This is a genomic window from Mesorhizobium sp. B3-2-1 (genome assembly GCF_006439515.1).
Lineage (GTDB): Bacteria > Pseudomonadota > Alphaproteobacteria > Rhizobiales > Rhizobiaceae > Mesorhizobium.
In genome coordinates this window covers 57,672-112,468 of sequence record NZ_VFTI01000009.1, presented here as the reverse complement: position 1 = coordinate 112,468, position 54,797 = coordinate 57,672, and the positions used below count along the sequence as shown (strand labels likewise).

General features: G+C 63.4%; 56 protein-coding genes, 1 tRNA gene, 1 other RNA gene and 1 pseudogene (2 of these 59 cut by a window edge). 16 read left to right on the top strand and 43 right to left on the bottom strand.

Going from position 1 to position 54,797, the window contains the following annotated elements; genetic code table 11:
• From FJW08_RS11930 to FJW08_RS11920, 3 genes are all read right to left on the bottom strand, one after another.
• Positions 1 to 628, bottom strand: partial view of an RDD family protein gene (locus FJW08_RS11930; RefSeq protein ID WP_181182905.1) — the 5' portion only. 164 nt of this gene lie to the left of the window's left edge; only the first 628 of its 792 coding nucleotides appear in the window; it begins with the start codon at positions 626 to 628; its stop codon lies off the left edge, out of view.
• A 96-nt stretch (positions 629 to 724) separates the two neighbouring features.
• Positions 725 to 1,474, bottom strand: coding sequence for a YebC/PmpR family DNA-binding transcriptional regulator (locus FJW08_RS11925; RefSeq protein WP_140810704.1), 750 nt, complete (start codon positions 1,472 to 1,474; stop codon positions 725 to 727).
• Between the two features lie 197 nt (positions 1,475 to 1,671).
• On the bottom strand, positions 1,672 to 1,995 hold the full coding sequence (locus tag FJW08_RS11920; protein WP_140810703.1) for a helix-turn-helix domain-containing protein: 324 nt from the start codon (positions 1,993 to 1,995) through the stop codon (positions 1,672 to 1,674).
• Positions 1,996 to 2,006: 11 nt separating this feature from the next.
• Between FJW08_RS11920 and FJW08_RS11915 the strand changes: the two genes are divergently transcribed.
• Genes FJW08_RS11915 through FJW08_RS11905 form a run of 3 tightly spaced genes read left to right on the top strand, consistent with a single transcriptional unit; the run spans position 2,007 to position 3,400 of the window.
• Positions 2,007 to 2,528, top strand: a complete 522-nt coding sequence (locus tag FJW08_RS11915) for an SRPBCC domain-containing protein (RefSeq protein WP_140810775.1) — start codon at positions 2,007 to 2,009, stop codon at positions 2,526 to 2,528.
• Positions 2,529 to 2,544: 16 nt separating this feature from the next.
• A complete protein-coding gene (locus FJW08_RS11910) occupies positions 2,545 to 2,907 on the top strand; it encodes a hypothetical protein (RefSeq protein ID WP_140810702.1) in 363 nt (120 codons plus the stop codon).
• Between the two features lie 25 nt (positions 2,908 to 2,932).
• On the top strand, positions 2,933 to 3,400 hold the full coding sequence (locus FJW08_RS11905) for an SRPBCC family protein (protein WP_140810700.1): 468 nt from the start codon (positions 2,933 to 2,935) through the stop codon (positions 3,398 to 3,400).
• A gap of 55 nt (positions 3,401 to 3,455) precedes the next feature.
• Here FJW08_RS11905 and FJW08_RS11900 read toward each other — a convergent pair whose 3' ends face one another.
• The 4 genes from FJW08_RS11900 to ssrS form a co-directional block, all read right to left on the bottom strand.
• Positions 3,456 to 4,223, bottom strand: coding sequence for a TerC family protein (locus FJW08_RS11900; protein ID WP_140810699.1), 768 nt, complete (start codon positions 4,221 to 4,223; stop codon positions 3,456 to 3,458).
• A gap of 68 nt (positions 4,224 to 4,291) precedes the next feature.
• On the bottom strand, positions 4,292 to 5,116 hold the full coding sequence (locus FJW08_RS11895; RefSeq protein WP_140810697.1) for a YmdB family metallophosphoesterase: 825 nt from the start codon (positions 5,114 to 5,116) through the stop codon (positions 4,292 to 4,294).
• A 63-nt stretch (positions 5,117 to 5,179) separates the two neighbouring features.
• Positions 5,180 to 5,767: a 5-formyltetrahydrofolate cyclo-ligase gene (locus tag FJW08_RS11890; RefSeq protein ID WP_140810695.1), complete on the bottom strand. Its 588-nt coding sequence runs from the start codon at positions 5,765 to 5,767 to the stop codon at positions 5,180 to 5,182.
• A gap of 95 nt (positions 5,768 to 5,862) precedes the next feature.
• Positions 5,863 to 6,018: non-coding RNA, 6S RNA (ssrS, locus tag FJW08_RS11885), on the bottom strand.
• Positions 6,019 to 6,162: 144 nt separating this feature from the next.
• Here ssrS and FJW08_RS11880 point away from each other — a divergent pair.
• From FJW08_RS11880 to msrB, 6 genes are all read left to right on the top strand, one after another.
• On the top strand, positions 6,163 to 7,002 hold the full coding sequence (locus tag FJW08_RS11880; protein ID WP_140810694.1) for a MoxR family ATPase: 840 nt from the start codon (positions 6,163 to 6,165) through the stop codon (positions 7,000 to 7,002).
• A gap of 91 nt (positions 7,003 to 7,093) precedes the next feature.
• Positions 7,094 to 7,540, top strand: a complete 447-nt coding sequence (locus FJW08_RS11875) for a GNAT family N-acetyltransferase (protein WP_140810693.1) — start codon at positions 7,094 to 7,096, stop codon at positions 7,538 to 7,540.
• Positions 7,541 to 7,646: 106 nt separating this feature from the next.
• Positions 7,647 to 8,039, top strand: coding sequence for a type II toxin-antitoxin system HicB family antitoxin (locus tag FJW08_RS11870; protein ID WP_224615360.1), 393 nt, complete (start codon positions 7,647 to 7,649; stop codon positions 8,037 to 8,039).
• A 9-nt stretch (positions 8,040 to 8,048) separates the two neighbouring features.
• Complete coding sequence (locus tag FJW08_RS11865; protein ID WP_140810691.1) at positions 8,049 to 9,239, top strand: VWA domain-containing protein; 1,191 nt, start codon at positions 8,049 to 8,051, stop codon at positions 9,237 to 9,239.
• Between the two features lie 18 nt (positions 9,240 to 9,257).
• On the top strand, positions 9,258 to 10,055 hold the full coding sequence (locus tag FJW08_RS11860; protein ID WP_140810690.1) for an MBL fold metallo-hydrolase: 798 nt from the start codon (positions 9,258 to 9,260) through the stop codon (positions 10,053 to 10,055).
• 112 nt (positions 10,056 to 10,167) lie between these two features.
• A complete protein-coding gene (gene msrB, locus FJW08_RS11855) occupies positions 10,168 to 10,572 on the top strand; it encodes a peptide-methionine (R)-S-oxide reductase MsrB (RefSeq protein WP_027141754.1) in 405 nt (134 codons plus the stop codon).
• Positions 10,573 to 10,634: 62 nt separating this feature from the next.
• Here msrB and FJW08_RS11850 read toward each other — a convergent pair.
• The 13 genes and pseudogenes from FJW08_RS11850 to FJW08_RS11790 form a co-directional block, all read right to left on the bottom strand.
• Positions 10,635 to 10,933 (bottom strand): annotated as a pseudogene (locus tag FJW08_RS11850) (hypothetical protein).
• Entirely contained in the window at positions 10,934 to 11,374 is a 441-nt protein-coding gene (locus tag FJW08_RS11845) for a hypothetical protein (RefSeq protein WP_140754830.1), read from the bottom strand.
• A 50-nt stretch (positions 11,375 to 11,424) separates the two neighbouring features.
• Entirely contained in the window at positions 11,425 to 11,685 is a 261-nt protein-coding gene (locus FJW08_RS11840) for a DUF2312 domain-containing protein (protein WP_015315223.1), read from the bottom strand.
• A 161-nt stretch (positions 11,686 to 11,846) separates the two neighbouring features.
• Entirely contained in the window at positions 11,847 to 15,305 is a 3,459-nt protein-coding gene (gene pyc / locus FJW08_RS11835; protein WP_140810689.1) for a pyruvate carboxylase, read from the bottom strand.
• Between the two features lie 340 nt (positions 15,306 to 15,645).
• A complete protein-coding gene (locus FJW08_RS11830) occupies positions 15,646 to 16,764 on the bottom strand; it encodes a branched-chain amino acid ABC transporter substrate-binding protein (protein ID WP_023771718.1) in 1,119 nt (372 codons plus the stop codon).
• A 138-nt stretch (positions 16,765 to 16,902) separates the two neighbouring features.
• Complete coding sequence (locus FJW08_RS11825) at positions 16,903 to 17,250, bottom strand: DUF6867 family protein (protein WP_140810687.1); 348 nt, start codon at positions 17,248 to 17,250, stop codon at positions 16,903 to 16,905.
• Positions 17,251 to 17,266: 16 nt separating this feature from the next.
• Positions 17,267 to 17,995: an ABC transporter ATP-binding protein gene (locus FJW08_RS11820; RefSeq protein ID WP_140754836.1), complete on the bottom strand. Its 729-nt coding sequence runs from the start codon at positions 17,993 to 17,995 to the stop codon at positions 17,267 to 17,269.
• Entirely contained in the window at positions 17,995 to 19,467 is a 1,473-nt protein-coding gene (locus FJW08_RS11815) for an ATP-binding cassette domain-containing protein (RefSeq protein WP_140754838.1), read from the bottom strand. The genes FJW08_RS11820 and FJW08_RS11815 overlap by 1 nt, the downstream gene beginning before the upstream one ends.
• Positions 19,467 to 21,062, bottom strand: a complete 1,596-nt coding sequence (gene livM, locus FJW08_RS11810) for a high-affinity branched-chain amino acid ABC transporter permease LivM (RefSeq protein WP_140754840.1) — start codon at positions 21,060 to 21,062, stop codon at positions 19,467 to 19,469. The genes FJW08_RS11815 and livM overlap by 1 nt, the downstream gene beginning before the upstream one ends.
• A gap of 4 nt (positions 21,063 to 21,066) precedes the next feature.
• A complete protein-coding gene (locus FJW08_RS11805; RefSeq protein ID WP_127276526.1) occupies positions 21,067 to 21,969 on the bottom strand; it encodes a branched-chain amino acid ABC transporter permease LivH in 903 nt (300 codons plus the stop codon).
• 335 nt (positions 21,970 to 22,304) lie between these two features.
• On the bottom strand, positions 22,305 to 23,306 hold the full coding sequence (locus tag FJW08_RS11800) for a 4-hydroxyproline epimerase (RefSeq protein WP_140754842.1): 1,002 nt from the start codon (positions 23,304 to 23,306) through the stop codon (positions 22,305 to 22,307).
• A 30-nt stretch (positions 23,307 to 23,336) separates the two neighbouring features.
• Positions 23,337 to 24,656, bottom strand: a complete 1,320-nt coding sequence (locus FJW08_RS11795; protein ID WP_181182904.1) for an FAD-binding oxidoreductase — start codon at positions 24,654 to 24,656, stop codon at positions 23,337 to 23,339.
• Positions 24,657 to 24,691: 35 nt separating this feature from the next.
• The gene (locus tag FJW08_RS11790) at positions 24,692 to 25,585 is read right to left on the bottom strand and encodes a dihydrodipicolinate synthase family protein (RefSeq protein ID WP_140754844.1); all 894 of its coding nucleotides are present in this window, start codon (positions 25,583 to 25,585) and stop codon (positions 24,692 to 24,694) included.
• Positions 25,586 to 25,696: 111 nt separating this feature from the next.
• Here FJW08_RS11790 and FJW08_RS11785 point away from each other — a divergent pair, with 111 nt between their 5' ends.
• Entirely contained in the window at positions 25,697 to 26,347 is a 651-nt protein-coding gene (locus FJW08_RS11785; RefSeq protein ID WP_181178239.1) for a GntR family transcriptional regulator, read from the top strand.
• A gap of 1 nt (position 26,348) precedes the next feature.
• Here FJW08_RS11785 and FJW08_RS11780 read toward each other — a convergent pair whose 3' ends face one another.
• Positions 26,349 to 26,654, bottom strand: a complete 306-nt coding sequence (locus tag FJW08_RS11780; RefSeq protein WP_140810686.1) for a hypothetical protein — start codon at positions 26,652 to 26,654, stop codon at positions 26,349 to 26,351.
• A 236-nt stretch (positions 26,655 to 26,890) separates the two neighbouring features.
• Positions 26,891 to 28,387: a CoA-acylating methylmalonate-semialdehyde dehydrogenase gene (locus FJW08_RS11775; protein WP_140810685.1), complete on the bottom strand. Its 1,497-nt coding sequence runs from the start codon at positions 28,385 to 28,387 to the stop codon at positions 26,891 to 26,893.
• Positions 28,388 to 28,594: 207 nt separating this feature from the next.
• Here FJW08_RS11775 and FJW08_RS11770 point away from each other — a divergent pair, with 207 nt between their 5' ends.
• The 3 genes from FJW08_RS11770 to FJW08_RS11760 all read left to right on the top strand — a co-directional run bounded on the left by FJW08_RS11770 (position 28,595) and on the right by FJW08_RS11760 (position 32,222).
• Positions 28,595 to 29,476 (top strand): LysR family transcriptional regulator, encoded by an 882-nt coding sequence (locus tag FJW08_RS11770; RefSeq protein WP_140810684.1) that lies wholly within the window; start codon positions 28,595 to 28,597, stop codon positions 29,474 to 29,476.
• 152 nt (positions 29,477 to 29,628) lie between these two features.
• Positions 29,629 to 30,072: a hypothetical protein gene (locus tag FJW08_RS11765; RefSeq protein ID WP_140754854.1), complete on the top strand. Its 444-nt coding sequence runs from the start codon at positions 29,629 to 29,631 to the stop codon at positions 30,070 to 30,072.
• The gene (locus FJW08_RS11760; protein ID WP_140810683.1) at positions 30,069 to 32,222 is read left to right on the top strand and encodes a phosphatidylserine/phosphatidylglycerophosphate/cardiolipin synthase family protein; all 2,154 of its coding nucleotides are present in this window, start codon (positions 30,069 to 30,071) and stop codon (positions 32,220 to 32,222) included. Before FJW08_RS11765 ends, FJW08_RS11760 begins: the two co-directional genes overlap by 4 nt.
• A 10-nt stretch (positions 32,223 to 32,232) precedes the next feature.
• Here the strand turns inward: FJW08_RS11760 and FJW08_RS11755 are convergent, their stop codons facing one another.
• The 10 genes from FJW08_RS11755 to rsfS all read right to left on the bottom strand — a co-directional run bounded on the left by FJW08_RS11755 (position 32,233) and on the right by rsfS (position 41,922).
• The gene (locus tag FJW08_RS11755) at positions 32,233 to 33,489 is read right to left on the bottom strand and encodes a D-amino acid dehydrogenase (protein WP_140810772.1); all 1,257 of its coding nucleotides are present in this window, start codon (positions 33,487 to 33,489) and stop codon (positions 32,233 to 32,235) included.
• 112 nt (positions 33,490 to 33,601) lie between these two features.
• Positions 33,602 to 34,147: a GreA/GreB family elongation factor gene (locus tag FJW08_RS11750; protein WP_140810682.1), complete on the bottom strand. Its 546-nt coding sequence runs from the start codon at positions 34,145 to 34,147 to the stop codon at positions 33,602 to 33,604.
• Between the two features lie 14 nt (positions 34,148 to 34,161).
• The gene (rnk, locus tag FJW08_RS11745; RefSeq protein ID WP_140810680.1) at positions 34,162 to 34,590 is read right to left on the bottom strand and encodes a nucleoside diphosphate kinase regulator; all 429 of its coding nucleotides are present in this window, start codon (positions 34,588 to 34,590) and stop codon (positions 34,162 to 34,164) included.
• Between the two features lie 275 nt (positions 34,591 to 34,865).
• The gene (alr, locus tag FJW08_RS11740) at positions 34,866 to 36,005 is read right to left on the bottom strand and encodes an alanine racemase (RefSeq protein ID WP_140810679.1); all 1,140 of its coding nucleotides are present in this window, start codon (positions 36,003 to 36,005) and stop codon (positions 34,866 to 34,868) included.
• Positions 36,006 to 36,096: 91 nt separating this feature from the next.
• Positions 36,097 to 36,612: an RNA pyrophosphohydrolase gene (locus tag FJW08_RS11735; protein WP_140810678.1), complete on the bottom strand. Its 516-nt coding sequence runs from the start codon at positions 36,610 to 36,612 to the stop codon at positions 36,097 to 36,099.
• A gap of 154 nt (positions 36,613 to 36,766) precedes the next feature.
• A complete protein-coding gene (locus tag FJW08_RS11730) occupies positions 36,767 to 37,948 on the bottom strand; it encodes a divergent polysaccharide deacetylase family protein (protein WP_140810771.1) in 1,182 nt (393 codons plus the stop codon).
• Between the two features lie 188 nt (positions 37,949 to 38,136).
• Complete coding sequence (locus tag FJW08_RS11725) at positions 38,137 to 39,468, bottom strand: S41 family peptidase (protein ID WP_181182903.1); 1,332 nt, start codon at positions 39,466 to 39,468, stop codon at positions 38,137 to 38,139.
• Position 39,469: 1 nt separating this feature from the next.
• Positions 39,470 to 40,819, bottom strand: coding sequence for a murein hydrolase activator EnvC (locus FJW08_RS11720; protein ID WP_140810677.1), 1,350 nt, complete (start codon positions 40,817 to 40,819; stop codon positions 39,470 to 39,472).
• A 159-nt stretch (positions 40,820 to 40,978) separates the two neighbouring features.
• Complete coding sequence (gene rlmH, locus FJW08_RS11715) at positions 40,979 to 41,461, bottom strand: 23S rRNA (pseudouridine(1915)-N(3))-methyltransferase RlmH (protein WP_140810676.1); 483 nt, start codon at positions 41,459 to 41,461, stop codon at positions 40,979 to 40,981.
• A gap of 83 nt (positions 41,462 to 41,544) precedes the next feature.
• Complete coding sequence (rsfS, locus tag FJW08_RS11710; protein ID WP_140754872.1) at positions 41,545 to 41,922, bottom strand: ribosome silencing factor; 378 nt, start codon at positions 41,920 to 41,922, stop codon at positions 41,545 to 41,547.
• Positions 41,923 to 42,163: 241 nt separating this feature from the next.
• Here rsfS and FJW08_RS11705 point away from each other — a divergent pair, with 241 nt between their 5' ends.
• Positions 42,164 to 43,009 carry a mechanosensitive ion channel domain-containing protein gene (locus FJW08_RS11705; protein ID WP_140810675.1) on the top strand — a complete coding sequence of 282 codons (846 nt, stop codon included), beginning with the start codon at positions 42,164 to 42,166 and terminating at the stop codon, positions 43,007 to 43,009.
• Here FJW08_RS11705 and FJW08_RS11700 read toward each other — a convergent pair whose 3' ends face one another.
• The 5 genes from FJW08_RS11700 to obgE form a co-directional block, all read right to left on the bottom strand.
• The gene (locus FJW08_RS11700) at positions 43,010 to 44,308 is read right to left on the bottom strand and encodes an MFS transporter (RefSeq protein ID WP_140810673.1); all 1,299 of its coding nucleotides are present in this window, start codon (positions 44,306 to 44,308) and stop codon (positions 43,010 to 43,012) included.
• A 97-nt stretch (positions 44,309 to 44,405) separates the two neighbouring features.
• Positions 44,406 to 45,038, bottom strand: a complete 633-nt coding sequence (locus FJW08_RS11695; RefSeq protein ID WP_224615371.1) for a nicotinate-nucleotide adenylyltransferase — start codon at positions 45,036 to 45,038, stop codon at positions 44,406 to 44,408.
• A gap of 205 nt (positions 45,039 to 45,243) precedes the next feature.
• Positions 45,244 to 46,530 (bottom strand): glutamate-5-semialdehyde dehydrogenase, encoded by a 1,287-nt coding sequence (locus FJW08_RS11685; protein WP_140810672.1) that lies wholly within the window; start codon positions 46,528 to 46,530, stop codon positions 45,244 to 45,246.
• Between the two features lie 3 nt (positions 46,531 to 46,533).
• A complete protein-coding gene (gene proB, locus FJW08_RS11680; protein ID WP_140810671.1) occupies positions 46,534 to 47,742 on the bottom strand; it encodes a glutamate 5-kinase in 1,209 nt (402 codons plus the stop codon).
• A gap of 4 nt (positions 47,743 to 47,746) precedes the next feature.
• Entirely contained in the window at positions 47,747 to 48,778 is a 1,032-nt protein-coding gene (gene obgE / locus FJW08_RS11675) for a GTPase ObgE (protein ID WP_027141722.1), read from the bottom strand.
• 130 nt (positions 48,779 to 48,908) lie between these two features.
• On the opposite strand from obgE, the gene FJW08_RS11670 reads away from it, so the two are divergent.
• Positions 48,909 to 49,778: an endonuclease/exonuclease/phosphatase family protein gene (locus FJW08_RS11670; protein ID WP_140754882.1), complete on the top strand. Its 870-nt coding sequence runs from the start codon at positions 48,909 to 48,911 to the stop codon at positions 49,776 to 49,778.
• 211 nt (positions 49,779 to 49,989) lie between these two features.
• On the opposite strand, the gene FJW08_RS11665 is transcribed toward FJW08_RS11670, so the two are convergent.
• The 3 genes from FJW08_RS11665 to FJW08_RS11655 form a co-directional block, all read right to left on the bottom strand.
• Entirely contained in the window at positions 49,990 to 50,577 is a 588-nt protein-coding gene (locus tag FJW08_RS11665) for a GNAT family protein (RefSeq protein ID WP_140754884.1), read from the bottom strand.
• Positions 50,578 to 50,695: 118 nt separating this feature from the next.
• Positions 50,696 to 50,965 carry a 50S ribosomal protein L27 gene (gene rpmA / locus FJW08_RS11660; protein ID WP_015315190.1) on the bottom strand — a complete coding sequence of 90 codons (270 nt, stop codon included), beginning with the start codon at positions 50,963 to 50,965 and terminating at the stop codon, positions 50,696 to 50,698.
• 98 nt (positions 50,966 to 51,063) lie between these two features.
• The gene (locus FJW08_RS11655) at positions 51,064 to 51,732 is read right to left on the bottom strand and encodes a 50S ribosomal protein L21 (protein WP_140754886.1); all 669 of its coding nucleotides are present in this window, start codon (positions 51,730 to 51,732) and stop codon (positions 51,064 to 51,066) included.
• 333 nt (positions 51,733 to 52,065) lie between these two features.
• Between FJW08_RS11655 and FJW08_RS11650 the strand changes: the two genes are divergently transcribed.
• Positions 52,066 to 52,155 (top strand) — tRNA-Ser (locus FJW08_RS11650).
• Positions 52,156 to 52,943: 788 nt separating this feature from the next.
• Here the strand turns inward: FJW08_RS11650 and FJW08_RS11645 are convergent.
• The 3 genes from FJW08_RS11645 to FJW08_RS11630 all read right to left on the bottom strand — a co-directional run.
• The gene (locus FJW08_RS11645) at positions 52,944 to 53,189 is read right to left on the bottom strand and encodes a hypothetical protein (protein WP_140810670.1); all 246 of its coding nucleotides are present in this window, start codon (positions 53,187 to 53,189) and stop codon (positions 52,944 to 52,946) included.
• Positions 53,190 to 53,998: 809 nt separating this feature from the next.
• Positions 53,999 to 54,529, bottom strand: a complete 531-nt coding sequence (locus FJW08_RS11635) for a GNAT family N-acetyltransferase (protein ID WP_181178225.1) — start codon at positions 54,527 to 54,529, stop codon at positions 53,999 to 54,001.
• A gap of 189 nt (positions 54,530 to 54,718) precedes the next feature.
• On the bottom strand, positions 54,719 to 54,797 hold the 3' end of the coding sequence (locus FJW08_RS11630) for an epoxide hydrolase family protein (protein WP_140810669.1). It continues 1,061 nt past the right edge of the window; only the last 79 of its 1,140 coding nucleotides appear in the window; its start codon lies beyond the right edge, outside the window; the stop codon is at positions 54,719 to 54,721.

Here is a 54,797-nt window from a genome sequence, read left to right as displayed (position 1 = left end):
GTGCCGGAACGGTTTTCCAGGTCTCGAAAGCAAAGAAAGCTCCGACCAGCGTGGCAGGCAGATAGCCCAAGAATTTTACCACCTGCCGACGAACGGCTTTTTGCAAAGCGAGGCCTTCCCTATGCCAATCCAATTCGTCATGGACGAAGAGTGCCAGGATCCCCTTGCCAAGCGAACGGCTGAAAGCCCCCTCCATAACAAGAAGATAGGTCGCCAAGACTAGCACTTGGAGGAAGCCTAGATCCAGTGCCGCAGGTCGAAATTTTCCGTTTGAATCAAGGTCTATCGAAAGCGTTGAGACTGCCTTCGATTGAGGGTCTGTGCTTGTGCCGGCTGCCCATCTGGCCACCGGAAAACCGAAGAAGGATGTTGCACAAACCTGCCAATCGTAGCGGGAAAATAAAGGATCGACTGTTCCGTTCAGACTGGCGGACTGGCACGTTTTCCAGTTCAGCCAAAAGCTGCCTTTCACTCCGCCGTCGGTCAACAGAAACAAGGCCGCAACCAGCGAATAAAGAGCGACGAAGATGACGAGATAGTCGATAAGCGAAGCGAACAGCCGTCGCCAAAGGCCACCGCGCCGAGGCCAAGCAATCGCATTGGCAAGTTGAATCCCTTCGTCAGTCATCTCCCCTCCCGCCGACAACTGACCCATCTATACTTTAGGCAAGGACTCCTTGGCTATATGTCCGCGTACACTTCCGCCCGCGCGGCGCTCTGCAACTCACGCCGCGCTGAGCTTGGCCAAGGTTTCGTCGTCGACTTCGAAGTTGGCGTAGACGCTTTGCACGTCGTCATCGTCCTCAAGCGTCGCAACCAGCTTCATCAGCGACTGCGCCCGCTCTTCGTCGACCGGGACATTGTTCTGCGGCTTCCAGATCGCCTTGACCGATTCGGCCTCGCCGAGCGAGGCTTCAAGTGCCTTGGACACCTCGCCGAGAGTCTCGAAGGCGCAATAGATCGTGTGGCCTTCCTCGTCCGATTCGACATCGTCGGCACCGGCATCGATGGCCGCGTCCATGATCTTGTCGGCACTGCCGGTCGAGGCCGGATAGTAGATTTCGCCGGCGCGGTCCCACATGAACGACACCGATCCGGTTTCGCCGAGCGCGCCGCCGGCCTTGGTGAAGGCGGCGCGGACATTGGACGCCGACCTGTTGCGGTTGTCGGTCAGCGCCTCGACGATCACGGCGACGCCACCCGGCCCATAACCTTCGTAGCGCACGGCTTCGTAGTTTTCGGCATCGCCCATCGAGGCCTTGTTGATGGCGCGCTGGATGTTGTCCTTCGGCATCGACACCGCCTTGGCGTTCTGGATCGCCAGGCGCAGGCGCGGATTCATCGATGGATCGGGCGTCCCGCTCTTGGCGGCAACGGTGATTTCGCGCGCCAGCTTGGAAAACATTTTCGACCGCACCGCATCCTGACGGCCCTTGCGGTGCATGATGTTCTTGAACTGTGAATGGCCAGCCATGGCACCCCTGTCGTGTTCGGCTAGAGCGTCCTGCCGCGAGATGCGTCACCTCGCCTTTGCAAAAGGCTCGAATTCAATTTCAGAACGTCCTTGATGCGTCCAGAGGACGTACGGCGCTCTTTGTCGGAATGGCCGGCTTATAGATAAATCGGCTCAATTCGTCCAGCCGCGCCGTGCTGCGGCGATCCCGGCCGTGCCTATGCTTCCAGATCGGACTTCAGCCGGTCGATGATGCTGAGCGCATGGCCGGCATACTGGCTGATCCAGCGGTCGTGGATCTGCTTGATCGGCAGCGCATTGAGATGGTTCCAGCGCTCGCGTCCGTCACGGCGCGCGACGATCAGATCTGCCTCCTCCAGCACCTTGAGATGCAGCATGACGGTGCAGCGGTCGATGTCGGGAAAGGCATCGCACAGCATGCCGGTGGTCTTGGGCTCGTCTTTCAACCGATCCAGCATTTGGCGCCGGCGCGGATGCGCCAGCGCCTTGAAAACATTGTCGTCCTGGGATTGGCTTGACATGTTATGTTTATATAACATATTATCGTCGCGATCAAGCAAGGAGTTGTGGATATTCTCTTGGATTCAGTGTTTCAGGGCGCATCGGCAAACCGGTCGCCGAGGTCTTCGACGCGGTCGTAAATCCGAAGAAGCTCAGCGCTTATTTCACCACCATCGGTGGCGCCAGCGCGCCATTGGTTGCCGGTTCAGATGTCGTCTGGTGGGGCAAGGTGCCAGTCCAGGTCGACGAAGTGGTCAAGGACAGCCGCATCGTGCTGCGCTGGGATGCCACCGACGCCGACGGCAAGCCCGCCTACAAGACCCGCATCGAGATGAATTTCGAGCCGCTCGACGATGGCGGCACCTTCGTCACCATAGCCGAGAGCGGCTGGCAGGAAGGCGCGGTCGGCCTGAAGAAGTCCTATCTGAATTGCGAGGGCTGGTCACAGATGCTGGCCTGCATGAAGGCCTATGTCGAATACGGCATCAATCTGCGCGACGGTTACTATCGCAGCGAGATGAAGGGCGAACCCGCCAGCGAAAACAACATTTGAAAAAACGGAGCCCAGCATGACCGCGAAGATCGCCGGCGGCGTCAACATCGCCATGAAGGTGCCATCGCACCAGGACGAAGCGACGATCGCCTTCTACCGCGACGTCGTCGGCCTCAAGCCGTTCACCGCCAAGCCGCCGGCGATCGGCTTCGAACTTGGCCCTGTCAGGCTGTGGATCGACGAAGCGCCGATGATGAGCCAGGCCGAGATCTGGCTGGAGCTTTTCACGCAGGATTTTCCGGGCGCCGCGGATCATCTGGCCAAGGCAGGCGTTGTGCGTTGCGACGCCATCGAGCCATTGGGCGAGGGTTTCCGTGGTGGCTGGATCACCAATCCGGCCAACATCATTCACATGGTGCGCGAACCCGACGCCTGGTGAGCGCGTATTCGAAAAGGAGGTCGCCATGGAAATCCGTGAAGCCCCTACAGCCGAAGCCGCCATCCTGATCCGGCGGCCGGTCGCTGATGTTTTCGAAGCCATCGTCGATCCGGCGATCACGACCAGATTCTGGTTCACCCATGGCAGCGGCCGGCTTGATGGCGGCAAGCCGGTTCAGTGGGAGTGGCGCATGTATGGCGTCTCGACGACCGTCGATGTCAGCGAGATCGTCCGGGACAAGAAGATCGTCATGACGTGGAGCGTTCCGCCGACCACGGTGGTCTGGACCTTCACCGAAATGCCTGGCGAGGCGACATTCCTCGAAGTCCGGAACTTCGGCTTTGCCGGTAATGGCGACGAGCAGGTGAAAGAAGCGGTCGGCTCGACCGGCGGCTTTGCGCTTGTGCTCGCCGGCGCCAAGGCCTGGCTCGAACAGGGCCTGGCGCTGGGCCTGATCGCCGACCGCCATCCGAAGGGCGTGCCCGGGCATTAAACCAATTCCGGCAAAAGTGCGAAGCGGTTCTTGGCTTGCCCCTGGCCGGTCGGTCTCAGTGTCCGTCGCCGGACTTCGCTTTCTTGCGGCGCCGCGCCAACATGTTGAGCCCCTCGACCAGCGCCGAAAAACCCATCGCGGCATAGATGTAGCCCTTGGGCACATGGTAGCCCATGCCGTCGGCGATCAGCGTCATGCCGATCATCAGCAGGAAGCCCAGCGCCAGCATGACGATGCTCGGGTTCTTGGCGATGAAGTCCGCCAGCGGACCGGCTGCCAGCATCATCGCCGTGACGGCCACGATGACCGCGATGTACATGATGGCGATCTCGTCGGTCATGCCGACGGCGGTGATGATGGAATCGATCGAGAAGACGAGGTCGAGCAGCAGGATCTGGAAGATCGCGCCGGCAAGCGAGATCTTGAGCGTTTCGCCCAGTATCGTGTCCTGATGGTCGTCGGGGTCGACTGTGTGATGGATCTCCTTGGTTGCCTTCCAGACCAGGAACAGGCCGCCGGCGATGAGGATCAGGTCGCGCCAGGAAAAGCCGTGGCCAAAGGCCGTGAAGACCGGCGTCGTCAGCTGGACGATGACTGAGATGGTGGCGAGCAGCACCAGGCGCATGATCAGCGCAGCCGAGATGCCAAGGCGGCGCGCACGAGCCCTCTGCTCCACGGGCAGCTTGTTGGTCAGGATGGAGATGAAGATCAGATTGTCGATGCCGAGCACGATCTCGAGCACCACCAGCGTCAGCAATGCGACCCATGCGGTCGGGTCGGAGACGAATTGAAAATGCGGCGCCAGGAATTCGAAAAGCTGCATGGAGGTCGTCCCCTACGATCTAGAGCAGTGTCGCCGGCAATTAGGTACTGCGACCCCCCATATCAATGTCACGACCAGAAGGACGGCGCGGTTTCCTCCAGTCGTGGCCCGCGACGAAACGGCGCGATCTTCTCGGTCAGCCCGGTGCGGTCGGAAATATCGACGCCGACGCCGCACAATGTCGCCGGGCCGGTCGCTGCCTCGAAACGGCCTTTCGGCACCTTCGACAGGAACCGATTGAGCGGTTCTTCCTTGTCCATGCCGAGCGAGGAATCATAGTCGCCGCACATGCCGGCGTCGGAGAGATAGCCGGTGCCGCCATTGAGGATCTGGTGATCGGCCGTGGGCTGGTGCGTGTGGGTGCCGACGACGAGGCTGGCGCGGCCGTCGACGAAATGCGCGAAACACATTTTCTCCGAGGTCGCCTCGGCGTGGAAGTCGATCACTACCGCATCAGCCTGCTCACCGAGCGGACAGGCGGCGAGTTCACGTTCGCCGGCCTGGAACGGATCGTCGAGCTCGGGATGCATGAACACCCGGCCCATGATGTTGGCAACCAGCACGCGCGCGCCGTTTTTGGCGATGTAGACGCCGGAGCCGCGCCCGGGCGTGCCTTTGGGAAAATTGGAGGGCCGCAGGAAACGCTGCTCGCGCGGCGCAAAGGCCAGCGCGTCGCGTTGGTCCCAGACATGGTTGCCGGTGGTCACGACATCGCAGCCCGCCGCGATCGTCTCGCGAAAAATCTCTTCGGTGATGCCGAAACCGCCGGCGGCGTTCTCGCCGTTGACGATGACGAAATCGAGTTTGAAGTCGGAGATCAGGCCAGGCAATTGTTCCCACACCGCAGTGCGGCCCGTCTTGCCGACCATGTCCCCGAGGAAGAGAAGTCTCATCTATGCCTGATCCCGAAAAGTTGCATGACTTTTCGGCAAAGATCATGCGTTTCAAAGAACTATCTACAATTTTGGCGCAAAGCGGCGCAACCCGCTCTCGGTGAGTATTTCCGGGATGACCACGTCATGGGGCTCGTCGGGAACTTGCGAGACTTCTTGGCAGTCGAAGGCGATGCCGACCAACCGGGGCGCATGCCCCTTGTCGACGAGCTTCGCGATCGCGCGATCGTAATAGCCGGCGCCATAACCGATGCGGTGGCCGCGCGCGTCGAAGGCGGCGAGCGGCACCAGCATGACCGAGGGGTCGAGAACTTCGGCCTCCGCGTGCGGCCCGACCGTGCCAAAGCCCATGTCGACCATCGGCGCCCCACGAACCAGCTCGCGAAAGACGATGGTGGTCTTGTCGAGAATGGCAGGCAGGCAGAGCCGTGCGCCCTGCTCACGCAAGGCGAACATCAGCGGCCTGACATCGACCTCCGAGCGCATCGGCCAGAAACCGGAGACGATCTGGCCAGGCCCGATCTCCAGGTGGTCGCGCGCCGTCTCCGCCATTTCGAGCGCGGCCTCGACCCGCCAGAATTCATCGAGCGCGTCGCGGCGAGCGAGTGCCTCGAGGCGCAGATGCTTTTTCAGATCTTTTGAGGATGTCATGCTCAGACGATAGAAAAGGTCGGATCTTGGTGGAGTTTTAGGAACGACGTTTTCTACCGCATCATCCACCGAAATGCATGGACAATGGCAATCAGTGACGATCCACACAACCGGTGGAGAGGTCGATCCCGGGTGCCTACAAAGTAGGTGGGCGCCGTGTGAGAAAACCCACGGGTCTTCCCAGGGACAGCTCCCTAAGGATCATTAAGGCCCCGGGGAAAAGTGTCTCCTGCCGGGAAGCGCAGACCGCCTCCGCCAATATATGCCGATGGTGGCCCAAGCGCCAGAGAGACGGCGCTCTTTCCGAACCGGTTGGCCTGATCGCCGTTGCAGACCCGCCCTTGCGCGGACCAGAGGGCCTCCTTACGGTCCCCGGAATGAACCGAGGAGCAAAAATGCGTTTCGAAGGCACGGCGGCCTATGTCGCCGACAAGGATCTGATGGTGGCGGTCAACGCGGCGATTGCGCTGGAACGGCCGCTGCTGGTCAAGGGCGAGCCCGGCACCGGCAAGACGGAACTTGCCCGCCAGGTGGCGGCGGCACTCGGCCTCGACCTCATCGAATGGCATGTCAAATCGACGACGCGGGCGCAGCAAGGTCTTTACGAGTACGACGCCGTATCGCGGCTGCGCGACAGCCAACTCGGCGATGTCAGGTTCAACGACATCAAGAACTACATCAAGCGCGGCAAGCTTTGGGAGGCATTCGCGGGCGGCAAAAAGGTCGTGCTCCTGATCGACGAGATCGACAAGGCCGACATCGAATTCCCCAACGACCTCCTGCAGGAACTCGATCGGATGGAGTTCTTCGTCTACGAGACCGGCGAGACCATCCGCGCCGCCGTCCGCCCCATCGTCATCATCACTTCCAACAACGAGAAGGAACTGCCGGACGCCTTCCTGCGCCGTTGCTTCTTCCACTACATCCGCTTTCCCGATGTCGATACGCTGCACAGGATCGTCGATGTCCACTATCCCGGCATCAAGCAGAACCTGGTGCGCGCGGCGCTTACCCAATTCTACGAAATCCGTGACGTGCCGGGGCTGAAGAAAAAGCCATCGACGTCGGAGGCGTTGGACTGGATCCGCCTGCTGGTCGCCGACGACATCGCGCCCGAGGATTTGCGCGTCGACGCCAAGAGCGCGCTGCCCAAGCTGCATGGCGCCCTGTTGAAGAACGAACAGGATGTGCATCTGTTCGAGCGGCTGGCCTTCATGGCGAGAAGACAGCAATAGCAAGGCAGCGTTAGCGCTTTCCCGGCTGTGGACCGTTGCCGCCGGCCGAAGACCACGTCAGCTTCGGCCAGAACCCTTCGGAGGAGATAAAATGTCTGAGATCGTTGTCCGCCCGCTCATGCAATCCGACCGCGCCGACTGGCGCCGCCTGTGGACCGACTACCTGACCTTCTACGAAACCAAGCTGCCGGAAGAGGTCTACGCCGTCACCTGGAAGCGCCTGTTCACGACAGGCGAATTCGAGCCGAAGGGTTTTATCGCTACCCTCGACGGCAAGGCCGTCGGCCTCACCCACTATCTCTACCACCGCTCGGGCTGGTCGGAGAAAAACAATTGCTACCTGCAGGACCTGTTCGCCGACCCGGATGTGCGCGGCAAGGGCATCGGCGCGGCCCTCATCGAGGCGGTGAAGCAGGAGGCCGGCAAGATCGGGGTAAAAAACGTCTACTGGATGACGCACGAGACCAATGCCACCGCGCGCAAGCTCTATGACCACGTCGCGCGCAGGACAGGCTTTATCGAGTATGATTTGCTCTGACGCTAAGTAATTGAAATAGTCACCATCGCGAACAATCGCCTGGTGTCGCGCGGTCGATCGCCCGGCTCGCCGGATGGATCTGAGGACGGAACGCATGACGCACTATGTGGGGATTCTCGACGGCGCGGACGATGTTTGGGGCGTGCGGATCCCTGATCTTCCCGGTTGCCATGGTGGCGGCGCAAACCCCGAAGAGGCGATTGCCGATGCGACATCGGCTGTGCGCGAATGGGTCGAAGCACGATTGGCGAAGAGCGCTTCCTTGCCCAAGGCACGCACGCTGGCAGATCTGTTGAGAGCGGACGAGATCGATAGCTCTGCTGGCGAATCCGCCGTCATGATTCCGGTGCTGATCGATTCAGGGCGGCCCGTTCGAGCCAATCTGTCGCTCGACGCCGGCCTGCTGGCGGCCATAGATGCCGAGGCCAGCCGTCGCGGACTGACGCGCTCTGCCTTTATCGCAAGCGCCGCACGAGAAAAGATCGAGGGCCACAGGTAACGGCCGGCCATGTTCATCCCCTTCTTCCTCGAACTGAAGGCAGCGCGCGTTCCCGTCTCGCTCAGGGAATACCTTTCTCTGCTGGAAGGGCTGGAAGCCGGACTGGTCGACTATGACGTCGAAGGTTTTTACTATCTTGCCCGCGCCGCCCTGGTGAAGGACGAGCGCCATATCGACCGCTTCGACCAGGTGTTCGCGCATGTCTTCAAGGGCATCGAGGCGCTGGGTGGCCCGGATGCCGTCGATGTCGCCGACATTCCCGAGGAATGGCTGCGCCGGCTCGCCGAAAAGCACCTGACCGAGGAGGAGAAAAAACTGGTCGAGGCGCTTGGCGGCTTCGACAAACTGATGGAGACGCTGAAACAAAGGCTCGAGCAACAAAAGGGCCGCCACCAGGGCGGCTCGAAATGGATCGGCACCGGCGGCACCTCGCCCTTCGGCGCCTATGGCTACAATCCCGAAGGCGTGCGCATCGGCCAGCATGAAAGCCGCAACCGCCGCGCGGTGAAAGTCTGGGACAAGCGCGAGTTCAGGAATTTCGACGATGCCGTCGAACTCGGTACCCGCAACATCAAGATCGCGCTGAAGCGCCTGCGCCGCTGGGTGCGCGAAGGCGCCGAGGAAGAGTTCGACCTGCCCGGCACCATCCACGCCACCGCCGAGCACGGCTATCTCGACGTCAAGACACGGCCCGAGCGTCGCAATGCGGTGAAGCTCCTGATGTTCTTCGATGTCGGCGGCTCGATGGACGACCATATCAAAAGCGTCGAGGAGCTGTTTTCGGCCGCCCGCGCCGAATTCCGCCAGCTCGAATATTTCTATTTCCACAACTGCCTCTACGAAGGCGTGTGGAAGGACAATCGCCGCCGCCATGCCGAGGTGATTCCGACCTTCGACCTCATTCACAAATGCGGTCCCGACTATAAGGTCATCGTCGTCGGCGATGCCTCGATGAGCCCTTACGAGATCGCCCATCCTGGCGGCTCGGTGGAACACTGGAACCCCGAGGCAGGAGCCGTCTGGCTCGGCCGGCTCCTGCAGCAATGGCCGAACGCGGTGTGGCTGAATCCCGAGAGCGAAAAGAACTGGGGCTTTACCCATTCGATCGCCATGATCCGTGACATCTTCGACGGCCGCATGTTTCCGCTGACGCTGGCCGGGCTCGAAGGTGCCACGAAGCAGCTTTCAAGAAAACACTGAAGGACCACCGGAGATCGGATGACCTGCTTCCTCTGCTTGCAGTGCGGTGTCCAGTTCGCGGCGACGGAGACGCCACCGCAACATTGCCCGATCTGCGAGGACGAGCGGCAATATGTGCGCTGGGAAGGCCAGGCCTGGATCACGCCGCAACAACTCGCCGCCGGGCATCGGCTGGTGATGAAGGACGATGCCGGCATGCTCGCCTTCGGCATCGAGCCGCGCTTCGCCATCGGCCAGCGGGCGCTGCTGGCGCATTCACCACACGGCAATGTGCTGTGGGACTGCGTCTCGATGGTGAGCGACGAGGCGGTGGCGGAGATCAACCGTCGGGGCGGGCTGGCGGCTATCGCCATCTCGCACTGCCATTACTATTCGGTGATGGTCGAATGGAGCGAGGCGTTTGGCGGCGTGCCGATCTATCTCCATGCCGACGACCGGCAGTGGATCATGCGGCCGCATCGCTCGATTGTCAGTTGGCAAGGCGAGATGCTGGCCATCAACCCGTCGCTGACACTCATCCGCTGCGGCGGCCACTTTGCCGGCGGCCAAGTGCTGCACTGGAAACGCGACGGTGCCGATGCGCTGCTGACCGGCGACATCCTGCAGGTGACGCCGACACGCCGCCATGTCGGCTTCATGTACAGCTATCCGAACCAGATCCCGCTCAATGGCGCCGCCGTACGCCGCATCGCGGCAGCCCTTGCACCGTTCGCCTTCGACGACATCTACGGCGCATGGTGGAACCAGAACATCATCGGCGATGCGAAAACGGCGCTGGCCGCCTCCGTCGCGCGCTATCTCGCGGCGATCGCCTGAGGAATTCCAGGTGGTCCGCTCGAAAATGCGGGCAAATCCCGTAACAAACGCCTATCTTGTTGCGAATATCGGGTTGCAACCAAGAACGAGCCGCCAAGGCTGAGGAGATCAAATGGACACCCACACTTACCCCGTCACCCGCACCGATGCCGAATGGCGCGCCCGGCTGACGCCGGAGCAATACGCGGTCATGCGAAACCATGGCACCGAGCGGCCGGGAAGCTGTGCCCTGCTCTATGAGAAGCGTGCCGGCACTTTTTCCTGCGTTGGCTGCGACCAGCCGCTCTTCCAGTCCACGCTGAAGTTCGAGAGCGGCACCGGCTGGCCGAGCTTCAACGATCCCGTTCCGGGCTCGGTCGAGAACACAGTCGATCGCAGCTACGGCATGGTCCGCACCGAATGCCACTGCTCTCGTTGCGGCAGCCATCTCGGCCATGTCTTCGAGGACGGCCCGCCGCCGACCGGCCTGCGCTACTGCATCAACGGCGTGGCGCTGAAATTCGAGCCGGCCGCCTGAACAGGCGTTATCATTTCTTGCGAAGGGCGGCTCCGGCCGCCCTTTTCGTATGGGCAGCCTCGTCAGACTACGATCGTGGCGATCAGCCAGAGCGCTGATCCCAGCATAAAGAGGGAAGCCCTGGCACCGCCGGCCTTCTCAGCCGTGCGCCAGACTGCCAAAGTCAGGAAGAGTTGTAGAGCACCGGTGCAAAATGCACCGCCAGGACAAGGCCGAGCGGCATCTTCAGTCCAAGCAGGATCAGCGCCGCAGCAGACGACGCCATATTGATCACGGTCCCGACAAGCATCAGGTCGCGCCGGAACAGCCGGTCGAGCGACACCTGGCCAATCCAACGCGAGCGAAAGAAATCCGCGATCACTTACCGCTGCCCCAGAACCGCGACAACGGCGTGCTCGACACGCGAGCACTCCGTTACCAGCCAGTCGGTCATCGCCGGCCAGTTGTCCTCGGCAAAGCAATTGACCCGCCACATCGAATTGATGCCGAGGCCTTCGCAGCTTTGTTCCGGTCTGAGTTTCAGCCTGTCTTCGATCGCCGGCCGGAACGGCTCCAGCCGCGACCAGCTTTGCGTGGCGCCGAACTTCTCGTTGCGGCCGAAGAAAACGCCGACATGGTTCTGCGCCGGCGCGACATACATGGAAAGGACCAGTGCGAAGTCGGGAAGCCCGCGCTGCCAGAACCAGGGTCCGCGCCGCGCCAGCCGGGCTCTTTCTTCCGGATGCCGTTCGGCAAACAGCGACCAGAAGCCGCGATGGCGGAATTCCAAGGCACGGCGGCCGCCGAAGTCGAATTCGCTCATGGTTCGAACCGTTGAGGGCGCCGAACTGACGCCCTAGACTGTTTCCAGTCTTAGACCATGCCGAGCGCGGCCATGTACAGATCGAGGATGGCATCCTCCTCCTGGCGCTCGGCCTGGTCCTTCTTGCGCAACCGGATGATGGTGCGAATTGCCTTGGTGTCGAAGCCGGTGCCCTTGGCCTCGGCGAAAACTTCCTTGATGTCGTCGGAAATCGTCTTCTTTTCTTCCTCGAGCCGCTCGATGCGCTCGATCAAGGCACGCAGCTGGCCGGCGGCAACAGTCTGGCTGGTCTCGGTGATATCGTCGGCCATGTTTTTCTCCAAAGATCGGTTCCGCGCCGCGACTCGGGGAACGTGCCGCGGCGAATTTCAGCGGTTCGATGCCCGACCCGGGCCGGCGGGTCAAGCCGTTATCGAACAGCTCGCCAGCCCTGCCGCCAGAAGCCGACAGCCTGCCCGCTCCTTGCGAACTCTTAGCTGAACGCGATCAGGAGATCCTTCGCATCGATCTGGTCGCCGGCCTTGACCAGCACCTCGGCGACCGTGCCATCACGCTCGGCATGCAGCGCCGTCTCCATCTTCATCGCTTCGATGGAAAGCAGCACGTCGCCTGCCTTGACCGCTTGGCCGGCAGCGACCGCAAGCGCCGAAACCACACCCGGCATCGGCGCCCCGACATGCGCCTCGTTGCCGGGCTCGGCCTTGCGGCGCGCCTTGGCTGCCGACGCACCATGCGCGCGATCGGGCACCTTCACACGCCGCGGCTGGCCGTTCAGCTCGAAGAACACGGTGACCATGCCCTTCTCGTCGACATCGCCGAACGCCTGGCAGCGCACGACCAAGGTCTTGCCCCTTTCGATATCGACGAAAATCTCGTCTTCCGATTTCATGCCGTAGAAATAGGTCGGCGTCGGCAGAACGCTGACCGGGCCGTAGGTTTCCTGGGCGACGACGAAGTCGGAAAACACCTTCGGATACATCAGCCACGAGGCGAATTCGTATTCCGTCAGCTTGCGCTCCAACTTGTCCTCGATCTCCTTGCGGCTCTTCTCGAGGTCGGCCGGCTTCAGCAACGAACCGGGCCGCGCCGTGATCGGCTTGTCGCCCTTCAATGCCTTCTTCTGCAGCGTCCGCGGCCAGCCGCCCGGGGACTGCCCGAGGTCGCCGCGCAGCATCGAGATGACCGAGTCCGGGAAGGCGATATCCCGGGCCGGGTTTTCGACATCGGCAACGGTCAGGTCCTGGCTCACCATCATCAGCGCCATGTCGCCGACCACCTTGGACGACGGCGTCACCTTGACGATGTCGCCGAACATCAGGTTGACGTCGTGATACGTCTGCGCCACTTCGTGCCAGCGTGTCTCCAGTCCGAGCGAACGGGCCTGTTCCTTCAAATTGGTGAACTGCCCGCCTGGCATTTCGTGCAGGTAGACTTCGGAGGCCGGCCCTTTCAGGTCGCTCTCGAAGGCGGCGTATTGGTTGCGAACGGCTTCCCAATAGAACGAGATTTTGCGGATCCATTGCGGGTCGAGGCCGGGATCGCGCTCGGTGCCTCTCAACGCCTCGACGATCGAACCGAGACATGGCTGAGAGGTGTTGCCGGAGAAGGCGTCCATCGCCGCGTCGATGGCGTCGACGCCGCTTTCCACCGCCGCCAGCACGGTTGCCGCCGACAGGCCCGATGTGTCGTGGGTGTGGAAATGGATCGGCAGATCGGTCGCCTCGCGCAGCGCCTTGAACAGCACGCGGGCGGCACTCGGCTTCAACAGGCCGGCCATGTCCTTGACCGCGATGATATGGGCGCCGGCCGCCTGCAATTCCTCGGCCAGCCCGACATAGTATTTCAGGTCGTACTTGGCCCGCGCCGGATCGAGAATGTCGCCGGTATAGCACATCGCGGCTTCGATCAGCTTGCCCTCGGCCCCCACGGCGTCCATGGCGACGCGCATGTTCTCGACCCAGTTCAGGCAGTCGAAGACGCGGAACAGGTCGATGCCGCCGCTTGCCGCCTGCTTGACGAAATGCTGCACGACATTGTCGGGATAATTGGTATAGCCGACGCCGTTCGCGCCACGCAGCAGCATCTGCAGCAACAGGTTGGGGGCTGCTTCCCGCACCAGCGACAGCCGCTCCCACGGATCCTCGGTGAGGAAGCGCATGGCCACGTCGAAAGTGGCGCCGCCCCAGCATTCCAGCGACAGGAGTTGTGGCAAGGCGCGCGCGTAGGTGCCGGCGATGCCGGCAATGTCATGCGTGCGCACGCGGGTGGCGAGCAGCGACTGGTGGCCGTCGCGCATCGTCGTGTCGGTGACCAGCACTTCCTTTTGCTCGCGCATCCAGGCGGCGAACTTTTCCGGCCCGAGCACATCGAGCTTCTGCTTGCTGCCACCAGGCACATTGCCGTTGAGATAGGGCACGACGGGCGGCGCCGCGTCGGCCTTTGGCGTCGGCCGGCCGCGCGTCTCGGGATGGCCGTTGACGCTGACGTCGGCCAGATAGTTGAGCAGCTTGGTGGCGCGGTCCTGGCGCTTGACCTGCTGGAACAGCTCCGGCGTTGTGTCGATGAACCTCGTCGTATAGGAATTGTCGGCGAAGCTCGGGTGATTGATGATCGCTTCGAGGAAGGTGAGGTTGGTGGCGACGCCGCGGATGCGGAACTCGCGCAAGGCTCGGTTCATGCGGGCGATGGTCTCGGCCGGCGTCGGCGCCCAGGCCGTTACCTTCTCCAGCAGCGGATCGTAGAAGCGGGTGATGACCGCGCCGGAATAGGCCGTGCCGCCATCGAGGCGGATACCGAAGCCGGTGGCGCCGCGATAGGCGGTGATGCGGCCGTAGTCGGGAATGAAATTGTGTTCCGGGTCTTCGGTGGTGATGCGGCACTGCAAGGCATGGCCGTTCAGCCGAATGTCCCTTTGCGCCGGCACGCCCGATTCCGGCGTGCCGATGGCGAAGCCGTCGAGAATGTGTATCTGCGCCTTCACGATGTCGATGCCGGTCACCATCTCGGTGACGGTGTGCTCGACCTGGATGCGCGGATTGACCTCGATGAAGTAGAACTTGCCGGTGTCGGCGTCCTGCAGGAATTCGACGGTGCCGGCGCCGATATAGCTGGTCTCGCGCGCGATCTTCAGCGCGTAGCCGCATAGCTCTTGGCGCAGGTCCTCGCTGAGATAGGGCGCCGGCGCGCGCTCGACGACCTTCTGGTTGCGGCGCTGGATCGAGCAGTCGCGCTCGAACAGGTGCACGGCATTGCCATGCGTGTCGCCGAGCACCTGCACCTCGACATGGCGGGCGCGCTCGATCAGTTTTTCGAGATAGACCTCGTCCTTGCCGAAGGCGGCTTTCGCCTCGCGCTTGCCTTCCATGACCTCGCGGGCGAGGTCGGCCTCGGAGCGGATGGCGCGCATGCCGCGGCCACCGCCACCCCACGAGGCCTTCAGCATGACGGGATAACCGACCGTCCTGGCGAGTTCCTTGACCGCCTCCAAATCGTCCGGCAACGGATCGGTGGCCGGCACCACGGGCACGCCGACCTCGATGGCGAGATTGCGCGCGGCGACCTTGTTGCCCAGCCTGCGCATCGTGTCTGGCTTCGGTCCGATGAAGGTGATGCCTGCTTGCGCGCAGGCTTCGGCGAATTCGGGGCTTTCCGACAGCAGCCCGTATCCGGGGTGGATGGCGTCGGCGCCTGAAAGCCTGGCGACCCGGATCACCTCCTCGATCGACAGATAGCTCTCGATCGGCCCCATGTCCTTGTTGAGATGCGGGCCACGCCCGACCTGGTAGCTCTCGTCGGCCTTGAAGCGGTGCAGGGAGTATTTGTCTTCCTCGGCCCAGATCGCCACGGTTTTGAGGCCCAACTCGTTGGCCGCGCGAAAGACGCGGATGGCGATTTCTGACCGGTTGGCGACGAGGATCTTCGTGATGGCCAAGGACTGGGCTCCAGCAGCGGAAGGGACGGGAAATCGGGGCAATGATTAACGCGAAAATGCTGCAGTGCAAACAAAATCGACGCCGACTTAAACCGATTTAAATCGATTATTCAGTCAACACTCGCACGCATTCGTTCGAACGGACGGAACAACGGCGACAATTTCGATCCTGGATGCGATCTTTCGAGGCCAATGCATCTCGCCCGGAAGTGTCCTCGGTTCCGGGATAACGACATGCATAAGATCAAGGAAAGCTGGCAGGGATGTCACCGCTGCCAGCATGTCAAAGAAAATGCCCGGCGCGAGGCGCCGGGCATCGTTGGTTTCGGATCTGAATAAATTACGACTTCGGGAACCAGGAATACTTGCCGTCGTCCTTCTTCTTCCATTCGTACATGATGTAGCCAGGCAGCTTCGGATCGCCCTTGGCGTCATAGGCGAGATCGCCCAGAACGGTCGGGAACGGACCGCTTTCATGCATCGCCTTGGCGACGGCCTGCGGATCGTTCGTCTTGGCGGCGGCGGCTGCCTCGGCGACCACCTGCACGGCGGCATAGGCGTAGAGCGTGTAGGCTTCCGGCTCGAAACCCTGCGCGCGGAACTTCTCGACGAGTTCCTTGTTGGCCGGGATCAGGCGCGGGTCGGGGCCGAACGTGTTGAGCGTGCCGGCGACGGCGTCGCCCGCGATCGCGGCGAGTTCGTCCGTCACGATGCCGTCACCCGACATCATCGGCGCCTTGAGGCCCTGGTCCGCGGATTGACGGATGATCAGGCCGGCTTCGGTGTGCAGGCCGCCCCAGTAGATCAGGGTGACGCCGGCTTCCTTCATCTTGGCGATCAGCGCCGAGAAGTCCTTGTCGCCGACATTGACGCCTTCATACATCACTTCCTTGACGCCCGCGGCGTTCATCGCCTTCTTGGTTTCGTCCGCGAGGCCCTGGCCGTAAGGGGTCTTGTCATGGATCACGGCGACTTTGGCATCCTTGAAGTTCGCGGCGATATAGGCGCCGGCGATGCTGCCCTGCTGGTCGTCGCGTCCGCAGGTACGGAACACATTCCACAGGCCGCGCTCGGTGAACTTCGGGTTGGTTGCAGCCGGCGTGATTTCGACGATATTGTTTTCCGCGTAGACCTCGGAGGCCGGGATCGACACGCCCGAGTTGAAGTGGCCGATCACGAACTTGACGCCGTCGCCGACGAACTTGTTGGCGACCGAGATGCCCTGCTTCGGATCGGAGACGTCGTCGCCGACTTCGAGCTTGATCTGCTCGCCATTGATACCGCCCTTGGCATTGATATCGGCGACCGCCGCTTCGGCGCCCTTCTGCAACTGTGCGCCGAAGGCCGCGTTCGGACCGGTGATCGGACCGGCGACGCCGAACATTACATCAGCCCACGCGTTGCCGCCGAACGCGACGAGCGCGGTCAGGGCTACGGCGGACAAAAGTGACTTTTTCATTTAAACGCTCCCATTAACGGAGTGGGCGTGGATGAAGCTTTCATGCGATGCCCACCCTTATCGCAGAAAGCATAGTTTGCCGATTTTCAGGCACTTGTCACGTCCGATTCATCCCTGACGCGGCGTTAATGATGAACGTCAACCTTTCGGTTTCCAGCTCAAGATTGAAGCTCTTTCGTAGAGCCAATTATACTGTGTGACCATCTGGTTGGTTCGTGTGTATTGATAGCCTATAAAGCCCAGTATCATCAGCACGATTGTGTCGACGATATAGTAATGCAGCGAGAACATCGTGCCGTCGAACAGCGCGTGGTGGATGAAACGGACGCCGATGCCAAGGCCGAGCATATAGGCGAACAGCTGGATGAAGCTGCGCCATGTCTGAGCACTGGCCTTGCCGGTCATCCAGGCTGCCCAGCCACCGAGCAGGCAGGTGACGAAGAAGAACTGCCAGATCGACTGTTCCTCGTAGAGAATGCCTTGCATGGGAAGTCTCCTGAACTCAGTGATGTCCGCCTTCGAGATAGGCGGCGCGCACTTCCGGATTGGCGAGCAGCTCCTTGCCGGTGCCGCTCATCGTCACATTGCCGTTGACCATGACATAGCCGCGCGTGGCGAGCTTGAGCGCGCCGAACGCGTTCTGCTCGACTAGGAACACGGTCAGCCCTTGGGTGCGGTTCAATTCGCGGATGGCATCGAAGATCTGCTTGACGATCAGCGGCGCCAGACCCAGCGACGGTTCGTCGAGCAGAAGCAGTTTCGGCCGCGCCATCAATGCGCGTCCGATCGACAGCATCTGCTGTTCGCCGCCCGACAACGTACCGCCCCGCTGGGCGATGCGCTCCTTCAGTCTGGGGAACAGCGTGAACACCTTCTCGACGTCCTCGCCATAATGTTTGAGGTTGTCGAGGCTTGCGCCCATCTGCAGGTTTTCCATCACCGTCATGCGCGGAAAGATGCGCCGGCCCTCGGGCGACTGGGCAATCCGCATGCGTGCGATTTCGTGCGTCGGCAACTGGGTGATATCGGTCCCGGCGAAGGTGATGGTGCCCGTGCGGGCGCGTGGAGCCCCGAAGATGGTCATCATCAGCGTCGACTTGCCGGCGCCGTTGGCACCGATCAGCGCCACGATCTCACCTTGCTTGACGGTGACGTTGACGCCGTTCAGCGCACGGATGTTGCCGTAATAGGTCTCCACGCCCTTGATATCGAGCAGCGTTGTCGTGGCCATCACTTGCCCCCTCCACGCTTGCCCTGAGCGGGCTTGCCTGTGCTCGCGGCCTTGCCGGAAGCATGACTGGTCGCCACCTTGCCCGCATCGACACGGCGCGAGAATTCCGTATCCTTGCCCTGGCCGAGCAGCTTCGCCTGCTTGACCCATTCCTCGCGCGCGATGCGTCCGTCAAAGGCGAGATAAGCCTCGACTGCCTCGACATCGGCCTTCTTCCAGGCGCCGATCTGGTCGAAGTGGAAGATGCCGTGCTCGTTGAGCTTCTTCTCGTTGACCGCACCGATGCCCTTGATGCGGGTCAGATTGTCGGCCTTGCCGCCACGGGGGGCAGTGAGGCGGTTCGAAACGCCTTCGGCCTTCACGGCAGGGGCCTTGGCGGCCGTCTTCCTTGGTGCCGCTTTCTTCGCAGCGGGCTTGGCCGGCGCCGGTGCGACAGGCCTGCTTGCCACGGTCGCGGCGCGGGCATCGACCTGCGCTGCCTTCGAGGCGCCTTTCGACACTGTCACGCGTTCGCCTTCGCTATGGCCGACGGTGTCGCTCACCGGCCCGGCCAGATACGACGAAGATGTTCCCGGGCCATGCGCGGAGTCGGGACCGGTATCGAGCCGTTCGATGACGTCCTCGTCGCCGACTTCGGTCAGCACGGTCTCGACCTCCTCGTCGTCGACGCCGAGATAGGCGGCGATGACGCGCGGGTCGGTGCGCACCGATTGCGGATTGCCGTCGGAGATCTTGCGGCCATATTCCAGCACCACGACATGGTCGGAAATCTGCATGACCACCGACATGTCGTGCTCGATCAAGAGGATCGAGGTGCCTGACGACTTCTTGATGTCCATCAGCAGTTCGTTGAGCGCCGCCGATTCCTTCGGGTTGAGGCCGGCCGCCGGCTCGTCGAGGCACAGCAGTTCAGGACCGGTGCACATGGCGCGCGCGATTTCGAGCCGCCGCTGCGCGCCATAGGGCAGGTCGCCGGCCGGATCGTCGGCGCGATCGACGAGATCGGCCTTTTCCAGCCAGTGCTTGGCAAGCTCCACCGATTCGGCTGAGGCCTTGCGGTAGCCGCTGAAGCCGAACAGGCCCAGGATCGTATAGCCCGAAGCCTTCATCAGCTTGTTGTGCTGGGCGACGAGCAGGTTCTCCAGCAGCGTCATGCCCGAGAATAGGCGGATGTTCTGGAAGGTGCGCGCCACCTTGGCGCGCGCCGGGATCTCGTGGTTGGGCAGCCGTTCCAGCAGGTAGCTGGAGCCATCGGCCCGGCTGAGCGTGATCATGCCTTCCGACGGCTTGTAGAAGCCGGTGATGCAGTTGAACACTGTGGTTTTGCCGGCGCCGTTGGGGCCGATCAGCGCGGTGATCTCGCCGCGCCTGGCGGTGAAGGACAGGTCGCCGATGGCGACCAGGCCGCCGAACTTCATCGACAGATGCTCGACCTGCAGGATGGCGTCGTTCATTTGCGTGGTCGCGTTCATCAGCCGTGGCCCTCCTTGGTGAAGGAGCCTGAGACAGCCCTTCGCTCCTTGAGGAAGGCGGTCGGTTCACGACTGCCGACGAAGCCGCGGGGCTTCCACAGCATGACGATGACCATGGCCATGCCGAACAGAAGCATGCGGTAGAGTTCCGGTGTGAAATCGGGTCCGAACACCTGCTTGAGGAAGTCGAGTTCGCGCAGCGCCTCGGTGCCGCCGATCATCACCATCGCGGCGACGGCGATGCCGACCAGCGACCCCATGCCGCCAAGAACGACGATGGCGAGGATAATGGCCGATTCCAGGAAGACGAAGGATTCGGGGCTGACGAAACCTTGCCGCGCGGCAAAGAACGAACCGGCGAAGCCGCCGAACATGGCGCCGGTGGCAAAGGCCGTCAGCTTGGTGGTGGTGGTGTTGATACCGAGCGAGCGGCAGGCGATCTCGTCCTCACGCAAGGCTTCCCAGGCGCGGCCGACCGGCAGGCGCCGCAGCCGGATGGTGACGAAGGCGGTTAGCAGGCAGAGCCCAAGGATCAGGTAGTAGAGGAAGATCTTGTAGTAGGCGCTGGACGTGGCGAGGTTCAGCACCTTGGCGATGTAATTCGGGTCCGACACGTTGAACGACATCAAGCCGAAGAAGCTGACCTTGGGAATGCCGGAGATGCCGGCCGACCCATTGGTGACTTCGCGCCAGTTGATCAGCACGAGGCGGATGATCTCGCCGAAGGCGAGCGTCACGATCGCCAGATAGTCGCCGCGCAGGCGCAGCACGGGAAAGCCGAGCAGCACCCCCCAGAGCGCGGCCATGGCGCCCGCGGCGGGCAACAATATCCAGAACGACAGGCCGAAATGGGTGGCGAGAAGCGCATAGGCATAGGCGCCAATCGCATAAAAAGCGACGTAGCCGAGATCGAGCAGACCGGCGAGGCCGACGACGATGTTCAGTCCCCAGGCCAGCATCACATAGATCAGGATCTGGATGCCGAAATTATCGACCCATTTCAACGAACCCTGCAACCCTCCGGTGATCGACCAGGCGTTGAGTGACAGCACCGCGACGACGAGGATCGGGTACAGCACCAACGCCGAGATGCCCAATTTGGTGAAGTTGGCATGGATGAAGGCGCGGAAGTAATAGATCACGCAGGCCAGCACATAGATGACCGCCAGGGCACGCAGGAATTGCAGATAGCCGGCCGGTTCTGCCCCAACCCATCCGGCGAGAGAGCTGTTGAACACGAACAGCAGCACCATGGCGACGACCGCTCCGATGAAGGTCGGCAGGGTGAAGGAGCGGGATGCCACACTTGCCGGCATGAGCCCGGTGGCGACATCGGCGATCTTCTGGTTGGCCATGAAGGGCTGGCCGTAGGCGACATAGAGGAAACGCCCGACTGCGGTGGCGATCACCACCGCGGCAAGCAGGCCCCAGCGCTGCACCACGACCAGTTCGTTGGACATGTTCTGGTCGGTCTTGAGGCCGATGAACAGTACGAACAGGCCAAGCGCGATGGCGCCGGCATAGAAGCCCTCGCGCAGCGCGCGCTGCATGGGCTTGGCGACGGTGTCGCTCGCACGAGATACGGTCACGGCCATGATCTCACACCTTTTCGACTTCTGGCCGGCCCAATATGCCGGAAGGCAGGAAGATCAGCACGATGGCCAGGATCGAGAACGCGGCGACGTCCTTGTAGTCGATCGAGAAATAGGCCGACCACATGCTCTCGATGAAGCCTATCAAGAGCCCGCCGAGCACGGCGCCCGGAAGCGAGCCGATGCCGCCAAGCACCGCGGCCGTGAACGCCTTCACGCCCGGCACGAAACCGTCCGAGAAGGCGATGACGCCGTAGTACATCAGGAACAGCGTGCCGGCGACGGCGGCAAGGGCTGCACCCATGATGAAGGTGATCGAGATGGTGCGGTCGACGTCGATGCCAAGCAGTGCGGCCATCTTGCGGTCCTGCTCGCAGGCGCGTTGCGCCCGGCCAAGCGAGGTCTTGTTGACCAGGTACCAGAACACCGCCAGCAGCAAAGCGGTGACGATGACGATGATGATCTGCTTCAGCGACACGCTGACGCCGTTGATGTTGTAGACTTGGCTGACCATCGGCGGGATCGGCTTGTTGCGCGGCCCTTGTGTCACCTGGACGAAGTTCGACAGCGCGATCGACATGCCGATGGCGGTGATCAGCGGCGCCAGCCGGAACGAACCGCGCAGCGGTCGGTAGGCCACTTTCTCGATCGTCCAGTTGTAGAGGCTGGTGAGCAGCATCGCCACGATCATCATGACCAGCAGCGCGATGACCACGGGCACCGAATAAAACAGCGCGCCGAGGATGAGGAAGACGATCAGCGCCGTGAAGGCGCCCACCATGAAGATGTCGCCATGGGCGAAATTGATCATGCCGATGATGCCGTAGACCATCGTGTAGCCGATCGCGATCAGCCCATAGATCGATCCCAGCGTCAGCCCGTTGATAAGCTGCTGGACAAAGTACTGCATGTGTACATGGCTCCCCTGGAATGTCGCCCATGCAGACGCATTCCTTTTCGTATTTCCCCTAGTCGTAAAGTTTCGAGCCCGGATTGCAACGTGATTTTTTCGACCGCTCCGCGTGGTTCCAAGTCACGTCTTCCCGATCGCCCGCTTTTCGCGCCCAGCCCCTGGACTATCGCGGACCCTATCATTGGCACAACGCAATGTCTTTGACGATTGGGCTGCATCATGCGCTCCGTTTCGAAGAAATCGCCGTCAAAATTAGGTGATGAGAAGAATCTTTGCGTTCCTGACATGGTTCGTTTTTTCGTCACACTCCTTTCCGCGAGGTCAGGATTCTCCTACTTGACCACGAAACCATGCGCGAACGGATCGCGGTCGTCGATGAAGATGGTGTTCAGTCCGGTCATGCGTGCCCAGCCGCCGATCGACGGGATGATTGCCGGCTTGCCAGCCACGGTGACCTCCTTTTCGACCTTGCCCTTGAACAGCGAACCGATGATCGATTCATGGACGAAGGCGTCGCCTGCACTAAGCTTGCCCTTGGCGTGAAGCTGCGCCATGCGCGCCGATGTGCCAGTGCCGCAGGGCGAGCGGTCGATCGCCTTGTCGCCGTAGAAGACGGCATTACGGGCATCGGCTCCATCGACCGTCGGCCTGCCGGTCCACAGCATGTGGGACAACCCGGTGATGCCGGGATTCTCCGGATGCACGAAGGAATATTTCTCGTTGAGCCGCTGCCGCACCACCGGGCTCCAGGCGATGAGGTCGCCGGCGGAATAATCGGCCATGTCGCGATAGTTCGCCTGCGGTTCGACGATGGCGTAGAAATTACCGCCATAGGCCACATCGACGGTGATCTCGCCGAGCCCGGGACATTCGACCGTCAGGCCTGCGGCGTGGAGGAAGGACGGCACATTGGTGATGCGCACCTCCTCGACATACTCGCCGACCTGTTTGTATTCGGCGATGACCAGGCCGGCCGGCGTGTCGAGCCGCAGCACACCCGGCGTCTTCGGCTTGATCAGCCCGTGTTCGATGGCCATCGTCACCGTACCGATGGTGCCGTGGCCGCACATGGGCAGGCAACCGGACGTCTCGATGAACAGGATGGCGATGTCGCAATCCTCGCGTGTCGGCGGGTAGAGGATCGAGCCGGACATCACGTCATGGCCGCGCGGCTCGAACATCAGGCCGGTGCGGATCCAGTCATATTCGGCGAGGAAATGCGCGCGCCGTTCCATCATCGTCGAGCCCTGCAGCAGCGGACCGCCGCCGGCGACCAGCCGCACCGGGTTGCCGCAGGTGTGGCCGTCGATGCAGAAGAAGGATTTCTTGGCCATGTCGCTCCTCAAGATCAAAACCCGAAAAAATCAAAATCGTTGTGGGCCGAAGGGGGCCAGATCGACGGACGAAGTCTGCCCCAGAACGAATTCCCTGATCAACCGCCCGGTTGCCGCAGCCTGGGTCAGGCCGAGATGGCCGTGGCCGAAGGCGTAGATCACCGACCGGCTTCGCGCCGCCTTGCCGATCACGGGCACCGAATCCGGCAGCGAGGGCCGGAACCCCATCCATTCGCGCCCGCCCGAGGGATCGAGTCCCGGCAGGAATTTCTGCGCCTTCTGCAAGAGCGCTTTCGACCTGTTGAAATTGGGTGGTCGCTCGATGCCGCCGAGTTCCACGGCACCGCCGACGCGCAGGCCCGTTTCGAGCCGAGTGATGACGAAGCCATGCCCCGAAAAGATCAGCTGCCGCCTCACGTCGAAAGCGCTCGTCGGCAGCGTCGTGTTGTAGCCGCGTTCGGTCTCCAGCGGAATGCGATCGCCTAGCTGCCGCGCCAGGAGGTGCGACCACGCGCCCGCCGCGACAACGAGGCGCCTGGCTTGCCTGCTCGAACCATCGGCCAGCGTCAGCGTGACACCGTCCTGATCCGCCGCGACGCGATCGATGCGGGCCATCTCGAAACGGGCACCCTTGGACTGCGCGTAAGCCCACACCGCCTTGCCGAGCAGTTTCGGATCGGCGACCGTCTTCCATCCCGGCACGAAGGTGCCCTTGACGAAGCGCGGTGACAACCCCGGCTGCAAGCCAGCCAGTTCTTCGCCTTCGACATGACGGAAGCCGATGCCGAAGCGCTCGCGCGCCGCCCAGCCCGACAGCGAGGCGCGGAACTCGGCTTCGCTTTCGTAGAGCTCGAGCGAACCGTCCTCGCGAAGCATCGGCCGTGTGCCGGAACGATCGAGCAGATCCATCCATTCGGCTTCGGCAAGTTTCATCATGCCGGCCTGTGCCATCAGGCTCGCCTCGTATTTCGCCGGCGCGCCGGCGCGCCAGAACCGGATCAGCCAGGGCAGCAGCTTCGGCAGATAGGCCGGCGGGACGCTGAGCGGGCCGAGCGGATCGGCGAGCCATTTCGGCAGCTGCCGGATCATGCCCTTGTGCGCCAGCGGCAACACGTCGGAGAAGGCAAAGGCGGCGGCGTTGCCGGAGCTCGTCTCCTCGCAGATGCCCGTGCGGTCGAAAACCGTGACATCCAGCCCGGTCTCGGCAAGGAAGGCAGCCGCGCAGATGCCGATGATGCCGCCGCCGACGATGGCGATGTCTGTCCCTTCTCCCCGTTCACGGCGAGAAGGCGCCCGAAGGGCGGATGAGGAGCGGCGCCCCGCTTCTGTCGACTTGGAACTTCCTGTCACGTGGGCGCTGCCCTTCACCTGCCGGCATCTTCTCCTTAGAACTGAGGCAGCGTCGGCCGTACCGCGAGCGCATCCTTGACGATCTTCTCGACGGTCTTGCGGCGTTCGCCCGACAGCGGCATGCGCGGCATGCGCACGCGGTCATTGGTGTTGATGGCGAACACTTCGGCAAGCTTGATGTTCTGCACCAGGTAGGTCGAGACATCGAGGTCGAGCAGCGGCCGGAACCAGCGGTAGATGGCGAGCGCCTCTTCGCGGCGGCCATGCTTCATCAGCTGGTAGATGGCGACGGTCTCGCGCGGGAAGGCGGTGACCAGGCCGGCCACCCAGCCGATGGCGCCGACCGACAGCGCCTCGAAGGCGAGATTGTCGACGCCGGTGAACAGGTCGTAGCGGCTGCCTAGGCGGTTGATGATCTCGGTCGAGCGGCGGATGTCGTCGGAGGATTCCTTGATGGCGACGAAGCGCTTGTCCGATGCCAGTTCCTCCATCTGGTCGACGGTGACGTCGACGCGGTAGGCGAGCCGGTTGGAATAGATCATGACCGGCAGGTCGCCGGCCTCGGCGACGGCGCGCAGGGCCGCCACCGTCTCTTCGGCGTTGGTGTGGTAGATCGGGCTCGGCACCACCATCAGGCCGTTGGCGCCTTCCTTGGCGGCGCGCCTGGCAATGCTGGCGGCCTCGCGGGTGCCGGCCTCGTTGACGGTCAGCAGCACCGGCTTCTTGCCTGCGACCTTCTGCGCGGTCTTCAGTACCTCGATCTTCTCGTCAGGCGACAGCATCGGCCCCTCGCCGAGCGAGCCGCAGACGATGATGCCGTCGCAGCCGGCTTCCATCTGCAAGCTGAAGCAACGCTCCATCTCCGCGTGGTCGAGCCGGTCGTCGGCGGTGAATTTGGTCGTGACGGCGGGGAAAACTCCGGTCCACATGGCTATCTCTCCATCTGATATATCAGACGTATATCTGTTAGGAAAGCCGCTGTCAATGCGGAATCTGTTATGATATATTTTTGATATATCAGGAGCCCGCCTTTGATATCCATGGAAGCAAGCACTGTGTCCGAGCCTGCGGCGATCAAGGCTTATCGCATCCTTGAACACATGATCGTCACGCTCGAACTGGCCCCGGCGAGTTTTATCACCGAGGGTTCCTTGATCGAGCGGCTGGCGCTCGGCCGCACGCCCGTGCGCGAGGCGATCCAGCGGCTGGCCTGGGAAGGACTGCTCGACGTCAGGCCCCGTGCCGGCATTGCGATAGCGCCTCTGCATCCCGGCGACTGGCTGCGCGTGCTCGACGCCCGGCGCGGCGTCGAGGTGGTGCTCGCACGATCAGCCGCCCGCTTCGTCACCCGCGAGGCCGCCGACCTGTTTCACGAGGCCGCGCTCGCCATGCAGAAAGCGGTCATCTCGGGCAATGTGCTTGCCTTCATCCAGGCCGACAAGGCGCTCGACGAGGCGCTGGCGCTGGCCGCCGACAACCCGTTCGCCGCCCGGCTGGCCGCCCCCCTGCAGACCCACAGCCGCCGCTTCTGGTTCCGCTACAAGGCGGACACCGGACTGGCGGAATCCGCCGAGCACCATGTCGCATTGATCCGCTCGATCCTGGACGGCGACGAGGAAGGCGCCGCCAAGGACGCCAAGAAACTGATGGCGCTGCTGCGCGGCCATGCCGAGGTGGCCGCGACACGCTGAGTCAAGCGCCTGGCAAAGCCGCCTTGATCGTTGGGCTGTCCCAGCCCTCGCCGACCGACAGGATGCAACTCTGGCCCTTCGTGTCGGAAGCCAGAACCGTCCAACTGCCTTGTTCCGAAACGAACACCTCGAGGACCACATTGGGGTTGATCAGGCCGCGCCCGGCTTCGCTTTCGTGGAAGTTCTCACCGAGCGCTTTCACGATATCGGCGCGCGCCGCGCATTGCCCGGCCGCATTTGCCTGAGCAGCGCCCGAGCACATCGCCATCGCCGCAACGAACATTGTCGCCGTAAGACGTCGTGTCATCTGACACCTCCTTGCGCCGGACGATGCAATGCCACCGGCCCGCCGTGCGGCGCCCTGGTTGTCTGCCGCGCCTCCTCCACGGCAGGATTGCAGCCCTAAGTCCTGCGAGCCCCGCCGGTTCCATCACATTAGCGTTTGCAAAACAAAAGGCCCAAGTCCGGGGACTTAGGCCTCAGGTTCAATCGATCTTCTCATCCGCCCTGCGGCGAGTAAGACCGGACGAAGAAATCGTCCGGCTAGTTCATCGTCGGGATGACGAACTCCGCACCATCCTTGATGCCGGACGGCCAGCGCGAGGTCACCGTCTTGGTCTTGGTGTAGAAGCGGAACGCGTCCGGGCCGTGCTGGTTGAGGTCGCCGAAGGAAGACGCCTTCCAGCCGCCGAAGGTGTAGTAGGCGATCGGCACCGGGATCGGCACGTTGATGCCGACCATGCCGACCTGGACACGGCTGGCGAAGTCGCGCGCCGCGTCGCCGTCGCGGGTGAAGATGGCAACGCCATTGCCCATCTCATGGTCGTTGGCGAGCTTGAGGGCATTCTCATAGGTCGGCGCGCGTACCACGGACAGCACCGGCCCAAAAATCTCTTCCTTGTAGATGCGCATGTCGGGCGTGACATTGTCGAACAGGCAGCCGCCCATATAGTAGCCGTCCTCATAGCCCTGCATCCTGAAGCCGCGGCCGTCGACGACCAGCTTGGCGCCTTCCTTGACGCCGATGTCGACGTAGCCCTTGACGCGCTCCAGCGCCTGGGCGGTGACCAGCGGGCCGAAATCGGCGGCCGAATCCGTCGACGGGCCGACCTTCAGGCTCTCGACGCGAGGGACGAGCTTCTCCATCAGCCGGTTGGCGGTGTCGTTGCCGACCGGCACGGCCACCGAGATCGCCATGCAGCGCTCGCCGGCCGAGCCGTAGCCGGCGCCGATCAGCGCGTCGACGGTCTGGTCCATGTCGGCGTCGGGCATGATGATCATGTGGTTCTTGGCGCCGCCGAAGCACTGCACGCGCTTGCCAGCCGCACAGCCGCGCGCATAGATGTACTGAGCGATCGGCGTCGAGCCGACAAAGCCGACGGCCTTGATGTCCGGATCGTCGAGGATAGCGTCGACCACCTCCTTGTCGCCGTTGACGACGTTGAGGATGCCGGCCGGCAGACCGGCCTCCAGGAACAGTTCGGCAATGCGCATCGGCACGCCCGGATCGCGCTCGGAAGGCTTCAGGATGAAGGCGTTGCCGCAGGCCAGCGCCGGGGCAATCTTCCACAGCGGGATCATCGCCGGGAAGTTGAACGGCGTGATGCCGGCGACGACGCCGAGCGGCTGGCGCATCGAATAGGCGTCGATGCCGGGGCCGGCGCCGTCGGTGAACTCACCCTTCATCATATGCGGCGCGCCGATGCAGACCTCGACCACTTCGAGGCCGCGCTGGATGTCGCCCTTGGCGTCGGCGATGGTCTTGCCATGTTCGCGCGCCAGGATCTCGGCCAGTTCGTCATAGTCGCGGGCAACCAGTTCGAGGAATTTCATCAGCACGCGCACGCGGCGCTGCGGATTGGTCGCGGCCCATTTGGGCTGCGCCGCCTTGGCGTTCTCGACCGCCGCGCGCAGTTCCGCCTGCGAGGCCAGCGCCACCGTGCCGCGCACGGTGCCGTCCATCGGCTGCATGACGTCCTGCTTGCGGCCGCTGGTGCCGGCGACACGCTTGCCGCCGATGAAATGACCGTAGTCGATCATGATTTCTCTCCCTTTGTTTGTGATGGCAGCATTGTCCGCCTTTGCGGCGGCGAAGGCAACGCGAGGGAGAACGCAACCGTTGTGCGGAAAATAGATAACAAGCAAGGCCTGTCCATCAATTGCCGCAAATGGTAGGGATTCTCATCATCGCTGGAATGGTTATGTTGAGTTCCGTGGCGCCCCCCTCTGTCCTGCCGGATCATCCCCATGAATTGGGATGACGTCCGCATCTTCCTCGCCGTGGCGCGCGCCGGCCAGATCCTTGGCGCGGCGCGGCGGCTGGAGCTCAACCATGCCACCGTCTCGCGCCGCATCGCGGCCCTCGAGGAAGCCCTGAGGACGAAACTCTTCCGCCGGCTGACCACCGGCAGCGAGCTGACGCCGGCCGGCGAGCGCTTCCTCGACATCGCCGAGCGCATGGAGGGCGACATGATCGCCGCCCGCTCGACCATATCAGGCGAGGGCGACGATGTTTCCGGAACCGTGCGCATCGGCGCGCCCGATGGCTTCGGCGTCGCCTTCCTGGCCAAGCGGCTGGGCGAACTCACCACCCTTCACCGCGAACTCACCATCCAGCTCGTGCCAGTGCCGCGCTCCTTCTCGCTGTCGCGGCGCGAGGCCGATATCGCGATCACCGTCGAGCGGCCGACCGAAGGCCGGCTGGTGGCGGGAAAGCTGGTCGACTATTCGCTCGGCCTGTTCGCCTCTCGCGCCTATGTCGACGCGCATGGCCTGCCCAAAACCGCCGCCGAACTCGGCCAGCACACCCTCATTGGCTATGTGCCGGACCTCATCGTCAGCCCTTCGCTCGATTATGCCGCGGAATTCAGCGCGGAATGGCGCACCAGTTTCGCCATCTCCTCGGCACTCGGCCAGGCCGAAGCCGTGCGCTCCGGCGCCGGCATCGGCATCCTGCACACCTTCGTCGCCCGCTCGATGCCGGAGCTGGTGGCCGTCGATGTGGTCGCGCCCATCCGCCGCGCCTACTGGCTGGTCTATCACGAATCGGTCAGGCCGCTGCGACGCGTCCAGATCGTCGCCAGTTTCATCACCAAGGCGGTGGAGCGGGAACGAGGCCTCTTCCTGTAGAAGCGCCGTCACGGCAAAAACACGGCCCAGGTCCCCACACGCCGTCTTTTCCTTGCCACAAAACCAGCCAGTGTGGCATCAGGCATGCGGCCTCGGCCATGAGAGGCGGGGCGCCGGGTGGGAAATCTTTCAGAAAGCTGGCGCGGATAGATATGCGAGCCGTTCTTGCCATCCTGCCGCTGCTGTTCGTCTCCGCATGCGCCAATCCATGGACAAAAATGCCGGAAGCCGAATTGCCCAAACCGATCCGCTACGTCATGGCGCGTCCCTCGCCTTTCGTCATCGGCAATTACTGCGGTCCCGGCACCCGCACCGGCGATCTGTCGGCCCGGCCGGTCGACCGCCTCGACGCCGTTTGTCGAATCCATGACGCCTGCTACATCGCCCGCCGCAACCATTGCGATTGCGATGGCGCCCTTGTCGCCTCGGCCAGGGCAATCCGCGATGACAGGACGGCGCCCCGCAAGATGCGCAGAGAGGCGGACCTACTGATCGCCACCTTCGCCATCCCTGTCTGCAAGGTCTTTCCGCACGGGTTCATGCCGCCGCGTGACCCGGCGCAGTTGAGCGCGATGAAGGCCGGAGCCGCCGGTTGAACCTCCGCACGGCCGTCATCCTCGCCCTGTTCGGGCTCATCGCCCTTGCCGGTTGTGCCGGTACGGGCCGCAATGCCTGCGACCTCCTGGCGGGACAAGAGGCTTGCGCACGGCCCTCGCTGTCGGCCGGCACGCCCGGGCCGCGGATCGCGGCGGAGCAGTTCTTTGGCAATGACGGCGGCAGCGACTATGAAAAACGGTTCCTGGCGCTGCTCGCCAACAACCAGCTCGGCGCCATGGACCGTGCCAACGGCACCGGCCCGTTCGGGCGCAGCCGCCGCGATGTCCAGAACCGCGATTTCCAGGCGACATATTCGACGCTGCGGCAACTGGCCGGACCCGTCGCCAACGCACATCTGCCGCCGGCCGGCACAGGCAGCGGCGACGGCCATTTCGACGGCCGCTGGCGGGCGTCGCGGCAGACGCTCTACATCGATGCGGCGGCGCGGCCCTCGGCCCCCAAGACTTTCGATTTCTCCGGTCTGCAGGCACGCAGCACCGAGATCGTCGTGCGCCAGGCGGGCGAGCAGCCTGCCGACATCGAGGCCACCTGCGACGGCGCATTGGCGATCCGCGCCGCCGGAGCCTCACGCACCATCGCCGCCGGCTCGGCATTTCGCTTTCGCCTGTCGGGCGGAGACGACACCGTCAGCCTGTTCCCAGGCGACAGCCTGAACCGCTGCACGGCAAGAATCCGCTCCAGCCTTGCCCCGGCCGGCGCGCCACTCACGATCCTGCGCGAAGAGACCGCGGATCCGAGGCTCTCCAGCTTCGACAGCCGCTACCAGCGCTGCCCGGTCCCCAACGGCGTCGGCCTCGACGCGCTTGAACGCGCCTTCTATGCCAGCCGCTGGCTGTCGCAGACCTGCGCCTTGCCGATCGGCGAGCCCAAGCTGCTGCGCAAGTCGAGAGACGGCTTCAACGCCAAGGTCGAGGCGCTACTGGGCGCGCCGCTGTCGGATGCGGCAATAGACAGAGGCGACCCCGAGCTGCCGCTCGATTTCTCCAGGGCGCCAAGGCTGAAGCTGATCTATCTGTCCTCGCTCGAATTCAAGGCCGACTTTTCCGGCTGCATCATGGAACGGCTGATCCGCCACCATGCAGCGCTTGGCACCAAGGTCCGCATCATGGTCACCGACGTGCTGGAGCGCGACAAGGACGACGCCATGTTGCATCGCCTGGCGGCCGAATTCCCCAATGTCGAGCTGCAGGAATATCGCTGGCAGGCAGACCATGGCGCGCCGATCGACGAACAGATTTCACAACTGCACAAAGTCCATCATATCAAGATGCTGGCGACGCTGGCGCGGGACCCCGCGCGTTCGCGCGTCATCATCGGCGGCCGCAACATCCATGACGGTTTCCTGTTCCATCAGCCGATCGACCTGTCGCGCTACCCGGACCTCGAGCAATACGGCAAGACCGATGGCTTTTCGCTGAACTACTATTCGAACTGGAGCGACTTCGACATCGAGTTCGCCGACAAGGCGACGGTCGAGACACTCGCCGCGCATCTGTCGACGATATGGCTGCGCGACGCCGACACCAACCTGGCGCGCCCCTTCTCCATCCCGGTCCACGCCGGCGGCCACCCCCGAGGCAATGCCCGGCATTTCATTTCGATGCCCTATGAGGACGACCATGCGCTGGAGGCCTATTTCGTCGAACTGGTCGACGCCGCCCAGCACCATATCCAGATCGTCAACCCTTACCTCAATCTGACGCCGAGCCTCGCCCGCGCCTTCGACAGGGCGCTCGCCCGTGGCGTCAAGATCGACATTGTCGGTCGCATCGACCTCAAGGGCGATATCGGCGGCAAGTTCCTCACCGCGCTCAACAAGCTGTTCGTCGAGAAATATGGCGACCGCATCGACATCCGCGAGTTCAAGGCACCCGACGTGGTGCTGCATTCCAAGATCATGATGATCGATGAAAGGCTGGTCGCCATCTCCTCGGTCAACCTCAACAACCGCAGCTTCTTCCATGATTCGGAGAACGGCATGATGGTGCTCGACCCCGCCTTCTACGCCAGGATGAAGCCGGTCTATGACGACTACCTCGCCCACTCGAACCCGGTTTCCACCAATGTGATGATCCCGTGGGCCTACCGGCTGCTGTTCGACGAGGCGTGGGTCAGGCAGGCGTTCTGACGCGCGGGCGCTATTTCAGATAGCGCTCCTGCGCCAGGGCGCGCACGTCGATGTCGGGCACCCGGTTCGAGATGATGTCGGCCAGCACCTTGGCCGAGCCGCAGGCCATGGTCCAGCCGAGCGTTCCATGGCCTGTGTTGAGAAAGAGGTTGGAAAGTTCGGTGCGGCCGATCAGCGGCGGTCCGTCCGGAGTCATCGGCCGCAGCCCGCACCAGAACGTCGCCTCGCGCATGGCGCCGGAGCCGGGAAAGAGATCGCCGACCGAGTGTTCGAGGGTGCGGCGCCGCGATTCGTGCAGCCTGAGATCGAAACCGGAAATCTCGGCCGTGCCGCCGACGCGGATGCGGTCGCCGAGCCGGGTGATCGCGACCTTGTAGGTTTCGTCCATCACCGTCGACACCGGGGCCAAGGCGGCGTCCTTGATCGGCACTGTTATCGAATAGCCCTTGACCGGATAGACCGGGATCGGCCGCTTCATCCGGCGCATGAAGCCCGCCGAATAGCTGCCCAACGCCATGACGTAGGCATCGGCCCCCTTCCAACCCTTGCTGGTGCTCAGGTTGGCGACCCGATTGCGACTGCGGATGACGCGCCAGATCGTCACGTCGTATTCGAACTTGACACCGCGCGCCACGCAGAGCTCGGTCAGCTTGTCGGTGAACATCTTGCAGTCGCCGGTCTCGTCATGCGGCAGCCTGAGACCGCCGACGAACTTCTCGCGCACCCCGGCCAGCGCCGGCTCGGCCGCGACACAGCCGTCCGGATCGAGGACTTCATAGGGCACGCCATATTTCTTCAGCACCTCGACATCGCCTGACGTGCCGTCGAGCTGCTTTTGCGTGCGAAACAGCTGCAGCGTGCCCTGGGTCCGCTCGTCATAGGCAATGCCCGTCGCTTCGCGCAGCGCCTTCAGCGTGTCGCGGCTGTATTCCGCCAGCGGCACCATGCGCGATTTGTTGATGGCGTAGCGCTCGGCGGTGCAGTTGCGCAGCATCTTGACCAGCCATGTCCACATATGCGGGTCGAAGGCCGGCCGGACCACCAGCGGGCCATGCTTCATCAAGAGCCACTTGATCGCCTTGAGCGGAATGCCGGGGCCGGCCCAGGGCGAGGCATAGCCGGGCGAAATCTCACCGGCATTGGCAAAGCTGGTCTCCAGCGCCGGGCCTTTCTGGCGGTCGATCACCGTCACCTCATGGCCGGCCTCGGCGAGATAGTAGGCCGTGGTCACCCCGATGACGCCGCTGCCCAGCACCATGATCTTCATCATTCACTCCTTACGCCATGTCCTTCACGCCGATGGACACGGCAGCATCTGCGATTTGCGCACGATCACCGGCGAAAATCGATTCGTCTTCGCGACCATGCGCCGTGGCTTTTCACGCCGCCGACGGACCCGGATCGTCGTCTCTCCCTGTCTGCCGCATTCCTGCCGTCCCGCCAAGAGGCCGGATGGAGGTGTCGGCGCTGTAGACGAGGGTCAGGCCGTGCGGCCGCGGTCCTCCGGCGGCGGCTCTTTCCCGGGCTGCCCGCCGCGCGGCTTCCGGCTGATAGAGCACCGCCTTGATCCGGATCGATTCGCGCCTGCCGTCGGGATGCTCGAGCGAGGCCGTCTGGCCTTGCGCCATGCCAAGCATGCACAGCCCGCGTCTGGTTGCCAGCGACAGGCTGGAGCCGACCGGTCCGCGCACTTCGTTCTGCACCAGGGTGCGCGTCTCGGTCGCACCGGCATCGACGCAAAACACCACCCGGCTGTTCAGCGTCACGATATCGGGTTCGACCGACTCGATGGGCACCACGCGGGCATTGGAAAGCTTCTCTTCGATCATCCGGACCATCGGATCCGCGAAGGCCCGTCGGCGCTCGAGCATCACCTCCAGGACGGCGAAATCCTTCGTGGTCAGCCGGCAGCTCCCGCTTTTCATCACCGCCTCCACGATCAGTGCTCGCCGCCGCCGGCGGGCGTATCGACGGCCTCCACGGTCACCGACAGTTTGTGGCCGCCACGACCGCTCCAGCACACCACTTGCCCGATGCTGGCGCCGACAAGCGCCGTTCCCATCGGCGTCAGCACCGAGATCCGGTTTTCGGCAATGTCGGCGTCGCCCGGATAGACCAGCGTGATGCGCTTGATGTCACCGACTTCACCGCGAACCGTGACTGTCGAGCCCATTCGCACCACGCCGGCCGGAATTGCCGCCGCTTCGGTGACCACCGCCCGATCCAGTTCCGCCAGCAGCTCTTCGGCCGTCTCGGCCGTCTCGGGCGCGCGGTCGAGCACGGTCCTGGCCAGGCCGGTCAACCTTTCATGGTCGGTGTCGCTGATCAGAACCTGGGCGGATGGACGCAGTCCCGTTGCATGTTGCATGGCAAACCTCATGGATCGGCGCATCGGACGGATGCGCGCTTACCGCCGCGCTGATGGCGGCCTGATGAAAGCCGGCGGCCGCGGAGAGCGGTGCGGCTTGATGGCGATGGGTGGATGTATGAATGCCCCGGTACGGACGAACGCCGGAAGGCGGCCGCGCCGGGGCTACGATCCCGCGATCGGGCAGACCCTGAACAAGGTTCTGATATAAGCGAGGTTGCTCATGCGCCGAACCTTGCCGACAGACGTCCGCTTGTCAAGCGCGGCCAAACCGCTCAACCGCCGACATAGCGCCGGTGGAAGCGCCTGCCGAGACTGGCCAGGATTTCGTAACCGATGGTGCCGGCATGGCCGGCGGCGTCGTCGACGCTTTGCGAAGGGCCGAGCAGTTCGACGAGATCCCCTTCGCGAAGCTTGCCGGACGGCAAGGCGGAAATGTCGAGAATGATCGAATCCATCGACACGCGTCCGAGGAAAGGCAGGCGCGCCCCCTCGAACCAGGCGGCCGACGCGGACCGGCGCAGCCAGCCATCCGCATAGCCGAACGAGATCGTCGCCAGGCTGAGCGGCCCTTCCGCATGATAGGTATGGCCATAGCCGATGCCTGTGCCTTTTTCGGCGTTGCGCGTCTGCGCCACCTTGGCCTGCAGCCGCACCACCGGCAGCATCGGGTTGGGTTCGGCAGGCGTCGGATTGATGCCGTAGAGCGCGGCGCCGGGGCGGACGAGATCATGATGATAGGACGGCCCGAGAAAGATGCCGGAGGAATTGGCGAGCGAGGCGGGCGCCCCTGGCAGCATGGCGCGCAACCGTTCGAAGGCCAGCCGCTGCTGTTCATTGGCGGGATGGCGCGGCTCGTCGGCGCAGGCCAGGTGGCTCATCACATATCTGACGCCGATGCCGTCGAACGCGCTGCCATCCCGGCCCAGTGCCTCGACTTCGGCTGGTGCCATGCCAAGCCGCGACATGCCGCTGTCGACCTGGATGGCGGCCGGAAGTTTTCGGCCAACGCGATGTGCCGCGGCACGCCAGGCTTTCAACTGCGCGCCACTGTTGACGACCGCGCAGAGATCGGACGCGACCGCTTCCGGCTCGGAGCCCGGCGGCAGTCCGTTCAGCACGTAGATCTCAGGTCCGGCCCCGATCGCCTTGCGGAGCGCGATGCCTTCGGCCAGCAGCGCGACGAAGAAGATGCCGCAGCCTTCTTTCATCAGCGCCGATGCCACTTGGCTCGCGCCGAGACCGTAGCCGTCGGCCTTGACCACGCCGGCGCAGCATGCGCCGCCCAGCCTTGCCTTCAGCCGCCGATAGTTTTCGCGGATCGCACCGAGATCGATGGTGAGAATTGCCCCGGCCGCCGCCTCGCTTACGGCAGCGACATCATCGGGCAGCAATGTTGTGGGGGCGTCGTTCATGGCGACCCTCCTTGTAGCGGATTAGCATCAATAGAACCGACGCGCCGGCGCGGCAACCAAGGTCCTTCAAACCCAGTCGCAACTCGTCCAGCTATGGCACCAAGTGCCGGAACGCCGCCACCACGTCTTCATAGACGCTGCGCTTGAACGGCACGATAAGGTCGGGAAGATCCTGCATCGACCGCCACGACCATTTGTCGAATTCGGCGGTGTGGCCGCCCGGCGGCGGATTGATCTGGATCTCGCTGGTATCGCCATGGAAGCGGAACGCGAACCATTTCTGCGTCTGGCCGCGATACCTGCCCTTGAACGCAATGCCGACGAGATGATCCGGCAGGTCATAGTTGATCCAGTCCGGCGCCTCGGCCAGCAGCGAGACGCTGCGCATGCCGGTCTCCTCATAGAGCTCCCGCTCTGCCGCCTGCAGCGGCTCCTCGCCCGTGTCGATGCCGCCTTGCGGCATCTGCCAGAGCTGCGTCGTGCCGGCGAACTCGCTGTCGGGTTCGGCGATGCGATGCCCGACCCAGACCAGCCCGTCGCCATTGAGGATCATCAGCCCGACACAGGGGCGATAGGGCAGCGTTTCGCGGTCGACTTTTTTTGCCATAAGTAAAGTTCCAGCCGTTTTGAGAATTCGCTCTGGTGAGGCAGGTGGCGAGTGATTTCGAGAACCGGAGCGGAGCGTACTTAAAGTACGCGAGCACCGGAAGCGCAGAAAGCGCCGCCAGGTGCCCACCGGAGTGGAATTATCGAGACGGCAGTCAGCCTTTTTGCGGATCGACAGCCACCGCTGAAATCGGCACGATCTCGATGCCTCGTTTCTTGGCCTCGGCCACCCATGACGACACCGTGTCGACCGTCAGGTCGAAAGCCGAACCGATGCCGACGGCGGTGCCCTTGGCACGCGCGGTCGCTTCGAGACTGTCGAGCTTCTTCAGGATGGCGCCGCGATCCTGCACCGCGTCGATCGCGGTGTCGCCGGCGACGAAGGGCACGCCGTCCTTCAGCGCCATGTCTGGAGCCAGGCTGCGCGCCGACGAGCCGTCGTCGATATAGGCGAGGCCCCTTTTGCCGAGCTCGGCCATGAACGGCTGCATCGCCGCCGCATCGGCGGAAAAACGCGCGCCCATGTAGTTCATGACACCGGTATAGTTCGTCGTCCGCGACAGTACCCAATGCAAGTTTTTCAGATTCTCGTCGGGGGTCGCCGCCACCGTCAGCGTGTTGCGGCCGGGGTTGACGTTGGGATAGTCGAACGGTTCGAGCGGCACCTGCATCACGATCTCATGGCCGCTCTGCCTCGCGGCCTGCATCCAGCGGCCGATGCTGTTGCCCTGCGGCGCGAAGGCCAGCGTCACTTCCGCCGGCAGCTTGGCAATCGCCGCCTGGGTGCCGGTCTGTGAAACCGCGAGCCCGCCGATGACGATCGCCACACGAGCGCCACGCGCGCCGGACCATGGCCGCGCATAGACGTCGAACGGCCGCCGCCCATCGGCGGAGCGCATAGGCAATGGCCCGGTTTCACTGGTTTCGATCAGCGCCCTATCGGGAATATGCGCGATCTTGAGGTTCTGGCCGACGGTCGACGGATCGCGAATGACGATTGCCGCCTTGGGCGGGCCATCGCCTTCTTCCGTCTGTACATGGATGATCTGCGGACTGCCCGTCTTCGCCGGCGTGTCCACCCTGGCCGTCGCCGCCGGGGCCAATGCGGGAGGCGACGCGGCGGGCTCGGCAGCCGCTGTCACTTTCGGCGTCGAAACGGCGACTTCCTGCGGTTTTCGAAACGGCTTTTCCCTGAGCGCGATCGCGGCCGAGACGCCGACCACGGCCAGCACCACCGCGCTCGCCGCGATCACGCCTACGCTGATCTTGCCGGCGGCACGCGGCGCCCGGACAGTCTGTCCAAGCGGGCGTTCGATGTCCTTGCCGATATCAGCCAAGCCCTGTCCCCGGTGCACGGTTCCGAAGACGACCTCCTTCGGGAATACATGCACGAATTCATCAATCCTGGCGCCCTTTGGCGCCGTATCTGGAGGCCCGGTCCTGCCCCCCGAATCAAACTGCCGGAACCTTTCGGCCCCGGCAGCATCGCATTGCTTCGTTCAACCGGCCAGACCGGTTGCCGGCCTTACTGGTTGAGCACGGCCTTTTCCGGATTGGGCGGGAAGGCCGGATCGGTCTTCTTGCCGCGCAGCAGCTGCTCGGCGTAGATGAGCTGCAGATCGTCCTTCGGATCCGGCGGCACATAGGCTGCGGAGCCGGAGCCGGTCTTGCTCTCGTCGGCGCCCTTGATATGGCCCTTGAGGTCGGACTCGCCGCGCGTCAAATCCCTGCCCTGCAGTTCCGGCGGCAACGGCTGGTCGACCTTGATGTCGGGCGTGATGCCCTTGCCCTGGATCGACTTGCCCGACGGCGTGTAGTAGAGCGCCGTCGTCAGCCTGAGCGCGCCATTCTCGCCGAGCGGAATGATGGTCTGCACCGAGCCCTTGCCGAAGGACTGCGTGCCGACCACCGTGACACGGCGCAGATCCTGCAGCGCGCCGGCGACGATTTCCGAAGCGCTGGCCGAACCGCCATTGACAAGCACGATCATCGGCTTGCCGTTGATGTCGTCGGTCTGCTTGGGCTTGGCGTCGAAGCGAGTGACGTCCTTCGGATCGCGGCCGCGCGTCGAGACGATCTCGCCGCGCTTGAGGAAGGCGTCGGACACGCTCACCGCCTGGTCGAGCAGGCCGCCCGGGTTGAGGCGCAGGTCGAGCACATAGCCCTTGAGCTTGTCGTCCGGCACCTGCTTCTTGATGGTGTCGATGGCGTTCTCGAGGTCGTCATAGGTCTTTTCGGTGAAGGAGGTGATCTTCATGTAGCCGATGTCGTTCTCGACCCGGAACTTGACCGCCTTGACCTTGATGATGTCGCGCACGACGGTCAGCTCGATCGGCTTGTCGGCGCCCTGGCGCAGGATGGTCAGCTTGATCGGCGTATTGACCAGGCCGCGCATCTTGTCGACCGCGTCGTTGAGCGTCAGGCCGCGAACCTCCTCGCCGTCGATCTTGGCGATATAGTCGCCGGCCAGCACGCCCGCCTTGGCGGCCGGCGTGTCGTCGATCGGCGTGATCACCTTGACCAGGTCGTTCTCCATGGTGACCTCGATGCCGAGGCCGCCGAACTCGCCCTTGGTCTGCACGCGCATGTCCTGCGCCTGTTCGGCGTTCATGTAGGAGGAATGCGGGTCGAGCGAGGAAAGCATGCCGTTGATGGCGTTCTCGACCAGCGACTTGTCGTCGGGCGGGGTCACATACTGCGCCCGCACCCGCTCGAAGATGTCACCGAAGATCGCCAGTTGCTTGTAGGTCTCCGACCCTGCAGCATTCGCCGCCGACCCGGGTGCGCCATAGACAAGGCTCATGGCGGACGCGCCCATCAGCGCACCGGCAAACAGAAGCGACAGTTTCCGCATCATTTCACGTCCTTCCAGAAAAACGGTCCGCCCACCATGGGGCCGGATCGACGGGTTTTCCATCCTTGCGGAACTCGACATAGAGTTCCGGCGTGGCATTTCCATTCTTCGAAACCGAGGTGCTTGCCACCCGGGCTTCTCCCATCGCACCGACCGGCTCTCCTGCGAGCACTGACTGGCCGGTCGCGACGCTGATTCTGCTCATCCCAGCCAAGACGACATGATAACCGTCGCCGGCATTGAGGATCAAGAGTTGACCATACGAGCGAAATGGCCCCGCATAAAGCACATTCCCATCCGCCGGCGCGGTAACGATGGCTCCCGATTGTGTCGCAACCATGTCCCCAAGCATCAAGGCGCCGTTACCGTCGTCGGCGCCGAACCGGCGTTTGATGCGGCCGGTGACCGGTAGGGCTATCTGCCCCTGCAGCGCCGAGAAAGGCGCCGCCGCGGTCAACCTGTTGCCTTCGGGAACCGGCAGCGATGCCGTCTGGTCGCCACCGGGCTCGGTGCCGCCGGCCTGGCCCGCGGCGGCTGCCTTCGCGGCATCGGCGGCCTTGCGGTTCTTGTCCGCCTGCGCTTCGAGCGAGGCGATCAGATCCTTCAGGCTGCTGGCCCTGGCCGCCAACTGCTCGGAACGCTGCTGTTCGGCAGCCATCTGCGCCTTCGTGTCGGCCTCGAGCTTCTGCTTGGCCTCCAGCAGCATGCCGAGCCGCTTCTTCTCCGCCGTCTGGTCGCCGACCGCAGCCGTCAGCCGCGCCCGTTCGGCCTCGATCGAGGCCGTCACCCGAGTCTGCTCCTTGAGGTCGGCCAGCAGGCCGTCGGTCTGCTGGCGCAATTCCGGCACCACGGCGCCGAGCAGGATGGCGCTGCGCACCGACGAGAGCGCGTCCTCTGGCTTGACCAGGATCGCCGGCGGCGGATTGAGCCCCATGCGCTGCAGGGCACCCAGCACTTCGGCCAGCACGTCGCGCCGCGCCGCCAGTGAAGCGCGGATCTTCTGTTGCTGCCCCTTCAGCCCTTCCAGCTTGGCGCCGATGTCCTCGATGTCCTGGCCAAGCTTCTGTTCGGTCATCGCCGACTGGATGAGGGCAGCGGTGATCGAGGCGTGGTCCTTCTTGACCGCGGCGATATCGGCGGCGAGCTTTGCCAGCCGTTCCGACGACAGCGTTATTTCCTTGGAAACCTGCTCGTATTCGGCGCGGCTCTGGTCCGGATCGGGGGCCATGTCGAGATTGTTTTCGGCCCGCACCGCATGGAGCGACAGAAGCACCGCCGCCGCCGCGATACCGCAGCGCGCGCGCCAGGAGCCCCCGGTCGATGAGCCCGTCGTCGATTTCCAGCCTTCAGCCATTCGCGATCGATTCTATCCGCGGCTTCGTTAACGAATCATCAACCATGTTGGCGCCCGCCACCCCAAACGGTTCGCAATAACGCCCTGCGAACGAAAAGCAGCCTCCCACGGTGAATTTTACGCGGCATTGGGGCTAAATTCGGTGCGACCCGGCGGCTTTCAGGATCTGTGATAGGGATGGCCCGACAGGATCGTCGCCACCCTGTAGAGTTGTTCGCCCAGCATCACGCGCACCAGCTGATGCGGCCAGGTGAGCGCCCCGAACGACATCACCAGCTCGGCCTGGTCACGCAGTGGCGGATCGTGGCCGTCGGCGCCACCAATGGCCAGCACCAGCGCCTTGCGTCCGCCATCGCGCAACTGTCCGATTCGGTCGGCGAAATCCTGCGAGGACAGGCTCTTGCCTCTTTCATCGAGCAGGATCAATGCCGTGCCTGGCTGCAGCTGCGCCTGCAGGCGCGAACCTTCGCCGCGCTGGCGCTCGCTGGCGCTCTGCGCGCGGCCCTCGGCGATCTCGATGATGCCGGCGAATTCGAGCCCCACGGCGGGTCCGCTCTTGGCGAAGCGCTCGAAATAGCGGTCGGCCAACTCCCGCTCGGGGCCGGCTTTCATTCGGCCCACGGCATGAACTGAAATCTTCATCCTCGCCTCTATGAGCCGCTAATGCATGTCACCCAAGGGGAAACCGATTTTGGGACAACGACATGCATCGAAACAAAATCGGCTCAGTGGAGGGTCTCTTCCTCGAGATCCGGCGCCTGCCACATCTTTTCGAGATTGTAGAATTCGCGGACTTCGGGGCGGAAGACATGGACGATGATATCGCCAGAATCGATCAGGACCCAGTCGGCGCCGGAGAGCCCCTCGACGCGCGCGGAGCCGAGGCCGGCATCCTTGAGCGCCTTGAGGAGATGATCGGCGACAGCCGCGACATGACGGTGCGATCGACCCGACGCGACGACCATGTAGTCGCCGAGGCTCGATTTCCCCTGAATGTCGATTGAGACAATATTCTCGGCCTTGGAGTCTTCCAGACTGGCAAGGACTGTCTTGATGGCACGGGACACGGCGTCGTCTACGCTGATCCTGGCCGGCGAAGGCATGATATCGGCCTTCTTCCGCAGTGCTGTTCTCAGTGTATTTCCTTTCGCAGCAAGAACAACCAAATCACCCCTGAAAGCAGGTGACACCCCTTAGATAGGCAGAGTTCCGTTGCAGTTTCAAGACGGAGCCCCAACTCATGCGAACTCGCCGACCGGCATATTGTTCCGCGCGAGACGCAAAACATCGGAACCCAGGCGTTCCGCAGCGGTTATCGGCTGACCGACCAACCGGAATCACGTCATGCCGATCGACCCGCAAAACACCCTTCTCACCGTCCAGGCCGGCCTTGCGCAGATGAGTACGCTGATCGTCTCCTATTCCTTCTCCGCCATCGGCGCCGTCATCCTCCTGGTGGTCGGCTACATCGTTGCCAACCTTGCCGAGCGCTCGATCTCGGCTGGCCTCGGCCATATCCACGGATTCGACGCGACCCTGCGGCATTTCTTTTCCAAGATCGTCCGCTACGCCATCCTGATCCTCGTCGTCATCATGGTGCTCGGCCAGTTCGGCGTGCAGACCGCATCGATCATCGCTGCGATCGGCGCCATCGGCCTGGCCATCGGCCTCGCTTTGCAAGGCACGCTGCAGAACATCGCGGCCGGCATCATGCTGCTCGCGCTGCGGCCGTTCCGCATCGGCGAATCCGTCGAGGTCGGCGCCATTGCCGGTTCGGTCGAGGAAATCGGCCTCTTCGCCACCAAGCTCAGGACCGCCGACGGCGTCTACATACTGGCGCCCAATTCGACGCTGTGGAACCAGCCGGTACGCAATTTCACCCGCAACGGCGTGCGCCGCACCGACATCACGCTCGGCATCGGCTCCTGGAACGACATAGACGGCGCGCAGAAGACATTGCTTGCCATTGCCGGCGCCGAGAAGCGCATCCGCCGCGAACCGGGACCGATCGCCTTCGTGGCCGGGCTCGGCGATACGACCGTTTCGCTCACCTTGCGCTACTGGACCGCGGCTGCGGACTATTTCGCCACCCAGATCGACATGACGAAACGCGCCAAGCAGGCCTTCGACAGCGAGCGCATTTCCATCCCACTGCCACCTCCGGAAGCGCCCGAAGCCCACAAGCAGTAATCAGTCGCTCCTGTGGCGGCCCTCTTCGTCCGGCGCGAAGGCGAGTTCCACCGGCAACGGTGCTTGCGCCGACATCGGCGCGAAACTGCCGGTGGCGGCCGCCGGAACGGGCCGCGCCGCGATCACCCGCCACAATACGAACAGGCAGAATGCCGAGGCGATGACGATGCCGACATAGATGAAGGTTGCCGTGCCGAAGACGGCGGAAAGTACGGTGACGATGCCTGGCACGATGAAGCCGGCGAGCGACCAGGCAAACAGCATCGAACTCGACAGGGCAAGCAGTTCATCCTTCCTGGCGCGGTCGGCGGCATGCGCGCTGGAGAGCGCGTAGATCGATTCCGCCGCCCAGTCCCAGATCAGGTAGATCACCACCAGGGCCATCAGCGCACCGCCGTCGAAGGCGACGGCCAGCACGCTGGCGACGACCGCGAGCGCCGCGGCGCCGGCAAGCACGTAGCGCCGGTCGGTGCGGTCGGAAAGCCAGCCGAGCGGTATCTGCAGGATCAGCGTGCCGACCGGCATTGCCGACAACAGCAGCGCGACATCGGCCTGGCTGTAGCCCTTTGCTGTGGCGTGGATGGGCGCGAAGCCGGAAATGATCATCGACAGGCCGCCGACCGCCAGCATACCGGCGACGCCGACCGGCGAAATCCGCCACGCCTGGCGCAACGCCACCGAAGCCGCCCGCGGCGCCGGCGGCTGGGCAAGGCGCGTCATGCCGACAGGCAGGATCGACAGAGCGGTAAAGGCAATGCCGATCAGCGACGCGGCGGCCGTGTGGATGTCGATGACGGCAAGCGTCGCATAGCCGACGCCAAGGCCGGCAATGTAGGCGACGTAGAACACGGCCATCACCCGGCCGCGTATGGCGTTCGGCAGCGCGTCGTTGAGCCAGCTCTGCGCGACGATGAACAGGCCGCATATGGCAAAGCCGTAAAGCGCGCGTGCGACGATCCACAGCAGCGGGTGCGGCCCGGCGCCGATGGCCGCATTGGACAGCGCGATCAGCGCCGACAGCACCATGAAGGCACGTGCGTGACCGACCCTGCGCACCAGCGGCCCGGTCAATATGCAGCCGGCAAGGCCGCCGGCCGACAGGCCGGTGACGATCAGCCCTGCCCAGGTCGGATCGAAACCCTCGGCGCCGAGCCGAACGGGGATATAGGCGAACATCAACCCGTTGCCGATCGCAATCAGCGCCATCGACACGATGACGCTGGCAATCGCGATCAGCGGCGTGGGTGCACTGCCTTGTTGCGGATCGACTGCGGATTGGGTCTTGGTTTGAATTGCCATGGCCGGCCAGCATCGCTGATTGGCTGGGAAACCACCGCTGTAAAAACGACATGCCGGGCGTCCGAAAAACGCTGGCTCTTCCCGCTCCGGGGAGGCCTTATCCCCTCGCCAGCTTGCGGATCGCGGTCGACGACAGCGAGGAACGCGGACCGTGAATGAAAGTCCAGGCCGGCGCCTTCATCCGCGCAAGCCTTGGCGCATCTCCTTCGTCGATGCGGGCGTAATCGAAGGTCTTGGCGACAACCGACGATAGGAACGACAGCGTGGCGCCCGGGCGGTCGATGACCGCGATCGGAAAGGTGAGCACAATCTCGCGCCAGCGCTGCCAGTGATGGAAATCGCGCAAGCTATCCGCACCCATGATCCAGACGAAGTCGACGCCGGGATTGCGCGCCTTGACCAGAGCCAGCGTGTCGGCGGTGTAGCGCACATTGTGCGCCGCCTCGAAGGCGGTGACCTTGATCTTCGGGTTCTTGGCGATCCGCTCCGACAGCTGCAGCCGTTCGACCAGCGGCGCCAATTCCCTGGCGCTCTTCAACGGATTGCCTGGGGTTGCCATCCACCACAGCTGGTCGAGCGCCAGGCGCCGCAAAGCGATTTCGGCAACCAATGCGTGGCCGGCATGCGGCGGGTTGAACGAACCCCCGAATAGGCCGACGGCGAGGCCTTTTTCGGCGTGAGGCATCTTGAGGTAGCTGGCGGGGGCCGTGGGCTGAGGGGACGAAAGCATGGTGCTAGGCGCCCCCCTCTGTCCTGCCGGACATCTCCCCCCCAAGGGGGGAGATTGGCAGCTTCATCGGCAGCGCTAATTCTACAACGCCGGCGATTGACGAAACCGGTAATGGCAGTCGATCTCCCCCCTTGAGGGGGAGATGCCCGGCAGGGCAGAGGGGGGTCCGCGCGCGCAACGCCTCAGGCTCTAGGAACGAACAGCATCAAGGCCTCACCTGGCCCGACCCGCGCACGCGGTATTTGAACGAGGTCAACTGCTCGACGCCGACCGGCCCGCGCGCGTGCATCTTGCCGGTGGCGATGCCGATCTCGGCGCCCATGCCGAATTCGCCGCCATCGGCGAACTGCGTCGAGGCGTTGTGCAGCAGGATCGCCGAATCGATCTCGCTGAAGAACCGTTCGACGGCCTTCGCGTCCTCGGCGACGATCGCCTCGGTATGATGCGAGGAAAATGTCTCGATGTGGTCGATCGCGCCACGGATGCCGTCGACCAGCTTCACCGCGATGACGGCGTCGAGATATTCCGTCGCCCAGTCGGCATCGGTCGCCGGCTTGGCGTCGAAGAAGACTTTCATCACCTCGGCATCGGCATGGATTTCACAGCCGGCGGCGCGTAGCGCTTCGAGGATCGGCACCAGGTGGGTGGTGGCGACGGCACGGTCGACCAGCAGCGTTTCGGCGGCGCCGCAGACCCCGGTGCGCCGCATCTTGGCGTTGACCGCGATCCGCACCGCCATGTCGAGCTCGGCCGAGCGGTCGATATAGAGATGGCAGATGCCTTCGAGATGGGCGAAGACAGGCACTCGCGCCTCGCTCTGCACCCGCCCGACCAGGCTTTTGCCGCCGCGCGGAATGATGACGTCGAGATTGCCGCCAAGCCCCTTGAGCATTTCGCCGACCGCGGCGCGGTCGGTGGTCGGCACCAGCTGGATGGCATCCTCGGGCAGATGGGCCGCCTTCAGTCCCTCGACCAGGCAGGCGTGGATCGCCGAGGAGGAATTGAGCGAATCCGAGCCGCCGCGCAAGATCACCGGATTGCCGGCCTTGAGGCAGAGTGCGCCGGCATCCGCCGTCACGTTCGGCCGGCTTTCATAGATGACGCCGACGACACCGAGCGGCGTACGCACGCGCTCGATGTGCAGGCCGTTCGGCCGCTCCCACGCGGCGATGACATCACCAACCGGATCCTCGAGCCCGGCAATTTCACGGATGCCGTCGGCCATGGCGCGGATGCGTGCCGGATCGAGTTTCAGCCGGTCCATGAAGGAGCCGGAAAGCCCGGATTCGTGGCCATTCGAGACATCGATGGCATTGGCGTCGAGAATGTCCCGTTCCCGGGCGACGATCGCGTCCGCCATGGCGGCAAGCGCGGCGTTCTTGGCGTCGGTGGTGGCAACGGCCAGCGGTCGGGCGGCTGCGCGGGCGCGCCGGCCGATATCGGCCATCAGCGCCGCGGTGTCGTCCCCGGATTTTTCATGCAGCTTCAGCATGGCTCATCCTCCGCTAATGTCGCCTTCGGCCCGTACTTCGTCGCTGGCGCGTACTTGGTCACTAGCCCGTACTTGGTCGCTAGCCGGTACTTGGTCACTAGAATGACTCACCACAAGATCGTCGCGGTGGATCATCGCCGAACGCGCCTCGTAACCGAGCACCGTCTCGATCTCGGCCGTCTTCAGGCCAGCGATCCTTACGGCATCGGCGGCATCGTAGGCAACCAGCCCGCGCGCGATCTCGCGGCCCTCGGGCGACAGGATCGCCACCGTGTCGCCGCGCGAGAAATTGCCGCTGACCAGTTTGACGCCGGCCGGCAGCAACGACTTTCCCGAAATGAGCGCGCCGATGGCGCCGGCATCGACGGTCAGGCGCCCGGCCGGTTCGAGCTGGCCGGCGATCCAGGTCTTGTAGCCTTTCACCGGATTGGCGCTGGGCTTGAAGAACGTCGCGCGCTCGCCGCGTTCGATCGCCATCAGCGGCGACAGCCGGGTGCCGGAGGTGATGATCATCGCGGTGCCCGCCGCATTGGCGATCTTGCCGGCATCGAGCTTGGTTCGCATGCCGCCGCGCGACAGTTCCGAGGCCGCCGCACCCGCCATCGCCTCGATGTCGGGCGTGATACGGTCGACCACCGGAATGAATTTGGCTTGCGGATCGCGCGCCGGCGGCGCGGTGTAGAGCCCGTCAATGTCGGACAGCAGCACCAGAAGGTCGGCGCCCATCATCGTCGCCACGCGCGCGGCCAGCCGGTCATTGTCGCCATAGCGGATTTCGGAGGTCGCCACCGTGTCGTTCTCGTTGATGACCGGCACCGCCTTCATCTTGAGCAGCGTCGAGATCGTCGCGCGTGCATTGAGGTAGCGGCGGCGCTCCTCGGTGTCGCCGAGCGTCAAAAGGATCTGGCCCGATTTCAGGCTACCCTTGCCGAGCGCGTCCGACCAGGCGCCGGCGAGCGCAATCTGGCCGACGGCGGCCGCTGCCTGGCTTTCCTCGAGCTTCAAGGCTCTCTTGCCGAGGCCGAGAATGGTGCGGCCAAGCGCGATCGCGCCGGAGGATACGACGAGGATCTCGGCCCCGCCCTGAGCAAGCACGGCGATATCGTCGGCGAGCGAGGCCAGCCAATCGCGCTTCAGGCCGCTCGCGCGGTCGACGAGCAGCGCCGAGCCGATCTTGACGGTGATACGCCGGTATTTCCTGAGCGACTGCATGGCCCTACTTTTCCCAGCGCGTCTCGACCGGGGCGGCAATTTGCGCGCGGGCTTCGGCGATCACCGCCATCAGTGCGCGCTGCACCGCCTCGACGCCCTCGCCGGTGACGGCGGACAGAAGCATCGGCGCACGCCCGGCGGCGCGCTTCAGTGAAGCGACCTTCTTCTTGCGCGCGTCGGCGTCGAGCGTGTCGACCTGGCTCAGCGCCAGGATCTCGACCTTGTCGGTCAGGCCGTGGCCATAGGCTTCGAGTTCGGCGCGCACGGTCTTGTAGGCCTTGCCCGGATTCTCCTCCTGCGCCGAGACCAGGTGCAGCAGTACACGCGTACGCTCGACATGGCCGAGGAAGCGGTCGCCGATGCCGACGCCTTCATGCGCGCCTTCGATCAGACCCGGGATATCGGCGATGACGAACTCGCGCGCATCGATGCGCGCGACGCCGAGGCCCGGATGCAGCGTCGTGAACGGATAGTCGGCGATCTTCGGCTTCGCCGCGGTGACGGCGGCCAGGAACGTCGATTTGCCGGCATTGGGCAGCCCGACCAGTCCGGCATCGGCGATCAGCTTCAGCCTGAGCCAGATGTTGAGCTCTTCACCCGGCAGGCCGGGATTGGCGCGCCGTGGCGCCTGGTTGGTCGAGGTCTTGAAATGCTGGTTGCCGAAGCCGCCATTGCCGCCCTTGGCAAGCAGGAAGCGCTGCCCGACGACGGTCATGTCGCAGATCATCGTTTCATTGTCTTCCTCGAAGACCTGCGTTCCGGCCGGCACTTTCAGCGTGACGTCGGCACCCTTGGCGCCGGTCATGTTGCGGCCCATGCCGTGGACGCCGGTCTTGGCCTTGAAATGCTGCTGGTAGCGATAGTCGATCAGCGTGTTCAGGCCGTTGACCGCTTCCAGCCAGACATCGCCGCCACGGCCGCCATCGCCGCCATCCGGCCCGCCGAACTCGATGAATTTTTCGCGCCGGAACGAGACCGAACCGGCGCCGCCGTCGCCGGAGCGGACATAGACCTTGGCTTGATCGAGAAATTTCATTGGATCGCAGTTTCTTTTATTGGCCTTGCGGCATTGCTCTAAACCTTGGGCCTTGCTCTAAACCAAGGCGCGGCGAAGGGCGAGGCCGTTTTATGACGATGGCCGCGTGGGGTTGGCCGGAGATTGCGGGATGAAGCTTGTAACCTACAACATCCAATACGGCATCGGTCTCGATGGACGCTACGATGTCGGGCGAATTGCTGATGCCGTGCGCGGCGCCGACGTGATCGCGCTGCAGGAGGTCACCCGTAACAACCCCAGGAACGGCAGCCGCGACATGGTCGCCGAGATCGGCGAGGCGCTGCCCGATTATTTCGCCGTCTACGGCAGCAATTTCGAGGCCAATATCGGATCGCGCATCGAGGATAGCCGCGCCATCACCACCACCTTCCAGCTCGGCAACATGGTCTTGTCGAAAACGCCAATTCATCTGTCGCGCAACCTGCTTTTGCCGCGCAGCCGCAGCTTCGAGATGATGAACTTCCAGCGCGGCGCGCTGGAGGCGCTGATCGAGACGCCGCTTGGTTTCATTCGTTTCTATTCCATCCATCTCGATCACCGCAGCCCGGTCGAGCGCGCCAGCCAGATACAGTTCCTGCGCCGGCGCCTGTTGAACTATGCGCTCGAAGGCGGCGCGCTATCTGGCGTCGCCGAGATCGGCCTGCCGGAATTGCCGCACCCGGAGGCCTTTGTCGGCATGGGCGATTTCAACATGCTGGCCGGTTCGCCCGAATATGTCGAACTCGCCGGCCGGCCGGATCATGAATTCGGCATGCCGCTGACCGCCGACTTCGCCGTCGATGCCGCCATGCGCCTCGATGTCGCCGGCGAGGATCTCGTCTCCTGGGTCGACCCGAAGGACCCCGCCAACGCCAGCCGCCACAAGCGCATCGACTACGTCTTCACCAGTGCGTCGCTTGCCCGCTCGCTGAAGCGCCTGTGGGTCGACCGGAAGGCGAGCGGTTCGGACCACCTGCCGGTCTGGGTAGAGCTGGGCTGAGCATAAGCCGCCAGTCCAATCGCGTATGAGAAAGCCCCCTCATCCGGCCGCTGCGCGGCCACCTTCTCCCCGAGGGGAGAAGAGACTGACGCCGGCACCAGCGACCTCCTCTCCCCTCGGGGAGAGGTCGGATTGCCCCGAATTGCCCTTCGCAATTCGGTTGGCAATCCGGGCGAGGGGGCTCTTGCTCGGCCGGCCTTCAGGGCAATCATCAAAAGTGGATCCAGTTCCGCAGGCTGGTCCACGTCTTCCTGTCCAGCCGGTAGCGCTCGACCGGCACCTGGCCGGCGACGATCGAGTTCAACATGCCCTGGCCGGCATACTGGAAGCCGCACTTGTGGATCACCCGGCGCGAGGCCGGGTTGATGACCCGGGTCGAGGCATGCAGCACCTGGATCGATGTCTTCTGGAAGGCGAGGTCGACCAGCGCGTGGGCAGCTTCGGTCGCATAGCCGCGCTTCCAGTGGGGCTCGCCGATCCAGTAGCCGAGTTCCAGCCCGCGATCGGTGGTGTTCAGCCCGGCGCAGCCGACGAAGGTATCGGTGCCGGCCAGCGTCAGCGCATAGGCAATGCCGGCGCGTCGCGCCTTGGTCATGGCGAGGAAAGCGCGAGCCTCTGCCTCGCCATAGGGGTGGGGCATGCGCGCCAGCATCTCGGCGACGTGACGATTGTCGGCAAGCTCGACCAGTTGCGCGATATCCCGCTCATCGGGAGCGCGCATCACCAGCCGCTCTGTGACCAGCACCGGGCAATCTATCGCGTAACTTTCGTCTTCTGAGTCTTCCGCTTCGGCAACCATTTCAACGTCCTCCAGGCAAAGAAAAAGGGGAGATGGAAACCCATCTCCCCTGATCCTTTTCCTGGCTTTGCCAGACACCGGTCCCGAGATGGGCGCCGGTGTTCTAGTGCGGAACCGGCTACTCCGCGGCTTTGGTAATCGGATTGACCGATACGTAGGTTCGGCCGTTGGCTTTTTTGTTGAACGTCACGGCGCCGGTTTCGAGCGCGAAAAGGGTATGGTCCGTGCCCATGCCGACATTGACGCCGGGATGCCAGGTCGTGCCGCGTTGACGAATGATGATGTTGCCCGGGATGACGGCTTCGCCGCCGAACTTCTTCACGCCCAGACGCTTGGAATGCGAGTCGCGACCGTTGCGCGACGAGCCGCCAGCTTTCTTGTGTGCCATCTAACTAACTCCGTTGCGCCGCAAGGCGCCTAAAAGGCCTTATGAACGCGTTCGCGTTCCGTTTCAAGTCCGATCCGGCCGATGTTTCGCCGGAAAAATTACTTCTTCGCCAGTTCCTTGGCCTGTTCGCGCCAGTCCTTGATCTGGTCGGCGCTGAACGGCATGTGCTCGTCGATCTTGGCGACATCCTTGTCGCTGAGCTTGGCGAGCTGCGCGAAGGTGATGATGCCCTGCTCGGCGAGGTCCTTGGCGGCGACCGGGCCGATGCCCTTGATCACTGTCAGGTCGTCCGGCTCGCCCTTCGGCGCCTTGAACAGCGGCGCGGCGACGGCCTCGGCCTTCGCTTCTTCCTTGGGGGCGTCCTTCTTTGCCTTGGCTTCCTTCGGCGCGGCCTCGGCAGCAGCCTCGGCCTTGGCTTCCGCCTTCACGGCGGCCTTCTTGGCCGGCTTGGCGCCACCCAGCAGGATCTCGGAGATCCGCACCGTGGTCAAAAGCTGGCGATGGCCGATCTTGCGGCGCGAATTCTGGCGGCGGCGCTTCTTGAAAGCGATGACCGTGCGGTTCTTGCCCTGCTCGACGACTTCGGCGGTAACCAAGGCGCCATCGACGAACGGCGCGCCGAACGTGACATTCTCGCCCTCGCCATGCGCGAGCACGTGGCCGATTTCGACGATATCGCCGACATTGGCTTCGACTTTTTCGATCTTCAGGAGATCGTTGGCGGCAACGCGATACTGCTTACCGCCCGTTTTAATGACTGCGAACATTTTTTGCCTTTCGCTGTTCGGTCGGCCTCGATGAACCGCCTCTGGCGGTTCGGCCGTCTTTTTGTCAGTCTGCGGGTTCAAAAAACAAGCGGCGCGGAAGAACCCTCCACGCCGATTGCACGCTGTCCCTAACCGAAGGTTGCGTGGGAGTCAAGGCAAACAGCCCGATTCCTTGCCTTGGCGGACCAGCCGACATTGCCTGCCGAGGACGGGCGGCATCGGTCCAGGCAAGGTCCGGGACGGCAAGCTGAATTTCCGGCGGATTTGGCCTTGTAACCTGCCCGATCAGCCGTTATCTAGTGCGCCGCGCCGGCAACGGCCGACCATGACCGCGGAGAGGTGGCAGAGTGGTCGAATGCACCGCACTCGAAATGCGGCATGGGTGCAAGCCCATCGGGGGTTCGAATCCCTCCCTCTCCGCCATCATTTTCAGCTATCCCGTTGGTTTCATTACATTGTTTTTTGACGACTTTTGTAAGCCTGCACCTTTGGCTGCATCTAACAAGGCGCTTGGGCTGTCAAGACTGGCCGACTAGCAAAAGCCTGCCGCAAGGCTAGAACCCTTCCGAAAAGAGGGCTCTCTATGCTCCGCATCATCGCGTACCTAGCGTCTGGCTGCTGTCGACAGCCGTCGGTAGATCGGGTCCTTTGCAAGTTCAGGCGCTGCGTATCGGATTTGATCCAACGCCTCGGTAAGCCCGTGAGGAATACAAGCTGGCATCGAGAACGCCGTAAACGTCGACTACAAGATCGCGGAAATCTGGCAACCCTACGGGCCTCGAAATGCCTGCACCGCAAATGAAGAGAACCTCACCACGCGCGTGGGCAAGCAGTAAGCGTTCGGGAATCGCCGCCAAACCGTCGCCCAATGAGATCACGCGATCTTGCGCCGAAGCTTCAGTCTTCAAAGCCGCTGCCTGCTGATTAGAATCGGAAGTTACTGACTGCATCAGAAAGCATGGAACCCGGCATCAAACAAACGCCTGCCGGCTGGTTTTTTTCGTCTGTGCTCAACCAATAACACCGAGCCTAGGAATTTTGCGCACTTGCAGGGTCGAGTAGGGGTAAAGTTAGTCCACCAGCACCTGGTTTGGATGGTACTGCAGCGGAGAACATGGTGAAAAGCCGAACGTCCGCTGGGACCAGGGGCCTCACAAGCACCCCCTACCCCGCCCGCCGACAAATGCCGGCGTGCCGGGTGCCGGGGCTCTTCACAGTTCGTTCCTGGGATATAGCCGCGCGATCTCGGCCGGCGTGAGATCGTCGAGCGGAACGAGCGTCGGGCCGTCACCGCGAAACACCATCAACGACCGCCTGCCGTCGACTATCCCCTTGAAGTCCGCATGGGTGCGCAGCCAGACCTCGTCGAGCGCCTCGGGCTTAGCAATCAGGTGCGGTTTATGGCCGGCGGCGCTCAGAGCCTCGAAGCTCGGCTCGTGCGCGGATGGGTATGCCAACCATATCGGCATCATCCTCTGGTGCCCGCGTCACCACCAGCCCGAGGATGTCGGCCGCGATTATCGCATCCTTGTTGAACGCCAGCAGATAATCGCCGCCGCGGCGGGTCACGCCAATGCAGCCTCTTTTTGATCGCTGATCTAAGCTCGTCACCGGCCCGCAGCACAGTTTCAGGACGTCTTTTGATGGAGAACGAGATGCTTCGAGGGCGATGCCGCTGTGGAGCGGTGACGTATCAAATAGCGTTGGAGGAATTGCCGGCGAGTTACGCCTGCCACTGCGAAGATTGTCAGACGTGGAGTGGAAGTGCCTTCGCGCTGCACGCCATGCTACCTGAGTCACCTATCTGCTTCCAAGGCGCGGCCACGACCTTCGCTTTGAACGGCGCGGAACGGGCCGCCTCAGAGCATATCGGGTGTGAGGCTTGCATGACCCGCCTTGCCAATCGGAACTCGGCCGTTCCCGGAATGCTGATACTTCGTGCGGGGACGCTCGTCCGGAGTAGGGAGATCGAACCCTACGTGCATATCTGGACTTCTCGCAAACAGCCTTGGATCGCTTTGCCGGCTAGCGCTCAGGCGTTTCATCGCACTCCTACACCCGCAGAGTTTCAAGCGGCTGTAGCGACCGCCGCAGAAGGACGGCGGACCTGAGGTGGCAGACGACATCGCGAAGCGCGGCCCGCCCTCCCGAAAAGGATGGTGAAACGGGAAGGATTGTAGGTGCTCTGCGACCGCCCGAGCTTCGGGAATAGAGATTTGATCTGATGTTTGCGACAAGCCGGCACGCGCATGAATGTGGCTGACACTCAGCCAACGGTGGAGTTCAACTGCTTTTCCATAACAACAAGTTCCAGATCGGGGCGCAGCGGATGACCGACCGAAGGGTCGTCGTAGGGGAATGCTAGAGTTTCGCCCGTCAGCTCGTATCCACGCCGGCGATGCCAAGCGATCAATGCCTCACGCTGCCGGATCACCTCCATTCGCATCCGTGGCGCCCCAGCCGCCGCAGCCTGTCGCTCGACCTCCTGCTTGATCAACTTTCCGATGCCCGCGGTCTGCTCGTCCGGAGCCACGGCGAGCATCGACGTATGCCACGCGCCATCGTCGTCTATCGCGATGTTGATGCAGCCGGAGATCGCGCCATCCGTCAACCGGCGCAGCAGAAGAATGCGTCCCCGCGCGATGAGCGCACGAACGCCCTCCTCGCCGATGCGCGGTCCATCAAGCAACCCACGCTCGTTGGTCCATCCCTCAACTGCGCCATTGGCCCTGTATGCCCCGTTCACGACTGACACTATTGCAGCGGCATCGCCCGTCACGGCATCAATGAAACGCAATTTTTCTACTCCTATCGAAACGTTCGTCATTGCAGCTGCGATCACCGTTGGGGCGCCCCAGCATCCGGTTTTGGGGTCACGCCGTCTTCGCACCAGCAGGAGCCGGCGACGTGATCGACGCCTACCTCGCTTGTTCGCCCGTCGTAAAGCCTCGGTTACGATGAATTTGGTTCGGAGATATCTCCACCTTCAGGAGCGCGCTCCCGACACCGTCGCGATAAAGGCGCGCAGGTCGGCCAGCATCAGTTCCGGCTCTTCCAGCGCGGCG

Excerpts from the sequence above, each read along its gene's own strand:
- FJW08_RS11925 (WP_140810704.1), bottom strand. The coding sequence starts at position 1,474 with ATGGCTGGCCATTCACAGTTCAAGAACATCATGCACCGCAAGGGCCGT.
- FJW08_RS11920 (WP_140810703.1), bottom strand. The coding sequence starts at position 1,995 with ATGTCAAGCCAATCCCAGGACGACAATGTTTTCAAGGCGCTGGCGCAT.
- FJW08_RS11910 (WP_140810702.1), top strand. The coding sequence starts at position 2,545 with ATGACCGCGAAGATCGCCGGCGGCGTCAACATCGCCATGAAGGTGCCA.
- FJW08_RS11905 (WP_140810700.1), top strand. The coding sequence starts at position 2,933 with ATGGAAATCCGTGAAGCCCCTACAGCCGAAGCCGCCATCCTGATCCGG.
- FJW08_RS11900 (WP_140810699.1), bottom strand. The coding sequence starts at position 4,223 with ATGCAGCTTTTCGAATTCCTGGCGCCGCATTTTCAATTCGTCTCCGAC.
- FJW08_RS11895 (WP_140810697.1), bottom strand. The coding sequence starts at position 5,116 with ATGAGACTTCTCTTCCTCGGGGACATGGTCGGCAAGACGGGCCGCACT.
- FJW08_RS11890 (WP_140810695.1), bottom strand. The coding sequence starts at position 5,767 with ATGACATCCTCAAAAGATCTGAAAAAGCATCTGCGCCTCGAGGCACTC.
- FJW08_RS11880 (WP_140810694.1), top strand. The coding sequence starts at position 6,163 with ATGCGTTTCGAAGGCACGGCGGCCTATGTCGCCGACAAGGATCTGATG.
- FJW08_RS11875 (WP_140810693.1), top strand. The coding sequence starts at position 7,094 with ATGTCTGAGATCGTTGTCCGCCCGCTCATGCAATCCGACCGCGCCGAC.
- FJW08_RS11865 (WP_140810691.1), top strand. The coding sequence starts at position 8,049 with ATGTTCATCCCCTTCTTCCTCGAACTGAAGGCAGCGCGCGTTCCCGTC.
- FJW08_RS11860 (WP_140810690.1), top strand. The coding sequence starts at position 9,258 with ATGACCTGCTTCCTCTGCTTGCAGTGCGGTGTCCAGTTCGCGGCGACG.
- msrB (WP_027141754.1), top strand. The coding sequence starts at position 10,168 with ATGGACACCCACACTTACCCCGTCACCCGCACCGATGCCGAATGGCGC.
- FJW08_RS11845 (WP_140754830.1), bottom strand. The coding sequence starts at position 11,374 with ATGAGCGAATTCGACTTCGGCGGCCGCCGTGCCTTGGAATTCCGCCAT.
- FJW08_RS11840 (WP_015315223.1), bottom strand. The coding sequence starts at position 11,685 with ATGGCCGACGATATCACCGAGACCAGCCAGACTGTTGCCGCCGGCCAG.
- FJW08_RS11830 (WP_023771718.1), bottom strand. The coding sequence starts at position 16,764 with ATGAAAAAGTCACTTTTGTCCGCCGTAGCCCTGACCGCGCTCGTCGCG.
- FJW08_RS11825 (WP_140810687.1), bottom strand. The coding sequence starts at position 17,250 with ATGCAAGGCATTCTCTACGAGGAACAGTCGATCTGGCAGTTCTTCTTC.
- FJW08_RS11820 (WP_140754836.1), bottom strand. The coding sequence starts at position 17,995 with ATGGCCACGACAACGCTGCTCGATATCAAGGGCGTGGAGACCTATTAC.
- FJW08_RS11815 (WP_140754838.1), bottom strand. The coding sequence starts at position 19,467 with ATGAACGCGACCACGCAAATGAACGACGCCATCCTGCAGGTCGAGCAT.
- livM (WP_140754840.1), bottom strand. The coding sequence starts at position 21,062 with ATGGCCGTGACCGTATCTCGTGCGAGCGACACCGTCGCCAAGCCCATG.
- FJW08_RS11805 (WP_127276526.1), bottom strand. The coding sequence starts at position 21,969 with ATGCAGTACTTTGTCCAGCAGCTTATCAACGGGCTGACGCTGGGATCG.
- FJW08_RS11800 (WP_140754842.1), bottom strand. The coding sequence starts at position 23,306 with ATGGCCAAGAAATCCTTCTTCTGCATCGACGGCCACACCTGCGGCAAC.
- FJW08_RS11790 (WP_140754844.1), bottom strand. The coding sequence starts at position 25,585 with ATGTGGACCGGAGTTTTCCCCGCCGTCACGACCAAATTCACCGCCGAC.
- FJW08_RS11785 (WP_181178239.1), top strand. The coding sequence starts at position 25,697 with ATGGAAGCAAGCACTGTGTCCGAGCCTGCGGCGATCAAGGCTTATCGC.
- FJW08_RS11780 (WP_140810686.1), bottom strand. The coding sequence starts at position 26,654 with ATGACACGACGTCTTACGGCGACAATGTTCGTTGCGGCGATGGCGATG.
- FJW08_RS11775 (WP_140810685.1), bottom strand. The coding sequence starts at position 28,387 with ATGATCGACTACGGTCATTTCATCGGCGGCAAGCGTGTCGCCGGCACC.
- FJW08_RS11770 (WP_140810684.1), top strand. The coding sequence starts at position 28,595 with ATGAATTGGGATGACGTCCGCATCTTCCTCGCCGTGGCGCGCGCCGGC.
- FJW08_RS11765 (WP_140754854.1), top strand. The coding sequence starts at position 29,629 with ATGCGAGCCGTTCTTGCCATCCTGCCGCTGCTGTTCGTCTCCGCATGC.
- FJW08_RS11755 (WP_140810772.1), bottom strand. The coding sequence starts at position 33,489 with ATGAAGATCATGGTGCTGGGCAGCGGCGTCATCGGGGTGACCACGGCC.
- FJW08_RS11750 (WP_140810682.1), bottom strand. The coding sequence starts at position 34,147 with ATGAAAAGCGGGAGCTGCCGGCTGACCACGAAGGATTTCGCCGTCCTG.
- rnk (WP_140810680.1), bottom strand. The coding sequence starts at position 34,590 with ATGCAACATGCAACGGGACTGCGTCCATCCGCCCAGGTTCTGATCAGC.
- alr (WP_140810679.1), bottom strand. The coding sequence starts at position 36,005 with ATGAACGACGCCCCCACAACATTGCTGCCCGATGATGTCGCTGCCGTA.
- FJW08_RS11735 (WP_140810678.1), bottom strand. The coding sequence starts at position 36,612 with ATGGCAAAAAAAGTCGACCGCGAAACGCTGCCCTATCGCCCCTGTGTC.
- FJW08_RS11725 (WP_181182903.1), bottom strand. The coding sequence starts at position 39,468 with ATGATGCGGAAACTGTCGCTTCTGTTTGCCGGTGCGCTGATGGGCGCG.
- FJW08_RS11720 (WP_140810677.1), bottom strand. The coding sequence starts at position 40,819 with ATGGCTGAAGGCTGGAAATCGACGACGGGCTCATCGACCGGGGGCTCC.
- rlmH (WP_140810676.1), bottom strand. The coding sequence starts at position 41,461 with ATGAAGATTTCAGTTCATGCCGTGGGCCGAATGAAAGCCGGCCCCGAG.
- rsfS (WP_140754872.1), bottom strand. The coding sequence starts at position 41,922 with ATGCCTTCGCCGGCCAGGATCAGCGTAGACGACGCCGTGTCCCGTGCC.
- FJW08_RS11705 (WP_140810675.1), top strand. The coding sequence starts at position 42,164 with ATGCCGATCGACCCGCAAAACACCCTTCTCACCGTCCAGGCCGGCCTT.
- FJW08_RS11700 (WP_140810673.1), bottom strand. The coding sequence starts at position 44,308 with ATGGCAATTCAAACCAAGACCCAATCCGCAGTCGATCCGCAACAAGGC.
- FJW08_RS11695 (WP_224615371.1), bottom strand. The coding sequence starts at position 45,038 with ATGCTTTCGTCCCCTCAGCCCACGGCCCCCGCCAGCTACCTCAAGATG.
- FJW08_RS11685 (WP_140810672.1), bottom strand. The coding sequence starts at position 46,530 with ATGCTGAAGCTGCATGAAAAATCCGGGGACGACACCGCGGCGCTGATG.
- proB (WP_140810671.1), bottom strand. The coding sequence starts at position 47,742 with ATGCAGTCGCTCAGGAAATACCGGCGTATCACCGTCAAGATCGGCTCG.
- obgE (WP_027141722.1), bottom strand. The coding sequence starts at position 48,778 with ATGAAATTTCTCGATCAAGCCAAGGTCTATGTCCGCTCCGGCGACGGC.
- FJW08_RS11670 (WP_140754882.1), top strand. The coding sequence starts at position 48,909 with ATGAAGCTTGTAACCTACAACATCCAATACGGCATCGGTCTCGATGGA.
- FJW08_RS11665 (WP_140754884.1), bottom strand. The coding sequence starts at position 50,577 with ATGGTTGCCGAAGCGGAAGACTCAGAAGACGAAAGTTACGCGATAGAT.
- rpmA (WP_015315190.1), bottom strand. The coding sequence starts at position 50,965 with ATGGCACACAAGAAAGCTGGCGGCTCGTCGCGCAACGGTCGCGACTCG.
- FJW08_RS11655 (WP_140754886.1), bottom strand. The coding sequence starts at position 51,732 with ATGTTCGCAGTCATTAAAACGGGCGGTAAGCAGTATCGCGTTGCCGCC.